General features: G+C 52.8%; 56 protein-coding genes (2 of these 56 cut by a window edge). 24 read left to right on the top strand and 32 right to left on the bottom strand.

The genetic code is table 11. From position 1 onward, the window contains the following. The 4 genes from artI to artJ form a co-directional block, all read left to right on the top strand. On the top strand, positions 1-513 hold the 3' portion of the coding sequence (artI, locus tag AC791_RS09340) for an arginine ABC transporter substrate-binding protein ArtI (protein ID WP_049840181.1). It extends 219 nt beyond the left edge of the window; the window shows 513 of its 732 coding nt (coding positions 220-732); its start codon lies off the left edge, out of view; its stop codon occupies positions 511-513. 6 nt (positions 514-519) lie between these two features. After that, positions 520-1,236, top strand: coding sequence for an arginine ABC transporter permease ArtQ (artQ, locus tag AC791_RS09335; protein WP_049840180.1), 717 nt, complete (start codon positions 520-522; stop codon positions 1,234-1,236). After that, positions 1,236-1,904 (top strand): arginine ABC transporter permease ArtM, encoded by a 669-nt coding sequence (artM, locus tag AC791_RS09330; protein ID WP_049840179.1) that lies wholly within the window; start codon positions 1,236-1,238, stop codon positions 1,902-1,904. Before artQ ends, artM begins: the two co-directional genes overlap by 1 nt. Before the next feature lie 189 nt (positions 1,905-2,093). Continuing rightward, positions 2,094-2,825, top strand: a complete 732-nt coding sequence (gene artJ / locus AC791_RS09325; RefSeq protein WP_049840178.1) for an arginine ABC transporter substrate-binding protein ArtJ — start codon at positions 2,094-2,096, stop codon at positions 2,823-2,825. Between the two features lie 181 nt (positions 2,826-3,006). On the opposite strand, the gene AC791_RS09320 is transcribed toward artJ, so the two are convergent. The 11 genes from AC791_RS09320 to AC791_RS09270 all read right to left on the bottom strand — a co-directional run bounded on the left by AC791_RS09320 (position 3,007) and on the right by AC791_RS09270 (position 12,554). After that, complete coding sequence (locus AC791_RS09320) at positions 3,007-3,597, bottom strand: hypothetical protein (protein WP_049840177.1); 591 nt, start codon at positions 3,595-3,597, stop codon at positions 3,007-3,009. A gap of 18 nt (positions 3,598-3,615) precedes the next feature. Continuing rightward, the gene (gene rlmC / locus AC791_RS09315; RefSeq protein ID WP_049840176.1) at positions 3,616-4,743 is read right to left on the bottom strand and encodes a 23S rRNA (uracil(747)-C(5))-methyltransferase RlmC; all 1,128 of its coding nucleotides are present in this window, start codon (positions 4,741-4,743) and stop codon (positions 3,616-3,618) included. 42 nt (positions 4,744-4,785) lie between these two features. Then, entirely contained in the window at positions 4,786-5,295 is a 510-nt protein-coding gene (locus AC791_RS09310; RefSeq protein ID WP_228136905.1) for a YbjO family protein, read from the bottom strand. A 42-nt stretch (positions 5,296-5,337) separates the two neighbouring features. After that, positions 5,338-6,183, bottom strand: coding sequence for a putrescine ABC transporter permease PotI (potI, locus tag AC791_RS09305; RefSeq protein ID WP_049840174.1), 846 nt, complete (start codon positions 6,181-6,183; stop codon positions 5,338-5,340). Next, entirely contained in the window at positions 6,180-7,133 is a 954-nt protein-coding gene (gene potH / locus AC791_RS09300; RefSeq protein WP_049840173.1) for a putrescine ABC transporter permease PotH, read from the bottom strand. The genes potI and potH overlap by 4 nt, the downstream gene beginning before the upstream one ends. Before the next feature lie 9 nt (positions 7,134-7,142). Next, the gene (potG, locus tag AC791_RS09295; RefSeq protein WP_148677783.1) at positions 7,143-8,276 is read right to left on the bottom strand and encodes a putrescine ABC transporter ATP-binding subunit PotG; all 1,134 of its coding nucleotides are present in this window, start codon (positions 8,274-8,276) and stop codon (positions 7,143-7,145) included. Positions 8,277-8,369: 93 nt separating this feature from the next. Further along, positions 8,370-9,482 carry a spermidine/putrescine ABC transporter substrate-binding protein PotF gene (gene potF, locus AC791_RS09290; protein ID WP_049840172.1) on the bottom strand — a complete coding sequence of 371 codons (1,113 nt, stop codon included), beginning with the start codon at positions 9,480-9,482 and terminating at the stop codon, positions 8,370-8,372. Between the two features lie 349 nt (positions 9,483-9,831). Beyond that, positions 9,832-10,311, bottom strand: a complete 480-nt coding sequence (locus tag AC791_RS09285) for a YbjN domain-containing protein (protein WP_049841580.1) — start codon at positions 10,309-10,311, stop codon at positions 9,832-9,834. Positions 10,312-10,397: 86 nt separating this feature from the next. After that, positions 10,398-11,300 (bottom strand): 30S ribosomal protein S6--L-glutamate ligase, encoded by a 903-nt coding sequence (rimK, locus tag AC791_RS09280; protein ID WP_049840171.1) that lies wholly within the window; start codon positions 11,298-11,300, stop codon positions 10,398-10,400. 49 nt (positions 11,301-11,349) lie between these two features. Further along, positions 11,350-12,072 carry an oxygen-insensitive NADPH nitroreductase gene (nfsA, locus tag AC791_RS09275; RefSeq protein WP_049840170.1) on the bottom strand — a complete coding sequence of 241 codons (723 nt, stop codon included), beginning with the start codon at positions 12,070-12,072 and terminating at the stop codon, positions 11,350-11,352. Between the two features lie 113 nt (positions 12,073-12,185). After that, the gene (locus tag AC791_RS09270) at positions 12,186-12,554 is read right to left on the bottom strand and encodes an inner membrane protein YbjM (RefSeq protein ID WP_049840169.1); all 369 of its coding nucleotides are present in this window, start codon (positions 12,552-12,554) and stop codon (positions 12,186-12,188) included. Positions 12,555-12,832: 278 nt separating this feature from the next. On the opposite strand from AC791_RS09270, the gene AC791_RS09265 reads away from it, so the two are divergent. Continuing rightward, positions 12,833-14,518 carry an aspartate:alanine antiporter gene (locus AC791_RS09265; protein WP_049840168.1) on the top strand — a complete coding sequence of 562 codons (1,686 nt, stop codon included), beginning with the start codon at positions 12,833-12,835 and terminating at the stop codon, positions 14,516-14,518. A 153-nt stretch (positions 14,519-14,671) separates the two neighbouring features. Here AC791_RS09265 and AC791_RS09260 read toward each other — a convergent pair whose 3' ends face one another. Beyond that, entirely contained in the window at positions 14,672-15,229 is a 558-nt protein-coding gene (locus tag AC791_RS09260; RefSeq protein ID WP_049840167.1) for a TetR/AcrR family transcriptional regulator, read from the bottom strand. A 93-nt stretch (positions 15,230-15,322) separates the two neighbouring features. Between AC791_RS09260 and AC791_RS09255 the strand changes: the two genes are divergently transcribed. Both AC791_RS09255 and AC791_RS09250 read left to right on the top strand, forming a co-directional pair. Then, positions 15,323-16,516, top strand: a complete 1,194-nt coding sequence (locus tag AC791_RS09255; protein ID WP_049840166.1) for an MFS transporter — start codon at positions 15,323-15,325, stop codon at positions 16,514-16,516. After that, positions 16,516-17,328 carry a Cof-type HAD-IIB family hydrolase gene (locus AC791_RS09250; RefSeq protein WP_049841579.1) on the top strand — a complete coding sequence of 271 codons (813 nt, stop codon included), beginning with the start codon at positions 16,516-16,518 and terminating at the stop codon, positions 17,326-17,328. The genes AC791_RS09255 and AC791_RS09250 overlap by 1 nt, the downstream gene beginning before the upstream one ends. Positions 17,329-17,375: 47 nt before the next feature. Here the strand turns inward: AC791_RS09250 and AC791_RS09245 are convergent, their stop codons facing one another. Then, positions 17,376-18,602, bottom strand: a complete 1,227-nt coding sequence (locus tag AC791_RS09245; protein WP_049840165.1) for an MFS transporter — start codon at positions 18,600-18,602, stop codon at positions 17,376-17,378. A 308-nt stretch (positions 18,603-18,910) separates the two neighbouring features. Between AC791_RS09245 and ybjG the strand changes: the two genes are divergently transcribed. Then, entirely contained in the window at positions 18,911-19,519 is a 609-nt protein-coding gene (gene ybjG, locus AC791_RS09240) for an undecaprenyl-diphosphate phosphatase (protein ID WP_049840164.1), read from the top strand. A gap of 53 nt (positions 19,520-19,572) precedes the next feature. Further along, the gene (gene deoR, locus AC791_RS09235) at positions 19,573-20,331 is read left to right on the top strand and encodes a DNA-binding transcriptional repressor DeoR (RefSeq protein WP_049840163.1); all 759 of its coding nucleotides are present in this window, start codon (positions 19,573-19,575) and stop codon (positions 20,329-20,331) included. A 1-nt stretch (position 20,332) separates the two neighbouring features. On the opposite strand, the gene dacC is transcribed toward deoR, so the two are convergent. Beyond that, positions 20,333-21,535 (bottom strand): serine-type D-Ala-D-Ala carboxypeptidase, encoded by a 1,203-nt coding sequence (gene dacC, locus AC791_RS09230; protein WP_049841578.1) that lies wholly within the window; start codon positions 21,533-21,535, stop codon positions 20,333-20,335. A gap of 244 nt (positions 21,536-21,779) precedes the next feature. Between dacC and AC791_RS09225 the strand changes: the two genes are divergently transcribed. Continuing rightward, complete coding sequence (locus AC791_RS09225) at positions 21,780-22,406, top strand: glutathione S-transferase family protein (RefSeq protein WP_049840162.1); 627 nt, start codon at positions 21,780-21,782, stop codon at positions 22,404-22,406. A 29-nt stretch (positions 22,407-22,435) separates the two neighbouring features. Here AC791_RS09225 and AC791_RS09220 read toward each other — a convergent pair whose 3' ends face one another. Together AC791_RS09220 and AC791_RS09215 are read right to left on the bottom strand one after the other, a co-directional pair. Further along, positions 22,436-23,548 (bottom strand): PQQ-dependent sugar dehydrogenase, encoded by a 1,113-nt coding sequence (locus AC791_RS09220; RefSeq protein WP_049840161.1) that lies wholly within the window; start codon positions 23,546-23,548, stop codon positions 22,436-22,438. Positions 23,549-23,654: 106 nt separating this feature from the next. Next, positions 23,655-24,038, bottom strand: a complete 384-nt coding sequence (locus tag AC791_RS09215) for a biofilm formation regulator BssR (protein ID WP_049840160.1) — start codon at positions 24,036-24,038, stop codon at positions 23,655-23,657. Between the two features lie 198 nt (positions 24,039-24,236). On the opposite strand from AC791_RS09215, the gene rimO reads away from it, so the two are divergent. After that, on the top strand, positions 24,237-25,550 hold the full coding sequence (gene rimO / locus AC791_RS09210) for a 30S ribosomal protein S12 methylthiotransferase RimO (protein WP_049840159.1): 1,314 nt from the start codon (positions 24,237-24,239) through the stop codon (positions 25,548-25,550). A gap of 87 nt (positions 25,551-25,637) precedes the next feature. Beyond that, on the top strand, positions 25,638-26,612 hold the full coding sequence (locus AC791_RS09205) for an SMI1/KNR4 family protein (protein ID WP_049840158.1): 975 nt from the start codon (positions 25,638-25,640) through the stop codon (positions 26,610-26,612). A gap of 58 nt (positions 26,613-26,670) precedes the next feature. On the opposite strand, the gene gsiD is transcribed toward AC791_RS09205, so the two are convergent. From gsiD to iaaA, 5 genes are all read right to left on the bottom strand, one after another. Then, the gene (gsiD, locus tag AC791_RS09200) at positions 26,671-27,582 is read right to left on the bottom strand and encodes a glutathione ABC transporter permease GsiD (RefSeq protein ID WP_049840157.1); all 912 of its coding nucleotides are present in this window, start codon (positions 27,580-27,582) and stop codon (positions 26,671-26,673) included. Beyond that, a complete protein-coding gene (gene gsiC / locus AC791_RS09195) occupies positions 27,583-28,503 on the bottom strand; it encodes a glutathione ABC transporter permease GsiC (protein WP_049840156.1) in 921 nt (306 codons plus the stop codon). It abuts the gene before it with no gap. A gap of 66 nt (positions 28,504-28,569) precedes the next feature. After that, a complete protein-coding gene (gsiB, locus tag AC791_RS09190; protein WP_049840155.1) occupies positions 28,570-30,111 on the bottom strand; it encodes a glutathione ABC transporter substrate-binding protein GsiB in 1,542 nt (513 codons plus the stop codon). Positions 30,112-30,141: 30 nt separating this feature from the next. Continuing rightward, positions 30,142-31,986, bottom strand: a complete 1,845-nt coding sequence (gene gsiA / locus AC791_RS09185) for a glutathione ABC transporter ATP-binding protein GsiA (protein ID WP_049840154.1) — start codon at positions 31,984-31,986, stop codon at positions 30,142-30,144. A gap of 10 nt (positions 31,987-31,996) precedes the next feature. Continuing rightward, positions 31,997-32,938, bottom strand: coding sequence for a beta-aspartyl-peptidase (iaaA, locus tag AC791_RS09180; protein ID WP_049840153.1), 942 nt, complete (start codon positions 32,936-32,938; stop codon positions 31,997-31,999). A gap of 187 nt (positions 32,939-33,125) precedes the next feature. On the opposite strand from iaaA, the gene moeA reads away from it, so the two are divergent. Together moeA and moeB are read left to right on the top strand one after the other, a co-directional pair. Continuing rightward, positions 33,126-34,361, top strand: a complete 1,236-nt coding sequence (moeA, locus tag AC791_RS09175) for a molybdopterin molybdotransferase MoeA (protein WP_049840152.1) — start codon at positions 33,126-33,128, stop codon at positions 34,359-34,361. Beyond that, positions 34,361-35,146 carry a molybdopterin-synthase adenylyltransferase MoeB gene (gene moeB / locus AC791_RS09170; RefSeq protein ID WP_049840151.1) on the top strand — a complete coding sequence of 262 codons (786 nt, stop codon included), beginning with the start codon at positions 34,361-34,363 and terminating at the stop codon, positions 35,144-35,146. Before moeA ends, moeB begins: the two co-directional genes overlap by 1 nt. 8 nt (positions 35,147-35,154) lie before the next feature. On the opposite strand, the gene AC791_RS09165 is transcribed toward moeB, so the two are convergent. Continuing rightward, positions 35,155-36,081, bottom strand: coding sequence for an Rpn family recombination-promoting nuclease/putative transposase (locus AC791_RS09165; RefSeq protein WP_049840150.1), 927 nt, complete (start codon positions 36,079-36,081; stop codon positions 35,155-35,157). Positions 36,082-36,337: 256 nt separating this feature from the next. Between AC791_RS09165 and AC791_RS09160 the strand changes: the two genes are divergently transcribed. Beyond that, on the top strand, positions 36,338-37,153 hold the full coding sequence (locus AC791_RS09160) for a Cof-type HAD-IIB family hydrolase (RefSeq protein ID WP_049840149.1): 816 nt from the start codon (positions 36,338-36,340) through the stop codon (positions 37,151-37,153). 74 nt (positions 37,154-37,227) lie between these two features. On the opposite strand, the gene AC791_RS09155 is transcribed toward AC791_RS09160, so the two are convergent. Continuing rightward, positions 37,228-38,820, bottom strand: a complete 1,593-nt coding sequence (locus AC791_RS09155; RefSeq protein WP_049840148.1) for an ABC-F family ATPase — start codon at positions 38,818-38,820, stop codon at positions 37,228-37,230. 290 nt (positions 38,821-39,110) lie between these two features. Between AC791_RS09155 and ldtB the strand changes: the two genes are divergently transcribed. Then, entirely contained in the window at positions 39,111-40,031 is a 921-nt protein-coding gene (gene ldtB / locus AC791_RS09150; RefSeq protein ID WP_049840147.1) for a L,D-transpeptidase, read from the top strand. A gap of 45 nt (positions 40,032-40,076) precedes the next feature. Here ldtB and AC791_RS09145 read toward each other — a convergent pair whose 3' ends face one another. The 8 genes from AC791_RS09145 to mntR all read right to left on the bottom strand — a co-directional run bounded on the left by AC791_RS09145 (position 40,077) and on the right by mntR (position 49,666). Next, entirely contained in the window at positions 40,077-40,793 is a 717-nt protein-coding gene (locus tag AC791_RS09145; RefSeq protein ID WP_049840146.1) for a GntR family transcriptional regulator, read from the bottom strand. Between the two features lie 17 nt (positions 40,794-40,810). Continuing rightward, positions 40,811-42,118, bottom strand: coding sequence for a PTS sugar transporter subunit IIC (locus tag AC791_RS09140; RefSeq protein WP_049840145.1), 1,308 nt, complete (start codon positions 42,116-42,118; stop codon positions 40,811-40,813). A gap of 84 nt (positions 42,119-42,202) precedes the next feature. Beyond that, positions 42,203-43,579 carry a glycoside hydrolase family 1 protein gene (locus AC791_RS09135; RefSeq protein ID WP_049840144.1) on the bottom strand — a complete coding sequence of 459 codons (1,377 nt, stop codon included), beginning with the start codon at positions 43,577-43,579 and terminating at the stop codon, positions 42,203-42,205. 187 nt (positions 43,580-43,766) lie between these two features. After that, positions 43,767-45,293: an efflux transporter outer membrane subunit gene (locus tag AC791_RS09130; RefSeq protein WP_049840143.1), complete on the bottom strand. Its 1,527-nt coding sequence runs from the start codon at positions 45,291-45,293 to the stop codon at positions 43,767-43,769. Between the two features lies 1 nt (position 45,294). After that, on the bottom strand, positions 45,295-46,866 hold the full coding sequence (locus AC791_RS09125) for a DHA2 family efflux MFS transporter permease subunit (RefSeq protein ID WP_049840142.1): 1,572 nt from the start codon (positions 46,864-46,866) through the stop codon (positions 45,295-45,297). Continuing rightward, a complete protein-coding gene (locus tag AC791_RS09120; protein WP_049840141.1) occupies positions 46,863-47,987 on the bottom strand; it encodes an HlyD family secretion protein in 1,125 nt (374 codons plus the stop codon). Before AC791_RS09120 ends, AC791_RS09125 begins: the two co-directional genes overlap by 4 nt. Positions 47,988-48,086: 99 nt before the next feature. Continuing rightward, positions 48,087-49,196, bottom strand: a complete 1,110-nt coding sequence (locus AC791_RS09115; protein ID WP_049840140.1) for an SLC13 family permease — start codon at positions 49,194-49,196, stop codon at positions 48,087-48,089. After that, positions 49,193-49,666 carry a manganese-binding transcriptional regulator MntR gene (mntR, locus tag AC791_RS09110; RefSeq protein ID WP_049840139.1) on the bottom strand — a complete coding sequence of 158 codons (474 nt, stop codon included), beginning with the start codon at positions 49,664-49,666 and terminating at the stop codon, positions 49,193-49,195. The genes AC791_RS09115 and mntR overlap by 4 nt, the downstream gene beginning before the upstream one ends. Positions 49,667-49,848: 182 nt before the next feature. Between mntR and mntS the strand changes: the two genes are divergently transcribed. Both mntS and AC791_RS09100 read left to right on the top strand, forming a co-directional pair. Further along, entirely contained in the window at positions 49,849-49,977 is a 129-nt protein-coding gene (gene mntS / locus AC791_RS09105) for a manganase accumulation protein MntS (RefSeq protein WP_049840138.1), read from the top strand. Positions 49,978-50,254: 277 nt separating this feature from the next. Further along, positions 50,255-51,838: a phosphoethanolamine transferase gene (locus AC791_RS09100; RefSeq protein WP_049840137.1), complete on the top strand. Its 1,584-nt coding sequence runs from the start codon at positions 50,255-50,257 to the stop codon at positions 51,836-51,838. Between the two features lie 56 nt (positions 51,839-51,894). On the opposite strand, the gene ompX is transcribed toward AC791_RS09100, so the two are convergent. Beyond that, positions 51,895-52,401: an outer membrane protein OmpX gene (gene ompX, locus AC791_RS09095; protein WP_049840136.1), complete on the bottom strand. Its 507-nt coding sequence runs from the start codon at positions 52,399-52,401 to the stop codon at positions 51,895-51,897. Between the two features lie 350 nt (positions 52,402-52,751). Here ompX and rhtA point away from each other — a divergent pair, with 350 nt between their 5' ends. The 6 genes from rhtA to ybiO form a co-directional block, all read left to right on the top strand. Continuing rightward, positions 52,752-53,642 (top strand): threonine/homoserine exporter RhtA, encoded by an 891-nt coding sequence (gene rhtA / locus AC791_RS09090; RefSeq protein WP_049840135.1) that lies wholly within the window; start codon positions 52,752-52,754, stop codon positions 53,640-53,642. 296 nt (positions 53,643-53,938) lie between these two features. Beyond that, a complete protein-coding gene (gene dps / locus AC791_RS09085; protein WP_049840134.1) occupies positions 53,939-54,451 on the top strand; it encodes a DNA starvation/stationary phase protection protein Dps in 513 nt (170 codons plus the stop codon). Between the two features lie 350 nt (positions 54,452-54,801). Continuing rightward, positions 54,802-55,548 carry a glutamine ABC transporter substrate-binding protein GlnH gene (gene glnH / locus AC791_RS09080; RefSeq protein ID WP_049840133.1) on the top strand — a complete coding sequence of 249 codons (747 nt, stop codon included), beginning with the start codon at positions 54,802-54,804 and terminating at the stop codon, positions 55,546-55,548. 73 nt (positions 55,549-55,621) lie between these two features. Further along, on the top strand, positions 55,622-56,281 hold the full coding sequence (glnP, locus tag AC791_RS09075) for a glutamine ABC transporter permease GlnP (protein WP_049840132.1): 660 nt from the start codon (positions 55,622-55,624) through the stop codon (positions 56,279-56,281). Next, positions 56,278-57,000, top strand: a complete 723-nt coding sequence (glnQ, locus tag AC791_RS09070; RefSeq protein WP_049840131.1) for a glutamine ABC transporter ATP-binding protein GlnQ — start codon at positions 56,278-56,280, stop codon at positions 56,998-57,000. The genes glnP and glnQ overlap by 4 nt, the downstream gene beginning before the upstream one ends. A gap of 111 nt (positions 57,001-57,111) precedes the next feature. Next, a protein-coding gene (ybiO, locus tag AC791_RS09065; protein ID WP_049840130.1) for a mechanosensitive channel protein crosses the window boundary here: on the top strand, positions 57,112-57,671 show its beginning. 1,684 nt of this gene lie beyond the right edge of the window; only the first 560 of its 2,244 coding nucleotides appear in the window; its start codon is at positions 57,112-57,114; its stop codon lies off the right edge, out of view.

The raw sequence follows: 57,671 nt of genomic DNA, 5'->3' as shown, positions 1-57,671 counted from the left end.
CCGGGCCTCAAATTCCGCCGTTTTGAAGCGGTAATGGCCGGTATGGACATTACACCTGAGCGTGAAAAACAGGTGCTGTTCAGCACGCCGTATTACGATAACTCGGCGCTGTTTATCGGTCAGCAGGGCAAGTTCACCAGTATTGATCAGTTAAAAGGTAAAAAAGTGGGCGTGCAGAACGGCACCACTCACCAGAAATTTATCATGGATAAGCACCCGGAAATCACCACCGTGCCTTACGACAGCTACCAGAATGCAAAACTGGATCTGCAAAACGGTCGTATTGATAGCGTATTTGGCGATACGGCAGTGGTTACCGAATGGCTGAAATCCAATGCGAAGCTGGCAGCTGTTGGCGATAAAGTCACTGATAAAGACTATTTTGGCACCGGCCTCGGCATTGCGGTACGTCAGGGCAATACCGATCTGCAGCAGAAATTTAACGCTGCGCTGGAAAAAGTGAAGCAAGATGGGACGTACGAAACCATCTACAAAAAATGGTTCCAGAAGTAATCTTTGATGAACGAATTCCTTCCTCTTGCAAGCGCCGCCGGGATGACCGTCGGCCTTGCCGTTTGTGCGCTGATCATTGGTCTGGCGCTGGCGATGCTTTTTGCGGTCTGGGAGTCAGTAAAATGGCGTCCCATTGCATGGCTGGGTACCGCGCTGGTCACTATTATGCGCGGGCTACCGGAGATTCTGGTAGTCCTGTTCATCTATTTCGGCTCTTCACAGCTGCTGCTTACGCTTTCTGATGGTTTTTCCATTAATCTCGGATTTACCCAAATTCCGGTGCAGATGGAAATCGAGAATTTCGACGTTAGTCCGTTTCTGTGCGGGGTTATCGCGCTGTCATTGCTGTACGCCGCCTATGCTTCACAAACGCTACGCGGCGCGCTGAAAGCGGTCCCGGTTGGACAGTGGGAATCGGGCCAGGCGCTGGGAATGTCAAAAAGCGCGATCTTTTTTCGCCTGGTGATGCCGCAGATGTGGCGGCATGCGCTGCCGGGACTGGGTAATCAGTGGCTGGTTCTGCTTAAAGATACCGCGCTGGTATCACTGATAAGCGTTAACGATTTAATGCTGCAAACCAAAAGCATCGCTACCCGGACTCAGGAGCCGTTTACCTGGTATATTGTGGCGGCCGCGATTTATCTGGTGATCACATTATTAAGTCAATACGTGCTTAAGCGCATCGATCTGCGCGCAACCCGTTTTGAGCGGAGACCAGGCTGATGTTTGAATATTTACCTGAGCTTCTGAAAGGGTTGCATACCAGTCTGACGCTGACCGGCGCCTCAATAGTTGTGGCCCTGATCCTGGCGCTGATTTTTACCATTATCCTGACGTTGAAAACGCCAGTTCTGGTGTGGATCGTACGCGCTTACATCACGCTTTTTACCGGTACCCCGCTGCTGGTGCAGATCTTCCTGATTTACTACGGTCCGGGGCAGTTCCCGACGTTGCAGGATTACCCGTTAATCTGGCATTTACTTTCTGAACCGTGGCTCTGTGCGCTGATTGCGCTGTCGTTAAATAGCGCGGCTTACACCACGCAACTGTTCTATGGTGCGATCCGCGCCATTCCGGACGGGCAGTGGCAATCATGTGGCGCACTGGGCATGAGCAAAAAAGATACCCTGGCGATCCTGCTGCCGTACGCGTTTAAACGCGCGCTCTCCTCGTACTCCAACGAGGTGGTGCTGGTGTTTAAAAGTACCTCTCTGGCCTACACCATTACGCTGATGGAAGTCATGGGGTACAGTCAGCTGATGTACGGCCGGACGTATGACGTGATGGTCTTCGGTGCTGCGGGACTTATTTATCTGGTGGTCAATGGTGTGCTGACGCTACTCATGCGGCTTGTTGAACGGCGCGCGCTGGTGTTCGAACGCCGAAACTAAGGCCACACAACAGAGATCGGTGCATAATCATTATTACCTTCGCGGACAAGCCTCTGACTTGTCCGCTTTTTTTACGCGCATATTAAATATTTAATCATTTATATTGAATATAAATTCAATAAATGGCATTGTGTTTTTATGCCACAGACAGGGCACGACATAACAATATTGACCGACGGGAGATCCATCATGAAAAAGCTCATTCTGGCTGCACTGCTTGCCACTTTCGCAACAGGCGTTAGCGCCGCTGATAAAATCAACTTTGGCGTATCTGCCACCTATCCGCCTTTTGAATCACTGGATGCCAGTAATCAGATCGTTGGTTTCGATATCGATCTGGCTAAAGCGCTGTGCAAACAAATGCAGGCTGACTGTACGTTTACTAACCACGCCTTTGACAGCCTGATCCCGTCATTAAAATTCAAAAAATACGATGCGGTTATTTCCGGGATGGATATTACGCCCGAGCGCAGCAAGCAGGTCTCATTTACCGAGCCGTACTACGCAAACTCTGCGGTGGTGATTGCCAAAAAAGAAACCTATAAAACGTTTGCCGATCTGAAAGGCAAGCGTATTGGCATGGAGAACGGCACCACCCACCAGAAATACCTTCAGGATCGGCACCCGGAAGTTAAAACAGTGGCTTACGATAGCTACCAGAACGCGATTATTGACCTGAAAAATGGCCGTATCGACGGAGTATTTGGCGATACCGCAGTGGTGAATGAGTGGCTGAAAACTAATCCGCAGTTAGGCACCGCGACGGAGAAAGTGACCGATCCACAATACTTTGGCACCGGTCTGGGCATTGCCGTTCGTCCGGACAATAAAGCGCTGCTCGAAAAACTGAACGGTGCGCTGAAAGCGATTAAAGATGATGGCACGTATCAGAAAATCAGCGACCAGTGGTTTCCACAATAACGCGCTAAAGACCTGCCCTGCGCAGGTCTTTCCCCCTGTACCTCCCCTGCCCGGCGGCGCGTTGCCTGCACGGGCCTGCACGGGCCTGCACAAAGGCTGAAACGCCGTAAGTCAGATGTTACGGGAAAACAGCCCAGGCTGGATAAGACGCAGCCGGCAACGCGCCAGATGCGATCGAACATTAAACGATAATAAACAGCCTGTCCTTACGTGCCCCGGTCATGGGCATTGCATTTAACAACATCACCACCTCTCTGACGCTGGCAGGCATCTTGTACTGATCGGTCCAGGCTACAGTGCGTCCGGCTCTGTACGCTATATCTTCAAGCGTATCCAGCAGATCCTCATCATCCTCCAGCATGAATACTCCGGCCAGCGGATCATCGGCAAAAATCGGCAGTGTGAATCCTTGTGGTCCGGCTCTGTTAACCTGTTCGCTCAGAACATCCCAGACCGCGCGGATCACCCAGGTATCAATGCTGCGGGTGTCAAAACTGCGGGCAAAGTCACACAGGCTAAACCCTTTACGCTGCCGGGCCAGGCTGCGCAGGCGGCGATCCCATCGACGGCCACTGTGTAAACCTCCAACCATCAAACACCCGACCACAGCGGCAACGATCGCGATGAGCGGATCGCCCTTGTTAAGGAAAGCCACCGTCATAGAATAAATCCAGTAGAGCAACAAGCCGCATAATAGCGTGATGACTAACCAACCGGTGGCGGTCATTTTTGACTTAACCGCCGGGAAAAGAAAACGTGATGGCGTGCGCATACTTTTCCTCCTGATACCTTACGCGCGAATTAACAGCGTCAGCACCTCATAATGCGCGGTATGCGGAAACAGATCAAATAGCTGAACCCGCGCGATGCGATAATCCGGCAACATGCGGAGATCTTTTGCCATTGTCTGCGCATTACAGCTGGAGTAGATAATAAATTCAGGCGACATCTTACTCAGATACTCACACAGCCCCGGCCCAATTCCTCGCCGTGGGGGATTCACCAGCACCAGATCGGGGATATCACCCTGCCCGGTCGCAAACTGCGTGGAGTCGAGCGCCTGAAAATGCACATTATGCAGACCCAGTTGCTCAGCCGATTGTCTGGCGCAGGCAATGGCTTCCGGGGCTATCTCGATTCCGGTCAATTTCATGTCGGGCGTTGCACAGTGCAGACCAAAACCGCCGACGCCGCAAAACAGATCCCACATATGCTGTACCGGCAACGCCCTGACCCATGCGCGGGCAGTGGCATAAAGCTGGCTGGCCACGCTCGGGTTGGTCTGGAAAAAGCTTTGTGGACGCACCCACAGCGGGACATGATTAAACTGTTCGGCCAGCGCCTGCTGAGCGGTCAGAAAGATCTCTTTCTCACCTTCCATGATAGCCATATGTACTGGCTGAATATTAACGGAAATCACCTTTAACTGCGGCAGCTGCGCCTGCAACATCGGTAATGCAGCACGTAGCTGGGCGACCTTCGCCTCAGAACGTAATACAAAGCGCAGCATCATTCCGCCATCCTGCTGGCTTTCGGTCAGCAGCAGATACTTCAGTTCGCCACGCCTGCGCGCTACGTTGTAGGGCGTCAGGCCCGCGCGGGCAATAAAGGGTTTAAGTGCGGCAAAAACGGCCGAAAAAGAGGCAGGATACAGCGGGCATGCGGTAAGATCTTCTGGCGTACCATCACGGTGTAACATCCCGAGCAGCGGTTTTTCCACGCTGCCGCTCACCACCATTTTGGCCTTATTACGAAACGCCTTCTCGGGTCCGCTAACCGGCGCGCACCACTCATCCACCGGCAGCGCGTCGAGTAATCCGTGCAAATCGGCCATTTTAGCGGAGAGTTGATCGTGAACCGGCAGTTCGATCCACTGACAAGAGCGACAGCGGCCGGCGTCGTAAAGTGCGCACTGCATAATAAAACCTTCTGAATCTCAGGGGCGGCGATTGTACCACTGTTATTGCAGACGGAAAAAGCGGCGGCTATGAGAGGGAATGAAAAGCAGCAGCAGGACCATAATATCGGGTAATTTTTGCATTACCAGCGAGTGGAAAATTTCACCCCGTGTTTCACCGGCAATACTAAACAACTCCGGATAACCATAGCCCAACGAGGCTGCCCATAAATAGGTAAAGGCTGATATCTGGGCGAACAAATAAAGCCAGCGCGCCCAGCTTCGTCCCCTCACCACCGAGAATGCGCAAAGAATATCAACGAACAACAATACCAGGCTCGCCATAAACACCAGCGTCAGGCTCCAGCTCTGGGCGCTGCGGAAAATTAACTCTTTAAGTCCGGACACGCCCAGCAGATTTATCAGCATCAGTAAATCAACGCAGCGGATCAGGATGATCGCAATCGCCGCCACCTGCACCAGCGCAGGGACGTTCAGGCGAGCGCCGGAGCGATGCGTTTTAGTAAAAAATCCCAATGTGTTCGCCTTCCATGAAAAACGGTGCCGCCGCAACAGCGGCACCGATGGCACATTTCTGCAAAGATAGTAGGCGCTTCACCCGCGTCTTGCACGCCGGATATCTCTCATCCGCTGCTTTTCTGCGCGCGCCATCAAACACCAGGCAATAAATCCGACAATTCCGACCGCGCCGAGAATAAGGGTTGCCAGGGCATTAATCTCCGGATTTACCCCCATGCGCACGCTGGAGAACACCAGCATCGGTAATGTGGTTGCACCAGGACCGGACACAAAGCTGGCGATCACCAGATCGTCCAGCGACAGCGTAAAGGCCAGCAGCCAGCCTGCCACTACCGCCGGCATAATCATCGGCAGCGTAATAACGAAAAACACTTTCAGCGGTGTCGCCCCCAAATCCATCGCCGCCTCCTCGATGGAGCGATCCAGTTCGCGCAGACGAGATGAAATCACTACCGCAACGTAAGCGGTACAGAAGGTGACATGGGCCAGCCAGATAGTCAGCATCCCACGGTCGGCGGGCCAGCCAATAGTATGGGCCAGCGCAACAAACAGCAGCAGCAACGACAGGCCGGTAATGACGTCCGGCATCACCAGCGGCGCGGTGATCATAAAGGCAAAGCCAGTCGAGCCGCGAAAGCGACCGAAACGCACCATCGCAACCGCAGCGATGGTCCCGAGGATCGCTGCCATCGTCGCCGCGCAGGCTGCAATGGTCAGGCTCAATCCGACGGCACTCATCATCGCACCATCGTGAAACAGCTCGCCGTACCAGCGTGTTGACCAGCCGGCCCACACCGTAACCAGTTTTGAACTGTTAAAAGAGTAAACGACCAGCATCAACATCGGCGCGTACAAAAAGGTAAACCCGATAAACAAAATCAGCGTCCGCCATACGGAGCGGACTACCGGCAGATTATTCATCCGTTCTCTCCCATGGTTTTTTGTTGATGCTTGTGGAACCACATGATCGGTATAATCAGCAACAGCAGCATGATAATGGCAACCGCCGAGGCCACGGGCCAGTCGCGATTATTAAAGAACTCCTGCCACAATACGCGGCCAATCATAATGCTGTCCGGCCCGCCGAGCAGTTCCGGGATCACAAACTCCCCAACCGCCGGAATGAAAACCAGCATTGAGCCGGCAATAATTCCGCCTTTGGTCAGCGGGACAATAATACTGAAAAACGTTTTTATCGGCCTCGCGCCGAGATCCAGTGCAGCTTCCACCAGAGAATAATCGATTCGCGTCAGCGCAGTATAAATCGGCAGGATCATAAACGGCAGATAGGCATACACAATGCCGATATACACCGCCAGATTGGTATGCAAAATCGTCAGTGGCTGATCGATAACCCCCAGCCACAGTAAAACGTTATTGAGTACGCCGTTATTTTTGAGGATCCCCATCCAGGCATAAACGCGAATTAAAAATGAAGTCCACGAGGGAAGCAGCACCAGCAATAGCAAAATATTACGTGTAGACGGCTTACTGTGCGCCACGGCCCACGCCATCGGATAGCCCAGCGCCAGGCAGCATAACGTTGAAATAGCCGCCACCTGTAAGGACTGCAGATACGCTTCCACATACAGCGGATCGTCGGTCAGCAGCAGGAAATTGCTGAAATTAAGCGTAATCGACAGTTGCCCGTCAGCCCAGGCCATTAGATCGGTATAGGGCGGAATGGCACGCGCCATTTCGGCAAGGCTGATTTTGAAGACGATCAAAAACGGCAGCAGAAACAGTAACGTTAGCCAGAGATAAGGCAGTGCGATCGCCAGCTTACGCCCGTGCTTCATCTGCATTTTCGCCAGCCATCGCGACGCCACACCGGGTTGCCGGGCAAGCGCCGGGGAGTCTTGTGTACGCATTGTCACTCCTTAAACCGTCAGTACCACGCAGCTATCCGCATCCCAGCAAAGACGAACCTCATCTCCCCAGGTCGGCGTGCCTTTACGGTAACGATGATCGTTCTGTAACTGCGCGCTGATCATCTGCCCACTTTTGAGACGAACATGATAGATAGACAAATCACCGAGATACGCAATATGCACCACTTCGCCTACGGCAAAGTTAAAGCCGTCTGGCGGAACCTCATCGCAGAGCATGATTTTTTCCGGACGCAGGGCAACATAAACCGGTACGTTATCGACTACCGATGCGTCGGAGTCCACTTTTAGCGGATGCACCAGGCCTGGCGACTCGATTACGATCCCCTCTTCCAGTCGCGATTTGAGCAGACCTTCGAAAACATTTACCGAGCCAATAAATTCTGCGCTATAGCGGGTAGTCGGATGTTCATAAATCTCTTCCGGCTCGCCAATCTGCGCAAATTTTCCGCGGTTCATAATGGCAATCCGCCCGGCCATAGTCATGGCCTCTTCCTGGTCATGGGTCACCATCACACAGGTCGCGCCAACGCGCTCGAGGATATCAATCACCTCAAGCTGCATCCGATCGCGCAGTTTTTTATCCAGCGCGCCCATGGGTTCATCAAGCAACAGCAGTTTTGGCCGCTTTGCCAGACTGCGGGCCAGCGCCACACGCTGCCGCTGACCGCCGGATAGCTGGTGCGGCTTACGTTTGGCAAACTCCTGCATATGAACCAGCGCCAGCATTTCGGCTACCCGGGCGGCAATGTCGCTTTTCGCCAGCTTGTCCTGTTTAAGGCCAAATGCAATGTTTTGTTCCACGGTCATGTGAGGAAAAAGCGCATAAGACTGAAACATCATATTAATCGGCCGCTGATACGGGGGAACGTGTGCCATATCGACGCCATCCAGCACAATCTGTCCGGCGGTTGGCTGCTCAAAACCGGCGAGCATACGCAGCAGCGTCGATTTACCGCAGCCCGACGCGCCAAGCAGGGCAAAAATTTCGCCTTTATAAATAGTCAGGCTGACATCATCCACGGCATGTTGACCATCAAACGATTTAGTCAGGTTGCGGATTTCCAGCAGCGGTGTCAGCGCTTTACGGGTTTTCGCCTGCGGGCGGAGGATCGCATCATTCACTCAGTGGCTCTCCGGCATTAAACAAAAAAGGTGCACATGCATCAAAATAGTGCGCCCGGCTCACAGGGTTAGCCGGGCGAGAAGCCGTCGTGCTTATTTACCGCTTTTCACTTTTGTCCAGGCACGCGTTCTGACGCGGTCGATTTTTGGCTCCTGAACATTGAGGGTAAACATTTTAGCGCGCACATCCTCCGGCGGATAAATACCCGGGTTGTCGCGCACTTCCGCACTGACCAGCGGTGTTGCCGCTTTGTTGGCGCTGGCGTAGTAGATATGATCCGATACATGCGCAATAACGTCCGGACGCATCAGGTAATTAAGAAATTGATACGCTTCTTCTTTGTTTTTGGCATCCGCAGGCATCGCAAAGACATCAAAGAATGCCAGCGCACCTTCTTTCGGAATGGAATAGGCAATATTCACCCCGTTTTTAGCTTCTTTAGCACGATTAGCCGCCTGCAATACGTCTCCGGCCCAGCCAATAGCGACGCAGGTGTCGCCATTGGCCAGATCGTTGATGTACTGTGAGGAGTGAAAATAACGAATATTGGGGCGCAGTTTCAGCAGCAGATCGGTGGCCGGGCCGGTATAGTCATCCGCTTTTGTACTGTTCGGATCTTTCCCCAGATAGTTCAACACGGTGGCGAAAATCTCTTCAGGCGCATCAAGGAACGACACGCCACAGCTTTTCAACTTCGCCAGATTTTCCGGTTTCATCACCAGATCCCAGCTATTAACGGGTGCGTCGCTGCCCAGCGCCGCTTTCACTTTTTCAACGTTATAGCCAATACCGGTGGTCGCCCACATATACGGCATCGCATACTTATTGTCCGGATCGTGCTTGGCAATTAGCTTCAGCAGCTCTGGATCAAGATTCTTCCAGTTGGTCAGTTTTGTCTTATCGAGCGGCTGGAATACTCCAGCAGAAAGCTGGCGCTCCAGAAAACTGGCCGATGGCACCACCAGATCGAAACCGGTACTGCCGGCCATCAGTTTACCTTCCAGCACTTCGTTGGAATCGAAAACGTCATACACCACTTTAATACCGGTCTCTTTTTCAAAATTAGCCACCGTATCCGGGGCGATATAATCAGACCAGTTATAGACATGGAGCGTTTTTTGTTCAGCCGCAAGCGAGCCTGCAGAGACGGCAAAAAGTGCACCCGTCACCAGACCTGTTAACCATTTTGTACGTAAGGCGGTCATATCTCTTTTCCTTCCAGGCATTCGTTAACAAACTAACAAAAATGTATGTGTTTTTAGATATGCAAAAATCGTGCATATTTTCTCGACCCACGCAGAATAGAAGAAGCTGCTCTGTGACTGGAGCTTGCTTGCTATTTCAGGCCCGGCAAGAATAACTGTAGCCAGAGTACGAGACTATAGGCCAGCTTAAAAAATGCGATTTATCAATTTTTTATGCAGTTTTTGTTTATGAGATAAGGCAAAACAGGATGAAAGGCGGTGAATAATTCTTTAAATGAAGGTTAAAGGCAGAATAAAAAAGGGAGATACGCAGCCGCGGTGGTGGCGACTGCGCTATAGGTAGACAGGATCAGTGAAGAAAATGGTACCGGACATCTTCTTTAGGCGTTTCTTCTTCTTCAGCAGTAAAGAGTAGCTGATTAGCACCCGCTTCGAGGATCACCATAGAGATCTGCTCTTCGCCGTGGCTAAGGAACCAGGCAAACTGCTCTTTAGTTACGCCGACCGCGGCAGATAACGACTGGCAAACGACCAGCTTAGGCAGGTTATCATCCTGAATATCCAGAAATGCCTTAACGGTAAGCGAGCTGGCATTAATCGCCGACAGATCGCAGGCCAGCGGCAGCAGCGCGGAGGGCTTTACCTCAGCCAGCGCCGAAAACAGAATCACGCCATCGATAATATCGACCTTAGCGTCAAAGATACCGTCAAAATTCTGCATATGGGGAAGGTGCAACGCCTGGCAAGTATCACACTCGAAAAAGCTAATTCCCAGTTCATCGAGCCATTGACGTAACGTATCCAGACCCGGAACAACGAGTGAATCCATAGTGCGTACAACCTCATCAATTAAAATACTCGCGCCATAGCTTACGCAAAAAGCGGCCTGCATACCATGATGCGCGGTAAAAATGCTCAACCACCAATTTTCAGGCAATATTCCGGTGTTGCCTGGCACTCGATCCACTGGATCATGTGGGATGCGATATCAATACCGGTGGTTTTCTCAATGCCTTCCAGACCTGGAGAGGCGTTAACTTCCATCACCAGCGGTCCGCGACTGGCGCGCAGGATATCAACACCGGCCACGTCAAGCCCCAGCGTCTGGGCCGCCGTAATCGCAATCAGGCGTTCACGCTCGCTAATAACCGCGACGCTTGCCACTCCCCCCCGGTGGAGGTTGGAGCGAAAATCGCCCTCTTTCGCACAACGCTCGATTGCCGCTACCACCTTATCCCCGACCACCAGACAGCGAATATCACGTCCTCTGGCTTCGGCGATATATTCCTGAACCAGGATATGCGCATTCAGGCCGCGAAAGGCATCAATAACGCTTTCCGCTGCCTGACGCGTTTCTGCCAGTACCACACCAATACCCTGCGTACCCTCAACCAGTTTAACCACCAGCGGCGCACCGCCTACCATGTCGATTAAATCACTGGTATCGTCCGGCGAATGCGCCATACCGGTCAGCGGCAAATCAATCCCCTTCCGTGCCAGTAACTGCATTGAACGTAGCTTGTCGCGCGCGCGGGCAATGGCAACCGATTCATTTAGCGGGAAACTGCCAAGCAGCTCAAACTGCCGCAGCGCCGCCGTACCGTAAAAAGTAATGGCCGATCCGATGCGCGGTATAACCGCATCAAAATGCGGCAGCTGACGGCCTTTATAGTGAATAGAGGATACCGACGGATTGATATTCATATAGCAGGAGAGCGGGTCGAGAATATCAACGCTATGCCCACGCTGTACGGCAGCGTCGCGCAGACGTTTACAGGAATAGAGCGTTCCGTCCCGGGACAAAATGGCAATCTTCACCCTTTACCTCTCTGAGAAAACCTGAAAATCCGTCGTATCATACCGATTCTTAGCGGGTTGCCCATCCCTGTTTATGCAAATAATCAAGGATAAACGGGCGGCTCTCTTTAATGATGGTGCGACGAATATGATCGCTCCAGGTATCGCGGCGCGTGTTGCTGTCACGATTGAGATAATAATTGGCCAGTTCCTCGTCATAGTCTGCCAGAACGGATGTATCCAGCGGCTGATAATGATTTTCATGAACCAGCATAGCTTCGGGCATCCGCGGTTTAACATCCGGATCGTCCGCAGGCCAGCCGAGGCACAGGCCGAACAACGGCAGCACGTATTTTGGCAGCTGGAGTAATTCGGTTACCGCTTCAATGCTGTTACGAATGCCACCAATGTATACGCCGCCCAGCCCCAGGGACTCTGCTGCGGTCATGGCATTTTGTCCGAGCATTGCGGTATCAACCGCGCCCAGCAGAAGCTGTTCCGCCAGCCCAAGCTGGGCATCCGGACAGATTTGCAGGTTACGATTGAAGTCGGCACAAAATACCCAAAATTCAGCAGCGTCTGCGACGTGCTGTTGACCTCCCGTCAGCGTCACCAGGGCGGCACGCATCTGCGGATCCGTTATCCGCACAATAGAACTGCATTGTAAAAAACTGGAGCTGGAGGCCGACTGGGCGCTGGCAATAATCGCGTGGCGCTGCTCATCAGAGATAGGGCGATCGGTGAAATGGCGAATTGAGCGATGGCTACGCAGAAGATCGATAGTCGGCGTCATTACATTTTCCTGTCTGGCTTAAAAAAAGATAATTGCGTCCTCGCCTTGCTACCGGCGGGGAGCGATACCAGTATAGGGCATAACTTCCCGTCAGTAGTTAGCATACAAGAGCGCTATCTTCGTTTACCTTCCAGCAAAGAACTGATGAACAAAAAGCACAGTGCACCCAGCGCACACCAGAATACAGCACTGAACAACCATGCCAGTTCCTGCCAGACGGAACGATAAGACGTAAAAAACAGACGCATTACCACCAGACACAGTGGAGCCGCCAGTATCGCTCCCAGCAAAGGACGTAGCACGCGCCGACGGGAGGACAAGAAGCTGGCCACCGCACCCGGCAGAATGAAAAACAGCAGACCCAGTTCCGGATTACCGGACGTGCGAAATGCACCCTGCATTTTCATAGATAAACCAAGATACACGATAATAAAAAGTAAAAAACAGCAGACAACGCCGGCCCAACCCCGTTCAGACTTCAAAAGGTTCCTCCTGACACATTCTCTATCGAACCCACTTTTAACCTTTACAGGCACCCAGTCTGATAAAGCATTACAGCATTCCCTGCCAAAAAAAGTACTCCTGCGAGCACTCACGATTCTTACTAGCCGTTGCATTCAGGAACGATTAAACTAACGACCTGTTTTATGATTATAAGCAGCGCGGATCGCCGTTAATGGTCTTTTAAGTCCGCGTCAAAACAGTAGCCCAAAATACTATCTCTTTCAACAAGTTACTCGTAAACAAGAAGTTAGCTTCCGTGAATATAAACGTCGCAGAATTGTTAAATGGGAATTACATCCTGTTATTATTTGTTGTACTTGCTCTGGGTCTGTGCCTCGGTAAATTACGCCTTGGTTCAATACAACTCGGTAATTCCATTGGCGTTTTAGTTGTTTCGCTATTACTGGGACAGCAACACTTCAGCATTAACACAGATGCATTAAATCTGGGATTTATGCTGTTTATTTTTTGTGTCGGTGTGGAAGCCGGGCCTAATTTTTTCTCTATTTTTTTTCGCGACGGAAAGAATTATTTAATGCTGGCCCTGGTGATGGTCGGTAGTGCTCTGCTGATTGCCCTGGGGTTCGGCAAGCTGTTCGGCTGGGATATCGGCCTGACGGCCGGTATGCTGGCAGGCTCAATGACGTCTACCCCTGTGTTGGTTGGTGCAGGCGATACCCTCCGCCATTCGGGGATGCAGGGTAGCCAACTTGCCCAGGCTCTCGATAACCTTAGCGTGGGATATGCGCTTACCTATTTAATTGGGCTGGTCAGCCTGATTTTCGGGGCGCGCTATTTGCCAAAATTACAGCATCAGGATTTACAGACCAGTGCCCAGCAAATTGCCCGCGAGCGCGGTCTGGATACCGATGCAAATCGTAAAGTCTATCTGCCGGTGATCCGGGCCTATCGCGTCGGGCTGGAGCTGGTGGAGTGGGCCGACGGCAAAAATCTGCGCGAGCTGGGGATTTACCGCCAGACAGGCTGTTACATTGAGCGCATCCGTCGCAACGGTATTCTGGCAACGCCTGACGGTGATGCCGTCTTACAGGTGGGTGATGAAATTGCGCTGGTAGGCTATCCCGATGCCCACGCCCGGCTCGATCACAGCTTTCGTAATGGTAAAGAGGTTTTCGACCGCGACTTGCTCGACATGCGTATTGTGACCGAAGAGATTGTGGTTAAAAATCACAATGCCGTCGGTCGTCGGCTGGCACAGCTAAAACTGACCGATCACGGCTGTTTCCTCAACCGGGTGATCCGCAGCCAGATTGAAATGCCTATTGACGATAATGTGGTGCTCAATAAAGGCGACGTACTGCAAGTGAGCGGCGATGCACGACGCGTGAAAACCGTTGCCGATCGTATTGGCTTTGTCTCTATTCATAGCCAGGTCACCGACCTGCTGGCTTTCTGCTCGTTTTTTGTTGTTGGCCTGATGATCGGCATGATCACCTTCCAGTTCAGTTCGTTCAGTTTTGGCGTCGGTAACGCCGCTGGCCTGCTATTTGCCGGTATCATGCTTGGATTTTTGCGCGCCAACCATCCGACCTTTGGTTATATCCCCCAGGGGGCGCTGACAATGGTAAAAGAGTTCGGCCTGATGGTATTTATGGCTGGCGTCGGCCTGAGCGCGGGGAGCGGGATTGGCCACGGTCTTGGCGCGGTGGGCGGCCAAATGCTGATTGCCGGGCTGGTAGTCAGTCTGCTGCCGGTGGTCATCTGCTTTCTGTTTGGCGCTTACGTCCTGCGCATGAACCGGGCGATGCTTTTTGGCGCGATGATGGGCGCGCGGACCTGCGCCCCGGCGATGGAAATCATCAGCGACACGGCACGCAGTAACATTCCGGCGCTGGGCTATGCCGGCACCTACGCGATTGCTAACGTCCTGCTCACCCTGGCAGGCACACTGATCATCGTGATCTGGCCCGGCTTCGGATAAAACTGAAGTTCAGGGGGGAGTGAAAATTATTTGCAACCCCTGCGAACTTTTCCGTCGGGCGGGAGTCATAATTAGTGCCACTGCTTTTCTTTGATGTCCCCAATTTGTGGAGCCCATCAACCCCGCCGTTTTGGTTCAAGGTTGATGGGTTTTTTATTGCCTGAAATCCCCCTCCCCCGCAATTCTCGCCACCATACGGCGGATTTCATCGCGCGTCAGCGGCTGGCGGTCAACCACAAAATGCAGCGTCATTCCTTCGATAAACGCATCCAGCGCCCGGGCAGTGACCGGATCGAACCAGGATTCGAGGGTATGCTGGCTACGGCGCATCCAGTTTTGCATCACGCCTTTCAACACCGGTTTTTTACTCATAAAGGCATAGAGCTGATACATCAGCTCCATATTTCTGACCGTGGTCATTTGGGCGCTGAAGATCAGTTCAGTGACCGCCTCAGCGGCCTCGTTGCGATCCTGCACATCCTGAAAAAATGCCAGATACTGAACCGACATCTGTTCGGTAAACCCGCTGAATGCTTCTTCCAGAAGCGCATCAAGGCTGGTGAAATAGTAAGTCAGCGATCCCAGCGGGACGCCAGCGCAGTGGGCAATTTTCCGGTGTGTGACCGCGCTAATACCGTGGATAGCGATAGTTTCAAGCGTCGCCTGAAGGATTTTCTCCCGACGCTGTGGATCGTTGGGCGGGCGAACCATTAGAATTCCTCATGTCCGGATTTGTGTACAAATGTACACGGTGTTGCTAGTGTTGTCTTCATTGACATGATTAGCCGATAGGGAAAAATAGCTATGACGCCTCGCAAAGCCCTGCAATTACGCACCTGGGCTCTTTTTACATTCTTCTTTATTCCGGGCCTGTTAATGGCTTCCTGGGCTACGCGCACGCCGGCAATCCGCGATATTTTATCGGTGTCGACCGCCGAGATGGGGGCGGTGCTGTTCGGACTTTCTATCGGCTCCATGAGCGGCGTTTTATCCTCTGCCTGGCTGGTGAAGCGTTTTGGTACGCGAAAAGTGATCCGTGCCACCATGTTCAGTGCGGTACTGGGAATGCTGGTAATGAGCGGTGCACTGTGGCTCTCATCGGCATTCTGCTTTGCGTTTGGGCTGGCTATTTTTGGCGGCAGCTTTGGTGCGGCGGAAGTCGCCATAAATATTGAAGGTGCAACGGTTGAGCGGGAAATCAATAAAACCGTGCTGCCGATGATGCACGGTTTTTACAGTTTCGGCACGCTGGCAGGTGCGGGCGTCGGCATGATGCTGACCCGTTTTGAGGTGACGGCGAGCCTTCATCTTCTGATCGCTGCGCTATTCGCCATACTGCCTGTTGCCATTGCCATTAAAGCCATTCCCGAAGGTAACGGTAAAAACAGCGCGGAAACCGCAGTCTCGCGCGAGAAAGGCTTACCGTTTTATCGCGACATTCAGCTGTTGTTGATTGGCGTTATCGTCCTCGCGATGGCCTTTGCCGAAGGCTCGGCCAACGACTGGCTGCCGCTTCTGATGGTCGACGGTCATGGATTCAGCCCTACTTCAGGCTCGCTGATTTATGCCGGATTTACGCTGGGCATGACGGTGGGACGCTTTACCGGCGGCTTTTTCATTGACCGTTATAGCCGGGTTGCCGTGGTGCGGGCCAGTGCAATCATGGGCGCGCTGGGTATTGCGCTGATCATCTTTGTCGACAGCGCCTGGGTGGCAGGCGTGTCGGTGATCCTGTGGGGGCTGGGCGCATCGCTGGGCTTCCCGCTTACCATCTCTGCCGCCAGTGACACCGGTCCGGACGCGTCGACGCGGGTCAGCGTGGTGGCTATTACCGGCTATCTGGCGTTCCTCGTCGGGCCGCCGCTGCTCGGTTTTCTCGGCGAACATTATGGCCTGCGCAGCGCAATGATCGTGGTGCTCAGTCTGGTACTGATTGCCGCCCTGGTGGCTAAAGCGGTGGCTAAACCCGCACCTTCCCTTGCTATGGAGAGTCAATGATGAGCATTAAACTTATCGCCGTTGATATGGATGGCACCTTTCTTAGTGATGCAAAAATCTATAACCGCCCGCGTTTTCTGGCGCAGTATCAGCGTATGAAACAGCAGGGGATCCGTTTTGTGGTCGCCAGCGGCAACCAGTATTATCAGCTAATCTCTTTTTTCCCCGAGATTGCCGATGAAATTGCGTTTGTCGCCGAAAATGGCGGCTGGGTGGTGGATGCACAGGAGGACATTTTTAACTGCAGCCTCTCTAAAGATCACTTTGATGCCGTGGTTAAGCATCTGCATACCCTGACGAATATTGAAATTATTGCCTGCGGTAAAAACAGCGCCTATACGCTCAGGCAGTATGATGACGCCTTTAAAGCGCTTGCCGCCCGCTATTATCACCGCCTTGAGGAGGTGGATAATTTCGATAATATCAACGATACCATCCTGAAGTTCGGGCTAAATATTCCGGACACACTGGTACCTGAGATGCAGGAATTACTCCATCTGACGCTCGGCGACAGAATGACTGCCGTCACGACCGGCCACGGCAGTATCGATTTAATTATTCCCGGAGTGCATAAAGCAAATGGTTTGCGGATACTCCAGGAGCGCTGGGGTATCGATGACAGCGAAGTGGTTGCCTTTGGCGACAGTGGCAACGACATTGAAATGCTGCGCCAGGCAAAATTCAGCTTTGCTATGTCCAATGCATCCCCGGCCGTAAAAGCCGTCGCCCGATTCGACGCGCCGTTAAATAATGATGAAGGTGTACTGGCAATTATTGATAATGTGCTGAATGGTGACGCGCCGTTTAATTAACGCGGGTCTTAACCGGGTGGCATCGACGTCACCCGGTCAAAGGCCAATTATTGCGAATTCCCGACGCTCTTATTTTTCAAAAAAATAATGACCAGGCCAATATACAGTACGCCGCTCGCCAGGTTAAAGAGGCTAAACAGGCCGTTGCCTCCCAGCAAATACGCATGTTTACTCAACTCAATACCGACTGTAAAAATCAGCATTTGCAGCATTCCCATCGCTGCCGATACCGTGCCTTTGCTGACGTCGCTGGCAAACAGGGTGAGTCGCACCAGCCCCGCGTTAGCCAGCCCGATACCGAAAGCATACAGGCTCAGGCCAATTGTCATCCACTGATAAGCATGACCTGAAACGACCGTTGCCGCCGCAGCCAGCAACAGTCCGCCAATAATCGGCCAGCTGCCGGCAATAATCAGCGAGCGGACGGTACGTCGCGAGGTCAGCCGCGCCAGCACCAGATTGCCCATGATCAACGCGCCAAAAATGGGAATTTGCAGCAGACCATATTCATAGCTGGTAGCATGTTCACCGCTGATAATAATGACCGGCGACTGCGCAATCCACGCCAGCAGCGGCAGACTGACAAAGCCTATACCCAGCGCACCGGCGACAAAGCGCACGTTTTTAAGCACCTGTTTATAATCCCGCCCCAGCTCGGCTAACGAGAGCCTTTCACCCAGCCGGGTGGCAGTTTCCGGCATCGCGCGCTGTAAGCCAAAAAAAGCGATCGCGGCAAGCACGGCAAACAGTACAAACATGGTCTCCCAGGGCGCAAAATGCACCCACGCTGCGCCGACCAGCGGGCCAAGCAGCGGGGCAATCAGCGCCACGTTCGCCATCAGGGCGGTGATCTTGATACATACCGCCTCTTCATAGGATTCCTGAATGGCGGCATACCCGACCGCGCCAATAAAGCACAGGCTGATGCCCTGTAAAAATCGCAGTACGGTGAACTGTTCAATGGTCTGTGCCAGCAGCGTCGCGAGGCAGGTCACAATAAACCACACCACGCCGGTTAGCATCACCGGGCGACGGCCAATACGGTCGGACAGCGGCCCCAGCAGCCACTGTAAAAACATCCCCCCCGCCAGATAGGCAGTCATTGAGGTAGGCACCCACTCAATGCCGACCCGATATTCTTCAACAACTGCCAGCATTCCAGGCTGGATCATATCGTTGGCGATATAGGTCGCGAATTCGTAAAGGACAAGGCACAACGGAAACAACAAGGCCTGACGACCCAGGCGTTTGCCGGAAGATAAACGGTTTTGCATGAAATCTCTTAATGACGAAAAGTGACGTAACGTTGGCAAAATGCATATGAAGCGAGACGAATTATAGCCGGGAACAACGGGGCTGACGCTAAATAATTTGTGCGATAAACGATGATATCCAGTGGCACATTAAGGTTGACTTAATATTGGCGCGATAAGGTAAGTGCGTGTTGTCACATAACGAACCCTTCTGGTTAAACAATTCATTAACGAACTGACTATTAAGACAAAACTGCTTTACCGTTTTGTGCGGTCCTTTTAAGGTTAGCCCCGGATCGGAACCCACTTTATGCATGAGTATGGAATCTATGCTGGAAAATATTAACTATGCCCTTTTTTACCTTATTAATGCCACCCCGGACTCAGCGCAGTGGAGTCTGCCCCTCGCGCGAATGATCGCCGACGATCTGATTAAAATCGTCCCGCTGATGGCCATCGCACTCTGGCTATGGGGGCCGCGCAAACAGGTGTGCGCTCAGCGTCAACTGGTTATTAAAGTCACCCTCGCCATGGGCGTGAGCCTGACGATATCCTGGCTTATTGGCACCCTGTTCCCTCACCAGCGCCCCTTTGCCGCAGGCGTTGGCTACAACTTTCTTGAGCATAAAGCCAATAATGCGTTTCCCAGCAACCACGGCACCATTGCCTTCACTTTCGCGCTGGCGTTCCTGTTCTGGCATCGTCTGTGGTCCGGTGCCGTTCTGCTGGTCATGGCCTGCGCGATTGCCTGGTCGCGAATTTACCTTGGCGTACATTGGCCGCTGGATATGTTAGGCGGATTGCTGGCGGCAATGACGGGCTGTCTGGCCGCTCAGATCCTCTGGGCGCTTGTCGGGCAGGTGATTTACCCGCCGCTTGAGCAATTATATCGCCTCTGCTTTTCAATGCCGATCCGTAAAGGCTGGGTGCGTGACTAGCGGCCTGCGGGCAGGTACTATTGCAGGCTTATAACAAGACCTGCCGGGGATGTATGGAAATGCGACGCGACGAACGGATTGGTAAACTGATCCATGCGCTGAAACGCAGCGATAAGCTGCACCTGAAAGAGGCAGCGGCCCTGCTCGGCGTGTCGGAGATGACGGTCCGTCGCGATCTAAACAGTCACGATGGACCGGTGGTACTGCTAGGCGGCTATGTGGTGCTCGAACCCCGCGGGGCCAGTCATTATCTGCTCAGCGATCAAAAAATGCGGCTGGTGGAGGAAAAGCGTAAAGCTGCCCGTCTGGCCGCCAGCCTGCTTAAAACACATCAAATGGCCTTTTTTGACTGTGGTACTACCACGCCGTGGATTATCGAGGCGATAAGCGACGATATCCCGTTTACCGGCGTCTGTTACTCGCTTAATACCTTTCTTGCGCTCCAGGAAAAGCCGCTGTGTCGGGTGATCCTCTGCGGCGGTGAATTTCACGCCAGCAATGCTATTTTTAAACCGCTGACCCTTCAGGATACGCTGGCTCACCTGAGCCCGGATATCGCATTTTATTCTGCGGCTGGCGTCGATCCGGTCCACGGCGCGACCTGCTTTAATCTCGAAGAACTCCCGGTTAAGCAGTGGGCTATGCGCCATGCGCGCTACCATGTTCTGGTAGTGGATCACAGTAAGTTTGGCAAAGTGCGTCCGGCGCGCATGGGAGAGTTGAGCTGCTTTGATGCTATCGTCAGCGACAGTCGACCGGATGAAGCGCTGACTGCGCTGGCAAACGCGCAGTCAATCGATTTACTGTACTGAGTTACGAAAACCAGCTGCCGAACCAGCCGTGGAATTTCATCATCACGAAATCCCACATCCGGCTGAAGAACCCGCCCTCTTCCACGGCCTCCATGACGATCAGCGGGCGCTGCTCAATGGTTTTGTTATTCAGCTGGAAATCAATGGTGCCTACCACCTGTCCTTTTGCCAGCGGAGCCGTCAGCTGCGGCTGGTTCAGGTTATAGCTGGCTTTAAGATTTTTGAGCTGGCCGCGCGGGATGGTCACCGAACCGGCCTCACCTGCGCCCAGCTTAACTTCACTGGTATTACCGAACCAGACTCTCTGACTGATAAAGGTGGCATCTGGCTTTATTGGCGTGACGGTTTCATAAAAACGAAAGCCCCAGCTCAGCAATTTTTCCGATTCATTAAAGCGGATGCGGTCGGTTTTGGTGCCAAGCACCACTGAAATCAGACGCATATCGCCCTGAGTTGCCGAGGCGACCAGGTTATAACCGGCACCGGCCGTCGTCCCGGTTTTTACCCCGTCGGCATTAAGGCTGGTGCTCCACAACAGGCGGTTACGGTTCGGCTGGCGGATCTTGTTGAAGGTGTATTCTTTCTCTTTATGAATAGCATACTCTTCCGGCACATCATGGATCATGGCTTTGGTTAGCAGGGCCATATCGCGCGCGGTGCTGAACTGTCCAGGCGCATCCAGACCGTGCACGGTTCTGAATGTGGTATTGGTTAGTCCCAGCTTCTGAGCATAGTTATTCATCAGGCCAATAAATGCATCCTGACTGCCCGCCACGTGATCGGCAATAGCAATACTGGCATCGTTACCGGACTGGATGATAACGCCCTTGTTGAGATCTTCGACCGACACCTGATCGCCAGGTTTGAGGAACATCAGCGATGAGCCACGCAGCGCCGGATTGCCGGTCGCCCAGGCATCTTTACCAATCGTCACCATATCAGTGAGCTTGATCTTGCCTGCTTTCAACGCCTGCCCCGTCACATAACTGGTCATGATTTTGGTCAGGCTGGCCGGATCAAGCTGCTCATCAGCCTGGCTCTCGGCGAGCACTTTACCGCTGGCGTAATCCATCAGGATCCACGCGCGCGCATCCAGAGCCGGTGCTGTAGGAAGCTGCTCTGCGGCCTGAAGCGCGGGTGAAACGAGAAGTAACAGAGTCGATCCAGCCAAAAGGCCGCGAAGAGTAAAAACGGAACGCGTCATAAATGCCACCCAAATGTCCTTTTAAAATCACACAAACATAACATGCTGTTACACCCGCCGAGGAGTAACCTTACAAACTTATTCAAGCATACCCTGAGTGGGCAACATTTTTAAAGCTTACGCAATATTGTCTGGCACGACAGAAGCGAGTGCAATTTTTTTGATCCTGATTGCCTGAACGTTTACTTTATTTCAACATCATCCATAACAGACTCTATTCACACTCACTGGAAGGCAGAGATCAATGATTACGCTATGGGGCAGAAACAACTCAACAAATGTTAAAAAAGTGCGCCTGACGCTGGAGGAGCTGGAGCTTCCGTATCAACAGATTCTGGCCGGACTGGAATATGGTATTAATCACGATGCCGACTACCTGGCGATGAATCCTACCGGACTGGTGCCGCTGCTGCGCGATGACGAAACGGATCTCACGCTGTGGGAGTCCAACAGTATTGTCCGCTATCTGGCAGCGCAGTATGGTCAGAGCCGCCTGTGGCTGGATGCACCCGCTGAGCGTGCGCAGGGCGATAAATGGATGGACTGGGCCAACGGCAGCCTCTCCCCGGCACACCGGGTGATCCTGATGGGACTGGTCAGAACGCCGCCGGAACAGCGCGATCGTCAGGCCATTGAACAGGGCATCAAAAACTGCGAAACGCTTTTCGCACTGCTGGATGACGCATTGTCCAGCCAGCCGTGGCTTTCAGGTAAACAGTTTGGCCTCGGCGATATCGCCGTCAGTCCGTTCGTCTACAACCTGTTTAATAGTGTCGACGCGTGGCCGTCTTATCCCCATCTGCAGCGCTGGTATCAGCAGCTCTGCGAACGCCCTGCCTGGCGTAACGTCGTCATGATCCCGGTGACTTGATGCTTTCTGACCGTCTGCCAGCCCTGGCGTTAACCGGCGGGGCTGACTTTAAGCAGTTGACCTTCTGACTCATCAGTCAGCACGTACAGATAGCCATCCGGTCCCACACGTACGTCGCGGATACGCTGCTTTTTATCCCCGAGAATACGCCCGTCCTCCGTCACTTTATTACCGTTGACGCTCATAACGATCACATCCTGATCTTTAAGCGCACCGATAAATACTTTATTTTTCCACTGCGGGAAAGTCTCTGCGTTATAGAACGCCATTCCGCTTATCGCGGGTGATTTTTTCCAGAAATAGACCGGCTGTTCAGTCCCTTCCACGATTTCACCTTTCGCCTCCGGAATAGCTAACCCGCTGTAGTTAATGCCCCATGTCGCCAGCGGCCAGCCGTAATTTTTGCCTTTTTCAGGAATATTGATCTCATCGCCGCCACGCGGGCCGTGCTCATTAAGCCACAGCGTATTACTCCATGGATTCATCGCCATTCCCTGCGGGTTACGGATGCCGTATGACCAGATTTCTGCTCTGGCCCCCGCCTGATGAACAAAAGGATTATCATCCGGAATTTTTCCCTGATCGGTCAGGCGAACCACTTTACCCTGTAGCTTGTCGAGATCCTGGGCCGTGGGGCGCTGGTTGTTTTCGCCCAGTCCGATATAAAGATAACCTTTGCCGTCAAACACCAGTCGTCCACCAAAGTGATTACCGGTCGAGAGTTTTGGCATCTGGCGGAAAACGACCTGGAAATTCTCAAGCCGGGTCAACTCATTATTCAGACGGCCGTAGCCAACCACCGTTCCCGCCTTACCGTCGTCTCCGGCTTCCGCATAGCTTAGCCAGACGCGGCGGGACTTAGCAAAATCAGGTGCCAGCACCACATCCAGCAATCCGCCCTGTCCGTTAGCCCATACGCGGGGTACCCCGGTAATGGGATCGGAGAGCCCTTTGCCCTGCTGCCAGTGCAGAAGCTGCCCACCTTTTTGGGTGATCAACATACCGCTATTATCCGGCAAAAAGGCCATTGACCACGGGTGGTCGAGCTTATTTTGCAGAACTTCTACGTTCAACGATTGTGCATTCAGCGGAGAAATAAATAACAGTGAACTGACAATGGAGAGGGTAGCAAGTCGTCGCATGGCAGGCTCCTTATGGGCGTTATTCCATAAGCTTAGCCAGCCCACCCGGCGATGCGGCAGGGTTTACAAAAACTTAACTAACAGGGGGAGCTGCCTCCCCCAACGATCAAGCCTGTTCCAGAGAGGCTGCGCTGCGCAGGCAGTGAATAGCGTGGGTTAAGGTAGCAAGACAACTTGCCAGCTTGTGGGTATCAACCGCCACATACTGAGGGCAATCATGATGACCGCTCATCAGGCATAACGCGGCCCTCGCAATGGCTTCCCCCGCATGACGCAGGGCCTCACGTTCCGGTAACGTACAGTTTGTTTTGAGTTGCGGCGCACATTGCCGCAGTTCGGCACAAAGCGTAAACAGACCATCGCGTAACAGCTTACTTTCGCGCACGGTCATGTAGCCTTTGGCCCTCCGAAGTTGCAGATAAGCATCAATATCAATGCGGGCATCAATAAGCTTATTCAGCAGGTTGTGATGAAGTCTGTCAAATGACATGCTTTTCTCTCCTCTGTCAGCGACGGGCACCAGACAGTATCTGACCATTTTTCGTACAGAAATATGCGCATTGTCAATAAATGATGCTATCAAATTCTTTTTTAAGGCCCGGGACTGAAAAACTTCCAGTAGAGACTGCGGACAAAGGCGTGTAAAATCGCCCGGTTTTTTTACTGTTTATTTTGTGAGCGTACTAGCATGCAACAACCGCGTATTGGCTTTGTCTCCCTGGGCTGCCCAAAAAACCTCGTCGATTCAGAACGCATCCTGACCGAGCTGCGCACCGAAGGTTATGATGTCGTTCCACGTTATGATGATGCCGACATGGTTATCGTCAATACCTGTGGTTTTATTGACAGCGCCGTTCAGGAATCGCTGGAAGCGATCGGCGAAGCGCTGAATGAAAATGGCAAGGTGATTGTGACCGGCTGCCTCGGTGCCAAAGTCGATCAAATTCGTGAAGTGCATCCTAAAGTCCTCGAAATTACCGGGCCGCATAGCTACGAGCAGGTGCTGGAACACGTACACACCTATGTGCCAAAGCCAAAGCACAATCCGTTCCTGAGCCTGGTCCCGGAACAGGGCGTGAAGCTGACGCCGCGCCATTACGCCTACCTGAAGATTTCTGAAGGCTGTAACCATCGCTGTACGTTTTGCATTATTCCGTCCATGCGCGGTGATTTAGTCAGCCGTCCGGTAGGCGAGGTGCTGAGCGAGGCAAAACGTCTGGTGGATGCCGGGGTTAAAGAGATCCTGGTTATTTCTCAGGACACGTCAGCTTACGGCGTAGATGTTAAACACCGGACCGGATTCCATAACGGCGAACCGGTTAAAACCAGCATGGTTAGCCTGTGCGAGCAGCTGTCAAAGCTTGGGATCTGGACGCGTCTGCACTATGTCTATCCTTACCCGCACGTGGATGACGTGATCCCGCTGATGGCGGAAGGCAAAATTCTGCCCTACCTCGACATCCCGCTGCAACATGCCAGCCCGCGTATTCTTAAGCTGATGAAGCGTCCTGGCTCCGTTGACCGCCAGCTGGCGCGCATTAAACAGTGGCGTGAGATTTGCCCGGAACTGACGCTGCGCTCAACTTTTATTGTCGGATTCCCTGGCGAAACGGAAGACGATTTCCAGATGCTGCTGGATTTCCTGCAAGAGGCACGCCTGGATCGCGTTGGCTGCTTTAAATACAGCCCGGTTGAAGGTGCGGGAGCCAACGAGCTGCCGGATCAGGTGCCGGAAGAGGTAAAAGAAGAACGCTGGAACCGCTTTATGCAGCTGCAGCAACAGATTTCCGCCAGCCGTCTGCAGGAGAAAGTGGGCCGTGAAATTCTGGTCATTATTGATGAAGTAGATGAAGAAGGCGCAATAGGCCGCAGCATGGCCGATGCTCCGGAAATAGACGGTGCGGTTTACCTGAACGGTGAAACGGCGGTAAAACCGGGTGACGTGGTGCGTGTTAAAGTTGATAACGCCGACGAGTATGACCTGTGGGGAAGCCGGGTATAATTTAGCGCGCCGTCTGCGGACGGCGCACTTTCCCTACCCCATTCAATGCTAAAGTATTTTCTTGCTCTCAGTAAAAGGAAATGCTTTATGACCGTTAATCCTTTCCATAATGTCGATCTGACCCAATTCTGGGAAGACAGCGATTACGCACGCAAACAATATATCAGCGCATCCCCTGACGAAACGCTTATCCACGAGCTGGAACAGATGCTGGGCTATCGCTTACCGGCCTCCTATCGCTGGCTGATGCAGCAGCAAAATGGCGGTATTCCCCGCAACCTCAACTTCCCCACCGCAGAAGCAACAAGTTGGGCAGACGATCATATTGCGATTGCCGGCATCATGGGCATTGGACGTGAGAAAGCATACTCACTGGGCGGCGATTTCGGCAGCCGCTTCTGGATAGAAGAGTGGGGATATCCGGATATCGGCATTGCTATTTGCAACTGTCCTTCAGCCGGTCACGATATGGTTTTTCCCGACTACCGCGCGTGCGGTCCCGAAGGTGAGCCTGCCGTCGTCCATATCGATCAGGAAGATGATTACCGAATTACGCCTCTGGCCGATGACTTCGAAGGTTTTATTTGCGGGCTGGTGAACGACGAGGTTTATGACACTTCAGCCGAAGATAAACTGGCCGATCTGGAGATGGCGAAGCACGGCGCGTTTTCTGACATCCTGACAACGTTGTGCCACCAGGTGGACGACGCGCTAAATATAGAACAGGTCATTCGTGAAATTGCCCGGCAGATTATTGAAGAAAAAGGCTTCCTGGCGCTTCACGCCGATACACGGTCTTACTTACTGTACGATATCCAGTTCTGGCTGTATTCAAATGCGCATCCGCAGGTGACGCAGGCAGAGTATCTGAAGGCATATGAGAGCATGATTGCTTTTGGCGGGCAGTTCAGCACCGGTGGCTATGCACCCGGATTTATTGAGGACTGGCTGGTGGCGCGTATCGGGCAGGGAATGATTGTGGAGCGCAACGGCGCGCTGGCATTAACGGAGCAGGCCAGAGCAGCACTCCTGGCACACATCTCTGCCATTCTCCAGGCGTAGTTTTAGTACTCACTGTACGCCTGAAAAAGGGGGCAATATCGTCATTGCCCCCTTTTTATTACCCTTTAAGTTTCGGATCGAGCGCGTCTCGTAATCCATCGCCTAAAAGATTAAACGCCAGCACCGTCAGAAAAATGGCCAGGGCCGGGAACAGCGCCACGTGCGGTGCCATGACCATATCAGCGCGAGCCTCGTTAAGCATGGCGCCCCACTCTGGCGTCGGCGGCTGCGCGCCCAGGCCGAGGAACGACAGGCTGGCGGCAGAGATAATGGATGTACCAATACGCATGGTAAAATAGACCACAATCGACGATACCGTGCCCGGCAATATATGGCTGAACAAAATCGTCATATCGCTGGCCCCGATGCTGCGAGCGGATTCGATAAACGTCTGATGTTTAAGTACCAGGGTATTACCCCGCACCAGTCGGGCGAAAGCCGGAACCGAGAAAATCGCCACCGCGATGATCACATTTGCCATGCCGCTGCCCATCACTGCCACCACCGCAATTGCCAGCAGAATACCGGGGAAAGCAAACAGCACGTCACAGATACGCATGATGATGCGATCCCACCAGCCTTCATAATAGCCGGCGAGCAGTCCCAGCACGGTGCCAATCAGCGCGCCTATTAATACGGCAAAAACGCCTGCCGTTAGTGAAATCTGCGCCCCGACCAGTACGCGACTAAAAATATCGCGGCCCAGCGCATCGACACCAAACCAGTGCAGAGCGGAAGGCCCGGCATTCAGCCGGTCGTAATCAAAGTAATTTTCGGCGTCGAAGGGTGCAATCCACGGCGCAATAATCGCCACAACAATCAGCAGCAGAACAAAGACAGCGGCGACGAGCGCCACAGGCTGCCGCCGGAATCGACGCCAGAATTCATGCCACGGCGTCCGTATTCTGTCGGGCCTGACGCCGGGCATAGCGTCAAGAATAGCCTGACGCCGCCAGTTTAACAGTCGCACTTATTTATACCTGATAGCAGGGTTGATTGCGGCATACAGCAGATCCACCATTAAATTAATGAGAATAAATTCCAGAGAAAATAACAGCACTTCCGCCTGGATCACCGGATAGTCACGCATTTCCACAGAATCAATCAGCAATCGGCCCAGTCCCGGCCAGTTGAACACTTTTTCCACCACGATAGAGCCGCCGAGCAGGAAACCAAATTGCAGGCCCATCATCGTCACCACCGGGATCATTGCATTACGCAGGCCGTGCTTGAGCACCACCCAGGTTTCACTGACCCCTTTCGCCCGAGCCGTACGCATGTAATCTTCATTAAGCACGTCCACAAACGACGCGCGGGTAAAGCGAGCCATTACCGCAGCGACCGCTGCACCAAGCGTGACTGAAGGCAGAATGTAATGTTGCCAGCTGTCCGCACCTACCGTAGGCAACCAGCCAAGCTCGACGGAAAAGACCTGCATCAACAGCATTCCCAGCGCGAATGCCGGAAAGGAAATACCGGTGACCGCCAGCGTCATGCCCAGACGATCCGGCCAGCGATTGCGCCATACAGCGGCCACGATCCCGGCAGCCAGACCAAACAATACGGCCCATGCCATGCTGGCTAACGTCAGCCACAGCGTGGGCATAAAGCGACTGGCAATCTCCTCTGAAACCGGGCGGCGGGAAACCATGGATTGGCCGAAATCGCCCTGTACCACGCTGGTCATATAATGCCAGAACTGTACATGCAGCGGCCGATCAAGCCCCAGCTGCTGGCGTACCATATCAATGACCTGGGCATCCGCTTCCGGTCCGGCGATCAGCCGCGCCGGATCGCCGGGCAGCAGATGCACAAATAAAAACACCAGCACTGCAACAATCAGCAGCGTCGGGATCAGCCCTAACAGGCGTTTGAGGAAATAATTAAGCATGGGTTAACGCCACCTTCATACTGGCCGATATCAGCCCCCAGTCCCTGGGGGCAAAAGCGCCTGTCCTCACGGCTTCAGGTCGGCGTTTTCAAAACTAAAACCGGTATCCGGCATAATGTAAAATCCGCTCAGCGTTTTACTATGGGCAGAAACCAGTTTTTCAACCACCAGCGGCACCCACGGTGACTCTTTCCAGATCGTGTCCTGGGCATCTTTGTACAGGCGGGTTTTCTCTTCCGCTGCCGTGGTTTTCAGCGCATCGGTGAGATCCTTATCAACCTGTTGATTACTGTAAAACGCGGTATTAAACAGCGCAGGCGGCCAGTTCTGGGTGGCAAACAGCGGCGATAGCGCCCAGTCAGCTTCTCCGGTAGAGGCCGACCAGCCGGTATAGAACATCCGCACGCCGCTTTCCTTCTGCCCTTTACCTTCCACTTCTGCCGCACGCTGTCCGGCATCCATCGCCGTAACCTGGACTTTGATCCCAACCTGCGCCAGTTGCTGTTGCGTAAATTGCAGCACCTTCTGTGCCGTACTGTGATTATGCGACGACCAGAGCGTGGTGCTAAAACCGTTCGGATAGCCTGCCTCTTTCAGCAGCTGACGGGCTTTGGCCGGGTCGTAGGCCCACGGCTGATAGCTTTGGGCATTGGCGATAGACGGCGGTACGACACCGGTTGCGGGCGTCGCGTAACCGGCAAAGGCTACCTTGACCAGCGCCTGGCGGTTAATGGCATAGTTGATGGCTTCACGCACTTTCGGATTATCAAACGGTTTTTGCGTGACGTTCATACTGATATAACGCTGCATAATCGACGGGCTGGCAACCAGCTCCAGCTTGCTGTTTTTCGCCAGCAGCGGGGCCTGCTCATAAGGGATAGGGAATGCAAACTGCGCTTCACCGGTCTGTAACATCGCCGCGCGGGTATTATTATCGACCACCGGACGCCAGGTGATGGTATCGAGCTTCGGCAACCCTTTTTGCCAGTAGTCAGGATATTTTTTCACCTTCACAAAATCGGTCTGATTCCAGGTTTCCAGCTGATACGGGCCGGTGCCCACCGGATGGAAACCAATCTCTTTACCGTATTTTTGCAGCGCCGCTGGTGAAATCATCGCCGTTGCCGGGTGCGCCAGGACGTTAATAAAAGCGGAGAACGGCTGTTTGAGGGTGATTTTTACCGTAGACGAGTCCACCACGTCCGTTTTATCAATATTTTTATACAGGTTAAAACGCTTGAGATGATTTTCCGGATTACTGGCACGATCAAGGTTGGCTTTTACTGCCAACGCATCAAACGCGGTGCCGTCCTGGAACGTTATGCCCTGACGTAATTTAACCGTGTACACAAGATTATCGTCGGAAATGCTGTAGCTTTCTGCCAGCACATTTTGCAGCTTCATGTCCTTATCAAGACCAAACAGTCCCTGATAAAATGACTTGGCCACCGCCTGTGACAAGGTGTCATTGGCATCATACGGATCAAGGGTAGTAAAGTTCGATCCCACTGCCACGACGACATCTTTTGCCGCGAATGCAGGCGTTGTCGCCAGTGCGGAGGCGATGCCAGCCGCAATAAGCCATTTACCGGTTGTGCGTTGTGTCATTTTTTTCTCCTGAGGCCCCTGCCTGTTATTTTATAATTGCGGATCCGGACGTGCGACATAGTGTCCCGGTGCAACCTGCTGCAACGGTGCAATCGCCACCTCTTCGCCTCGCGCGTAAATATTTCCCGGAATATCGTCTGACAGCAGCACACGCTGCGGGCGGCGGTGCGCGGGATCGGCGACCGGTACGGCCGCCATCAATTTGCGGGTATACGGATGCTGCGGATTTTCGAACAGCGCCCGCCGCGGCCCGATTTCAACAATTTGTCCCCGATACATCACCGCAACACGATGACTAATGCGCTCAACAACCGCCATGTCATGAGAGATAAACAGAAAGGCTATGCCCATTTCACGCTGGAGATCGAGAAGCAGGTTGATGATCTGCGCCCGGATAGAAACATCCAGCGCCGATACGGATTCATCAGCGATCACCACTTTCGGATCCAGCGCCAGCGCGCGGGCAATACAAATACGCTGCCGCTGACCGCCAGAAAACTCATGGGGATAACGCCAGGCATGTTCTGGCTTAAGGCCCACGCGCTCAAGCAGCCATGCAACCCGGCGCTGCGCACTCTCACCTTCTAACAACTTATGGATCCGCAGCGGCTCCATGATTGAATAGCCTACGGTCTGACGCGGATCTAAAGAGGCAAAAGGGTCCTGAAAAATGAACTGAATATCCCGACGCAGCGGCTGGAGCTGGCGGGTCGACAGCGTGTCGATACGCTCCCCATTAAAAGTAATGGTACCGCTTTGAGACTCTACCAGCCGCAGCAGCGCCCGGCCGGTGGTTGATTTGCCGCTACCGGACTCACCGACCAGCGACAAGGTTTCACCGGGCCACAAATCAAAGCTGACTTTTTCAACGGCGTGAACTTCGCGGGTGATCCGATTGAGGATGCCGCTGCGCAGTGGAAAACGCGTCACTAAATCGCGAACTTCAAGGATCGGTTTTCCGGCAACAACGGTATCTTGCCCGGGGAGGTCCTGCGGTTCATCGGCGGAAAGCGAAAAGCGGCGAGGCAAATCGCTGCCGCGCATGGCCCCGAGACGCGGTACAGCCGCCAAAAGTGAACGGGTATACGGATGATGTGGCGCAGTGAAAATCTGTTCCACCGTGCCGGTTTCCACCGCCTCGCCCTGATACATGACCAGCACGCGATCGGCAATGTCCGCAACGACGCCCATATCATGCGTGATAAAAATCACTCCCATCGCCATTTCCTGCTGCAACACGGCGATCAGACGTAAAATTTGCGCCTGAATGGTGACGTCCAGCGCGGTCGTTGGCTCATCGGCAATCAACACGGCCGGTCGACACGACAGCGCCATCGCAATCATGACGCGCTGGCGCATCCCGCCGGAAAGCTGATGCGGGTAGCTGTTGGCTATCGCCTGCGCTTCAGGGATACGTACCTGCTCGAGCATTTTTTTGGCTTCTGCCAGCGCCTGATGATGGCCCAGCCCCTGATGTAGACGAATGGATTCCGCAATTTGCTCGCCTACGGTAAAGACCGGATTCAGCGAGGTCATCGGCTCCTGAAAAATCATCGCAATGTCGGCCCCGCGAACCCGCCGCATCTGCGATCCCGGTAACTTATTGGGTTCAATCACCAGACCATTGCGGCGTCGAAGTAAAAATTGATCGCAGGAGACGCTTGCTCCTGCCTGCTCAATCAGGCGCATCAGCGCCAGCGCGGTAACGGATTTTCCTGAGCCAGACTCGCCGACGATAGCCAGCGTCTCCCCGCGTTGCAGGGTGAACGAAAGATCGCGTACCGCAGAAAGCGATTCCTGCTGACGGGAAAATGAGATGTTCAGGTTGTTAACTGCCAGCACTTCACTGGCAGCAAGTGGTTGACCTTGCGGCAACGGTCTCTCCTTATTCGCGATAAATGCCAATAGTTGGCGTATCGCCGGCATAACCCCAGGCACGATACATGCCTTCACTGTTAAACGGTAAAACCACGTTGCCTTCCCGGTCAACGGCAATCAGCCCGCCGCTGCCGCCGAGCGCCGGAAGTTTCTCCATCACGACGCGTTCGCAGGCCTCCATCAGGCTTAAGCCACCATACTCCATCAGGGCGGAGATATCATAGGCGGCCAGGGTGCGCATGAAGACTTCACCGGTTCCGGTACACGACACTGCAACGCTGGCATTATTGGCATAGCATCCGGCACCGGGTATTGGACTGTCGCCCACGCGCCCCGGCAGCTTATTGGTCATTCCACCCGTCGAGGTCGCTGCCGCCAGGTCACCGGCTTTATCCAGCGCCACCGCACCGACGGTGCCCATTTTTTTACGCTCATCAAGCGGGGCGACATCATGATCCAGACGCAGTTCTCCCACCTCCTGGGCGGCAAGCAGCTGTTCATAGCGCTCGGGCGTTGAGAACATGTCACTATCGACACGCGCCATACCGTGTTCGAATGCAAAGTGTTCAGCCCCTTCACCGATCAACAGTACGTGGGGGCTTTGCTCCATCACCAGTCGTGCTGCCAGCACCGGGTTACGCAGGTGGCTAACGCCTGCAACTGCACCGGCCTTCAGGCTGCTACCGTCCATAATGCAGGCATCCAGTTCGTGTGTGTTATCACGGGTAAAGACCGCACCGGTACCGGCATTAAATAGCGGACACTCTTCCAGTAGCCTGACGGCTTCGGTAACAACATCCAGCGCGCTTTTTCCCGCTTCCAGCATCGCCTGCCCGGTTTCTACAATCGATGAAAGCGCGGTAATGTACTGCTGCTCCCGCGCAGGCGTCATCTGCGCACGCGTAATGGCCCCTGCGCCGCCATGAATCGCAATGACTGCATTTCCCATTATTTTATTCCTGTGCGAGGGCATCACGGCTTTTTCTATAAATATCATTACCGTGGTAACTCTTTTATACGAATTTTGAATATAGAAAGATGTAGAGGTGATGTAAAGGTTAAGCCAACGGTGGCATACAGCCGACGGCGGTTTTCTGCCATAATGACGCATTCGATTTTACTCGCAGGAGTTTGCCATGAATTTTGACGCCGGACTGATACCGCTCGACGATGCCCTTTCGCAGATGCTTAATCGTATTGCCCCGTTGACGGAGGCGGAGAGCGTTCCGCTGATTCAGGCGTTTGGCCGCGTAACGGCGCAGGATACCGTGTCGCCGCTGGATGTCCCCGGTTTCGATAATTCCGCTATGGATGGCTATGCCGTTCGGCTCGCCGATCTTAACGCGCAGACTCCGCTGCCAGTGGCCGGGAAAAGTTTCGCCGGTCAGCCTTTTCAGGGCGAATGGCCCGCCGGAACCTGCCTTCGTATCATGACCGGTGCGCCGGTGCCTGCGGACTGCGAAGCCGTAATCATGCAGGAAGAAGCCGGGGTGTCTGACGCCGGAGTAAGCTTCAGCGCAGCGGTACGTCCGGGGCAGAATATCCGCCGCCGTGGGGAAGATATCCGCTGCGGCGCAACTGTGCTTCCACGTGGAACGCGACTCACCGCCGCTGAACTGCCGATTCTGGCCTCGCTGGGTATTGCGCAGGCAGCAGTAGTTCGTCGGGTTCGCGTGGCGCTCTTTTCTACCGGTGATGAACTCCAGCTTCCGGGCCAGCCGCTGGCAGACGGGCAAATCTACGATACTAATCGCCTGACGGTACATTTGATGCTGGAACAACTCGGCTGCGACGTTATCAATCTCGGTATCGTTCGGGACGATCCGCAGCAGTTACGCGAGGTTTTTATCCGCGCCAGCGAACAGGCGGACGTGGTGATTAGCTCAGGTGGCGTGTCGGTTGGCGAAGCCGATTATACTAAAACCATTCTGGAGGAGCTGGGTGAAATTGCCTTCTGGAAGCTGGCCATCAAGCCGGGTAAACCTTTTGCCTTTGGCCAGCTGGGCAACAGCTGGTTTTGCGGCCTGCCGGGCAATCCGGTCTCGGCTGCACTGACGTTCTATCAACTGGTTCAGCCGCTGCTGGCTAAACTCAGCGGTACCCGCTCGGCGGCGCTCCCCTCCCGACTGCGCGCACGCGCGGCGACACGCTTAAAAAAATCGCCGGGCCGTCTCGATTTCCAGCGCGGCATTTTACAGCGTAATGCTACAGGCGAGCTGGAAGTGCAAACCACCGGCCACCAGGGGTCACATATTTTTAGTTCCTTCAGCCAGGGTAACTGTTTCATCGTGCTGGAGCGCGAGCGCGGTAATGTTGAGGCGGGTGAATGGGTTGAGGTTGAGCCGTTTAATGCCCTGCTGGGAGGACTATAATGGCCGTGGAGCTTAGCGATGCAGAAATGATGCGCTATAACCGACAAATTGTGCTGCGCGGTTTTGATTTTGAAGGCCAGGAAGCGCTGAAGGCCGCGCGGGTGCTGGTTGTCGGTCTGGGCGGGCTGGGCTGTGCCGCGGCCCAGTATCTGGCAGGCGCGGGCGTCGGTGAACTAACGCTGCTTGATTTCGATACCGTTTCGCTTTCTAACCTTCAGCGTCAGACGTTACACAGCGACGCGACTCTCGGGCAGGCAAAGGTTCTCTCTGCACGTGATGCGCTGGCACGCATCAATCCGCATATCATCCTGACGCCTGTTGATGCTCTGCTGGACGAGACGGCGCTGGTACCGCTGATTGCTGAGCACAGTCTGGTTATGGACTGTACCGATAATGTCGCCATTCGCCAGCAGCTTAATGCTGGCTGTTTTACCCACAAAATCCCGTTAGTCTCTGGTGCAGCCATTCGCATGGAGGGAAACGTCAGCGTTTTTACCTGGCGCGATGACGAGCCTTGCTATCGCTGCCTGAGCCGTTTATTCGGCGAAAATGCCCTCACCTGCGTTGAAGCTGGCGTTATGGCTCCGCTGGTAGGGGTTATCGGTTCGCTGCAGGCGATGGAAGCCATTAAGGTCCTGGCGCAGTACGGCTCGCCGGCCAGTGGGAAAATCGTCATGTATGACGCGATGACCTGCCAGTTCCGGGAAATGAAACTGAGGCGTGCACCAGGATGTGATGTGTGCGGTACGTCATCTTCAGGCACCCACAGCCAGGTGCCTGACTGATACGCGCATCAGATGCCGTGCGCCACTAATTTTTCGGCAGAAAGCCCGGTAATTTTCAGTATGGTGTCTCGCGCTATGCCATTTTCCAGCATAGTGCGTGCAATGCGCAGCGCTTCTTCCTGGCGTCCTTCCTGATGTCCTTCCTGAAAACCTTCGCGTTGACCATCCTTGCGACCTGCTTCGTGTAGTCGTTCTGCAATCGTCATCATCTCCTCCTTGTATTGCGGCGAACGTTGGGCAATCTGGCGGAAAAACTCGCTAAAATTGGGTGCATCGCCGCAGCGCACCAGATAATTAAACAGCGTTTCTCGCTGGATAGCCGTAGTGTATCCCATTGCCAGAAGCGAGGCCAGTTGCTCTACCATCAGCAGTAAGTCTCGCTGACGGATATGTTTTTGCACCAGCTCAAGCAGGGCTATTCGCCGATGTTGCATGATTTGCGCATCTGAGGTCGCAGTAATATCTACCAGTGGAAACGGCGCTGAATAAAGCTGACGGGCTGAAACCGGATCGGCAAATTCATCAAACCAGCTCAGGGAGTGCGGACAGGGGCTTTCGCTACCGTGATAAAATAACATAGGCACCACCAGGGGCAACGTCGTGTGGCCTTTATCCAGATGACGCTGCATGACCTCCATTGCATAGCGCAGCAACCTGAAGGCGATTAATTTATCGGGCGTGCTTTGATGCTCAATCACTACATAGATATATCCCTTTCCCGCCTGGGTACTGACTGACCAGATAATATCGGAATGAAAAGCGCGCAGATCCTTTTTAATAAAACTGGCAGGCTCAAGCGTGAGCGAGTCCAGATCGCACAATGCCCGCCACCTGCGCGGGAGATGAATATCAAGAAAATCGCGCGCCGTTTCCGGGTGACTTAAAAATTGCTTGAACAGCGCATCGTGCGGTGTAGAGGTGGTGACCTTTTCCATGGCAAACCCTTGAGACGAAACAAGATGGCGCAACGATATCGACTGCCGGACCACACTGCATTCAGGGCGTTTACCTTTTACGCGCGACATTCTGAAAAGAACGCATCTGTTTGTAACGGTTACATTCTGGCGGAACCACCTTCGCAGGCCTTAGTCTGTCAGGATTGATCGCCCGGATTGATACAATTTATGCGTGCATTGCCTCTCTTAGGCATTAAAATGTGACGAATTGCCGTTTTCATCAGGAGCACATTTTATGGCCGTTAAAGTTATCGTTACCGACATGGATGGAACCTTTCTCAGTGACGCTAAAACGTACGATCGCCCGCGTTTTTTGGCGCAGTTTGCCGGGCTTAAGGAACGTGGGATCGAGTTTGTGGTTGCCAGCGGCAACCAATATTATCAGCTAATTACTTTCTTCCCTGAAATACGCGATCAAATCTCTTATGTTGCTGAAAATGGCGCACTGGTTTACGAGCACGGTCAGGAGCTTTTTCACGGTGAATTAACGCCGCATGAATCTCAGATTGTGATGGGTGAATTGCGCAAAGATCCAAAGCTTAATTTTGTCGCCTGCGGTCTTGAAAGTGCCTGGGTCAGCGATAAAGCCCCGGACGCATTTATTGAATTGATGTCGAAACACTATTACCGCCTGAAGCGTATTAGTGACTACAGCGAAATCAACGACAAATTGTTTAAGTTCTCGCTTAATCTGCCCGATGAACAGATCCCACAGCTGGTAGATGCGCTGCATATTTCACTTGAGGGCGTAATGAAGCCCGTCACCAGCGGCTTTGGTTTTATCGATTTAATTATTCCCGGTCTGCATAAGGCAAATGGAATTAGCCGTCTGCTGAAACGCTGGGATATTTCGCCGCAGGAGTGCGTGGCCATTGGTGATAGCGGCAATGATGCCGAGATGCTCAAGCTGGCGAAGTACTCCTTTGCCATGGGCAATGCTGGCGAGGCGATTAAAGCCATATCGCGGTATGAAACCTCGGATAACAACCAGAATGGCACACTAAATGTGATTCAGGCGGTACTGGATAACGCACCGCCTTTTAACGACTGACGTTGCCCTCCGGGAGAGGGAAACGCAGTGAAACTTAACCGGGCTTTATCATTCAGAAAAGCCCGTTTCAGACGTTACTCGATGCCCTGACTGCGCAGATAATCTTCGTAGTTGCCGCTAAAGTCCACGACGCGTTTCGGCGTAATTTCGAGTACGCGGGTGGCCAGTGAACTGACGAATTCGCGGTCGTGCGAGACAAAAATCAGGGTGCCTTCGTACATTTCAAGCGCCATGTTCAGCGACTCAATGGATTCCATATCCAGGTGGTTAGTCGGTTCATCCATCACCAGAATGTTAGGCTTTTGCATCATCAGCTTGCCAAACATCATGCGACCTTTTTCACCACCGGACAGCACCTTAGCCGGTTTTTTGATATCGTCCTGGCTGAACAGCAGGCGTCCGAGGAAGCTGCGAACAACCTGTTCATCATCACCTTCCTGCTTCCACTGGCTCATCCAGTCGAAAACGGTCAGATCGTTGGCAAAATCTTCCGCGTGATCCTGAGCATAATAGCCAATGCGCGCATTCTCAGACCATTTTACCGTCCCGCTACTGGCTTCAAGCTCGCCCACCAGCGTTTTCAGCAGGGTGGATTTACCGACGCCGTTGGTTCCCAGTACCGCGAGCTTTTCGCCAACTTCCAGCATCAGGTTCACATCTTTGAATAGCAGGCCGTTATCAAAACCCTTCGCCAGTTTCTCCACTTCAAGCGCATTACGGAACAGCTTTTTATCCTGTTCGAAGCGAATGAATGGGTTCTGACGACTGGAGGCTTTCACCTCATCAAGTTTAATTTTGTCGATCTGGCGGGCACGCGAAGTTGCCTGGCGTGATTTCGAGGCGTTGGCGCTAAAGCGGCTGACGAAAGATTGCAGATCGGCAATTTGCGCCTTTTTCTTGGCGTTATCGGCCAGCAGACGTTCACGGGCCTGGGTTGCCGCGGTCATATATTCGTCGTAGTTGCCCGGATAGACGCGCAGCTCGCCGTAATCCAGATCGGCCATATGGGTGCAGACCATGTTTAAAAAGTGACGGTCGTGCGAAATAATAATCATGGTGCTGTTACGCTCGTTCAGCACCTGCTCCAGCCAGCGAATCGTATCGATGTCCAGGTTGTTGGTAGGTTCGTCGAGCAGCAGAATATCAGGATTAGAGAACAGAGCCTGAGCCAGCAGGACGCGCAGTTTCCAGCCCGGCGCGATATCGCTCATCGGGCCATAGTGCTGCTCAACCGGAATACCGACACCCAGCAGCAGTTCACCGGCGCGGGATTCGGCGGAATAACCGTCCATTTCGCCATACAGTACTTCGAGATCGGCCACTTTGTAGCCGTCTTCTTCGCTCATTTCAGCGAGGGCATAAATGCGGTCGCGCTCCTGCTTCACTTCCCACAGTTCGCCGTGACCCATAATAACGGTGTCGAGAACGGAGAAGTTTTCAAACGCAAACTGATCCTGACGCAGCTTACCAATCCGCTCGTTCGGATCGAGAGACACGTTGCCAAGCGTTGGCTCTAAATCACCGCCGAGGATCTTCATAAATGTGGATTTACCGCTACCGTTCGCGCCAATCAGGCCGTAACGGTTGCCGCCGCCAAACTTGACGGAAATATTTTCAAATAGCGGCTTACTGCCGAACTGCATGGTGACGTTACTGGAAACTAACACGGGTATATCCTGAGAGAGATGTGACAAACCGCTAATTATGCCACTTTGGCGCGCCTTTTTCACCTGCGGAATTCACTTGCTGCCAGCGCTGGGTTAAAACCTCGCGATATGCCAGGATTCTGAATTAAAATCAGTCCCCTGTAATTGCGTCTAAAATGAACTCAACGTAAAAAAGTGTGATTTTGCACACATCTGTTTCCCACTAAACCGTAATGCACATATAATGCGCTGCGAATGAATGATAGTGGACTTTTAAACCAACAGCCTGTGGCACGGGTATCTTGCATAATATGAATATGAAATTAACGACCCTCTTTGCGGCGGCGCTGGCTGTCGTGGGCTTTTGCAATACAGCTTCAGCCGTTACCTACCCTCTGCCAACCGACGGCAGCCGTCTGATTGGTGAAAACCAGGTAATTCAGATCCCCGATGATAACAAGCAGCCGCTGGAGTACTTTGCGGCCGAGTATCAGATGGGCCTGTCCAACATGCTGGAAGCTAACCCGGGTGTCGATACCTACCTGCCAAAAGGCGGTACCGTACTGAATATCCCTCAGCAGCTGATCCTGCCGGATACCGTGCATGAAGGGATTGTCATTAACAGTGCTGAGATGCGTTTGTACTACTATCCGAAAGGCACGAATACCGTCATCGTCCTGCCTATCGGTATTGGTCAGTTGGGTAAAGATACGCCAATTGCCTGGACGACCAAGGTTGAGCGTAAGAAAGCCGGTCCAACCTGGACCCCGACGGCAAAAATGCATGCTGAATACGTTGCAGCGGGTCAGCCGCTCCCGGCAGTCGTTCCGGCAGGTCCTGATAACCCGATGGGCCTGTATGCCCTCTATATTGGCCGCCTGTACGCAATTCACGGTACCAACGCTAACTTCGGCGTCGGCCTGCGCGTAAGCCACGGTTGCGTACGTCTGCGTAATGACGATATTAAATTCCTGTTCCAGAACGTGCCGGTCGGAACGCGCGTTCAGTTTATTGATGAGCCGGTTAAATCAACCACCGAGCCGGACGGTAGCCGTTATGTTGAAATCCATAACCCGCTGTCAACTACCGAAGCGCAGTTCAATGGCGATGAAGTGGTGCCGGTCACTCTGACTAAAGCGGTGAAAAAAGTAACCGATCAAGCCGATGTCGATCGGTCCGTGCTGGATCAGGCGATCCAGAACCGTTCCGGTATGCCGGTTCGTCTCAATTAATAACGTATTACTCTGCCCGGCAGCAACAACGCGCCGGGCATCTTTTCAGCCATTATTGATAATCACAATTCCACTGTGATCGTAGCGGTAGTGGCAATGGGCGTACTCCAGCGGCGTTCCATCCTCCAGATAAATCACCTGCTCGACTTCCATCACCGGATCGGTTTCCTGACACAGCAAATATTGCCTGTCCAGCGCATCAGGCTTCAGGGCGCGAACAACCCGGTATGAGCCCATGATCTTCAGGCCCAGCGTCTGCTGAATATAATGGAACACGGAGTTTTCAAGATGAGATTTATTAAGGCCAGGCACCAGACCTACCGGCATAATGGTGGCGTCCAGCGACATTGGTTCACCGTTTAGCAGGCGCAAGCGGACAAAGTCATAGACCGGTGCGTCAGCGTTAATCAGCAGTGAAGTCTGCTCTTTCTCATCGGGAAAACGCAGTTCAAAACGAATGACCTCGCTGCTGACCGTACCTTTATCCTGCCACGTTTGGGTTGCGCCAAAATAGTCGTTGCTGGCAAGCTCCCACTGCGAAAGCTGGTGAAAGTTCTTACGAATAAACGTGCCCTGCCCCTGACGCGTGTATACCAGTCCTTCAACAATCAGCTGACGCATCGCCTGCTGAATGGTCATTCGGCTGGTGCTGAACTCGGCTGCCAGCGCAAACTGATCGGGCAACGGCTCGCTGGCGGGATACTGCTTGCTGAGAATACGCTGCCTGATTTCCCGCGCGATCAACACATACTTTGCTGCCATTGCTCATCCTTTCTGGTTTACGCTATCCCACTATTTTTTTGCGCCACTCTCTCCGCGATTTTGAGAAATGGCAGGTAGAAGAATACACCAAAGACGATGATGATCAATTGCACCACTACGGCACGCCAGTCACCTGCGGTTGCCAGCCATGCGCTGAGCACAGGCGGCGTCGTCCACGGGATCATCACCACACAACGGGACATCAGTCCCAGGGTGGTACAAATCCAGGCAAATAAAATACCGATGGCCGGCAACATAACAAACGGGATCATCAGCGGGATATTAAACACAATCGGCAAACCAAAAATGACCGGTTCATTAATATTAAATAGCCCCGGAGTGAATGCCAGACGAGAGACCTGTTTGGCCGCTTTTTGCCGCGAGAAAAGAAAAATAGCAATCAGCAATGAAAACGTACTGCCCGTGCCGCCAATCATGCCAAAAGTAGGAACGAAAATATTATTAATAATATGCGGAATTGGCTGGCCGTTGGCGAACGCCAGCATATTCTCATTGGTATTAATCAGCAGGAACGGCTCCAGAATGACGCTGTTCACCACTGCCTGATGAATACCCAGGGTAAATAAGAAGTTACCAAAGCTATAGATAAACAGCGTGCCCGGCAGACTGGTATTGATCATTCTCAGCGGCTGCTGAATTAATGTTGTAATAAGATGAATCAGGTCGGTATGTAATAGATTGGTCAGCAGAGCAGCACCCAGCGCGAATAGCGACAGGGTTAATAGTGTGGGTATAAGCGCTGAAAATGACTGGCCCACCGCCGGCGGTACATTTTCGCCCAGCGAAATTTTAAGCCGCTGAACCTGAGAAATACGGATAAAAACTTCGGTCGACAGCAGACCAATAATTACGCCGGCAAAAATACCGGTAGTACCAATATTGGCGAAAGTTAATACCTGGGTAATGGACACCGACGCTTTTTCACCAACCGGGATGACGTCTACCTGCATGGGCATCATGATGATAAAACTGCACAGGGCAATAATGACCGCTGAAACCGGATTGTCACTATGTTTATTACGTGCCAGAGACCACGCGATCATCGGGGCAATGAGCAGGGCGGCGATATTCAGGGTGCCGTTAATTATCGCATCCCCCCACAATTTGAATTTCGCTAACGTCTCCCCTTCCATGACCCACGGGAACACGACGTTATTTACCAGTACCGCCAGCCCGGCCAGAATAAAAATAGGCATGATGGCGGCAAACGCATCGCGCAGCGAGCGCAAATGTACCTGCCCGGCGATACGCGCGGAAACATCAACAAAACGATCGGTAAAAGACTGCATATTTGAAGCGGACATCGCAGACCCCTTTATTTACTGTTCTGGATCTATCGGGTAACAGCTGCCTGCAACCCGATATCAGTGCACATCCTGCGCGGAGGGCTACATATTATCGCCGTTGCTGTGGATGACCTGTTTTAACCATGCGTAGCTTTTCTTCGGCACCCGCTTCAAATCTTTAAGATCGTGATTTTCGCGATTAACGTACACCACGCCATAGCGCTTACGCATATCCCCCTTCGAGCTAAGAATGTCGATAAGCCCCCAGCCGAGATAACCGATAACCTCGGCACCATCCTCGAAAATAGCCGCTTTCATGGCGTTGATATGCTCCCGGTGATAGTCGATGCGATAATCATCTTCAATCATATTTTCGCCATCCCAGGACTCGATGACGCCAATCCCGTTCTCAATGGGGAACACCGGCAGGCGCCAGTCGTTGTAATAGCGGGTGATAATAGTGCGAAAGCCCAGCGGATCGATTTGCCAGTTCCACTCGGTGGCCTCTAACCACGGATTTGGTTTATCCCCGTACTCCATATAGTTATTGATCGGCGTATGTTCCGGGATAGCGTCGCTATCGAGCGTTTTACTGGCATAATAGCTGAACGCCATGAAGTCGTTTTTAACCGTCGCCAGCAGAGCGAGATCGTCCTGCCGGTAGATATCTTCGAATCCTTCGCGTTGCACTACCGCCAGTACTTCCGGACTATAGCCCTCGCCGGCATATACCCGCAGCAGGTTTTGATTAAGAAACTCATCGTATTGTTGTGCGCAAAAAATATCGCGCGGCTTGCAGGTCGCCGGGTAAACCAGCTGGTGTGCCAGCATACCGCCCATTAGCTGGCCCGGTTTCGTGTCGTGTAAATAGTGAGTAAGATGAACATGCGCCATCATGGTGTAGTGCTGGATCAGATATAAATCACGCAGGGTTTGTTCTCCCCGCATATAACCTGAGACTTTAAAAGCCTCCGGCATATGAAAAATATTTTGCTCGTTGAAGGTCAGCCAGTATTTCACCCGCTCGCCAAAACGGTCAATCATCTCACGTCCATAGCGAATAAAGGCTTCCATTACCCGCCGGTCGGTAAAACCATTGTATTTTTCTGCCAGCGCCAGCGGCATATCGAAATGATACAGGCACACCATTGGTTCAATATTACGTGCAAGTAAGTCATTGATAAAACGCTCGTAAAAGGCAATACCTTCTTCATTAAATTCACCATCGCCCTGCGGGCATACCCGACTCCATGCAATCTGGAAGCGATAGCAGTTCATGCCCAAATCCTGCATGTGGTCGAAATCTTCCCGGTAGCGATGATAGGAGTCGGTGGCCACTTTCCAGTCCGAGGCAAACTCGCTGGCCTCACGGATATCATAAACCGACTTCCCTTTTCCCCCTTCGTTCCATGCGCCTTCGGTCTGCATACTGGAGACTGAATTTCCCCATAAGAACCCTTCGGTTAATTTCTTTGTCATCATGCGGCTCCATTTTTGAACATGTAAAGTCATTTAAAATATATGACTAGTCATATACCCAACAGGGCGCTGGAGGCAAAAAGTAATGGGTGAAAATGTGAGCTGATTCGAAAAGATCGCCGTTGCCGAACACAAAAAAGCCCGGTAAAAACCGGGCTGGTGTTAAACACGATCGGTCGTCTGACGACTATCCGCGGGGGGCATCACCAAAGACCGCATAGTCCGGCAGACGCACGGTCTGATACGGCTCCCAGCCGCCGCCCAGGGCTTTATACAGCGCGACCAGATCGAGGCTACTTTGCACTTTAGCCTGCGCGCGCTGTTGTTCAGCCTGCGCCAGCTGCCGTTGGGCATCCAGCACGTCAATAAACGTGGCCAGCCCCTGGCGATAGCTGTCGCTGGCGAGGTTAAAGGCGTTTTGCAACGCTTCAATGGACCGGTCCAGTCCCTGCTCCTGCTGCTGATCGCTGCGATAACTCACCAGCGCGTTTTCGACATCATTCAGCGCCGTCAGCACCGTCTGGCGATATTGCAGCACGGTCGCCCCCTGCTGCGCACGCGCCAGTTTGACGCTCGACACCAGACGTCCACCCTGGAAAATCGGGATCGACACCTGCGGGCCGAAGCTGTAAAAATGGCTGCTCCAGTCGCTGAGCCAGTCCGCTTCGCTATTACGCATCCCAAACTGGCCGCTGAGGGTCAGGCTCGGGAATAGCTGCGCGACGGATACGCCAATTTGCGCGGTCGCCGCGTGAAGATTAGCTTCGGCCTGACGAACATCGGGCCGCCGACGTGCCAGGGTTGACGGGATACCGGTTTTTACAATAGACGGCAGCGGCGGCAGAGGCTGTTCACCGCGCAACTCGTGATCCAGCGTGCCGGGCGCTTTACCCAGCAGTACGGCCAGCGCATTCATTGCCTGACGCTGCTGCGCCTGATACTGCGGCAGTTGCGCTTCAAGATTGCCTAACTGAGCGCGGGCATTTTCCACATCCAGCTGCGGTGACAGTCCGCCGCGCTGGCGGTTCTCCGTCAGCGCCAGCGTCTGCTGCGCACTGGCGATCTGCGTATTCATAGTATGGATAATACTTTGCGCCCCGCGGAGCTGGAGCCAGGCGCGAGCCACTTCCGCTTCCAGCGAAACCAGTGCGTCATTACGCTGTTCGATGGCGGCTTGCTGTTGGGCATCGGCCGCTTCCACCTGACGGCGGACTTTGCCCCATAAATCCAGCTCCCACTGCGCGTCAAAACTGCCCTGGTAAAGATTAATCGGCTGGGTGAGCGGCCCCAAAGCACCGCGCAGATCCGGGTCAACATTATCCAGTTGGCTATAAACGTCGTGAGATTCCAGCTCGCCCTTCAGCCCTAACTGCTGGCGGGTTGCCTGCACATTGCCGTTCACCGCCGGCATAAATGCGCCACCGGCCTGATTCAATTGCTCACGTGCGCCCGCAATGCGCAGTACTGATTGCTGCAATGACAGGTTACCGGCGATGGCCCGTTCAATCAGGCTATTTAACTGCGGCGAGTTAAAGGTCGTCCACCAGCGCGGATCGACCGCTTCAGGACGGGTTTGCGACGGAACGTCGCGGTTGCCAGGATCATTCCAGCGCGCCGGCGTTTGCGGCACTGCGGTTTGATAATCCGGGCCAACGCTGCATCCGGCCACTATCAGCGCCAGAAAGGTCAGCGGAAAAATAGTGCATCTTTGCATATTAATGTGCTCCTGCGCTGCCTTCACTTTTCACCGGTGACAGCAGTAGACAAAAAGGGATCAGCAGTAGCGCAACCACGCTAAGCATCGTAAAGACATCGATGTAGGCCAAAATCCGCGACTGTTCAATCATCGTCTGATACATCTGACCGGTAGCAATGCTCAGCGGATCGCCCACCAGCCCGGTAAAATCACGTATTGCCTGGGCCGACTGGCGAATGGCCTGCTGGAACGGCTCATTAAACGGGCTGGTGTGATAGGACAGATGGGCGCTGTGCGCCTGCGCCCGCTCGGTGATCGCCGCCGTTGACAGCGAGATGCCGATCGATCCGGCGACGTTGCGGAACATGGTAAACATCGCTGAGGCATCGGCATTAAGTTGACGAGGGATGGTGATAAAGGCAATGGTGGTGAGCGGCACGAACAGAAAGCCGAGGCCCAGCGACTGCGCGCTGCGAAACATTACCAGGGTCTCGAAGTCCACATCAGGTGTTAACGTTCGCGACCAAAAGAACGCGGCACCGAGCAGCAAAAAGCCGAAAGCGATGATTATTCGGGTTTGCACTATCGGCATCAGTTTAAGCACCAGCGGAATGGTCAGTACGATAAGCACCGCCCCCGGAGAGAGCACCAGCCCGGACCAGGTGGCCGTATAGCCTAAATCCTGCTGCGCCAGCTGGGGGATCACCACTGAACTGCCGTACAGGATCATCGCCATTCCGGCCATCAGCAGGCTGGAGACGGCAAAGTTTTTATCCGCCATACAGCGTAAATCCACCACCGGCTTACGCGCATAAATCAGCCAGAATATTGCACCAATAATGCCGATAAGCGTTAATACCGCGAAGGTACAGATGAAATTCGAATAGAACCAGTCTTCATCTTCACCGCGATCGAGCATCACCTGTAAACAGCCAAGCCCCAGTGCGATAAGCCCGATGCCGGTCCAGTCGATACTCAGTTTCTCTTCCGATTTCCGCTCCCACGGCGGGTCTTCCAGCAGATGATAAATTGCCAGAACGGTCACAATGCCGACCGGAATATTAATAAAGAAGACCCAGCGCCAGGAGTAGTTATCAGTGATCCAGCCGCCGAGCGTTGGCCCAAGTACCGGTGCAACAATAATCGCAATCGACGACAGGCCAAACGCTTTGCCGCGATCTTCCGGCTTAAAATAATCCAGCAGCACTGATTGCTGCGTTGGCTGAAGCCCGCCGCCGAAGAATCCCTGCATAATGCGGAACAGAATGATTTGCCACAGTTCAGTCGCAATTCCGCATAAAAAGGAGCAGACGGTGAACATTACAATGCAAATCAGGAAAAACTGCTTACGGCCAAACACCCGACTCAGGAAGGCGGAAATAGGCAAAACGATCCCGTTGGCCACCAGATAACTGGTCAGCACCCAGGTCGATTCGTCGTAGCTTGCCGACAGCGATCCGGCGACATGAGGCAACGCCACGTTAACGATGGTGGTATCGAGGATTTCCATAAATACCGCGAGGGTAACCACCATCGCCACCGCCCATGGATTGCCGGCAGGCCGCCAGTTTTCATGGCTCTGGTCGGTCATTCAAGCGTTACCTTAGGTTCGACAGAAAGGCCCAGCGGCAGCGGATGATTTTCATCCAGTCCTTTATCAATCACGATTTTAACCGGCACGCGCTGAACAATTTTCACGAAGTTGCCGGTGGCATTTTCCGACGGGAAGGCGGCGAACTTCGAGCCGCTCCCCTGCTGGATGCTGTCCACATGCCCTTCCAGCTCCATATCGCCAAACGCATCGACCTTAATACTTACTTTATTACCGGGACGCAGTCGTTCCAGCTGCGACTCTTTAAAGTTAGCGACGATCCAGATATCAGGTGAGACCAGCGAGAACAGCGCGGTCCCGGCCTGTACCAGGGTACCGTTCTGCACATTACGTTTGGTGACAAAGCCGTCGAACGGCGCACGAACCTCGGTCCATGACAGATTTAGCTCTGCTGTTTCAAGCTGGGCACGAGCCTGATCGACCTGACGTTCGCGGGCTTCAACATTGGTTTCCTGCTGCCGGATTTGCAGTTCGACCTGGTCGGCAACTTCAAGCTGTGCTTTGGCGCTGGCCATCTGCGCCTGTGCGCTGCGTAATTGTGCATTGGCCGAATCAATATTCTGCTGGGTAGTTGCCCGCGGATCGACACTGCGCTGGCGACGATAAGCCGCCTCAGCATTAGCCTGATCGGCCTGCGCTTTCAATACCTGAGCACGCGCTTCATCGCGCTGGGCGGGATATTGCACTTTCGATAACGCCAGCTGCGCCTGTGCCTGATGCAGTTGTGCTTGCGCCAGACCCAGTTGTGCTTTGGCCTGATCGCGCTGCGCGGTCGCATCACGCGGATCGATGACCACCAGCAAATCGCCTTTCTTCACCCGCTGGTTATCTTTTACCCGTAATTCAGTAACGTAGCCGGCGACCTTTGGCGCGATGGTAACCGCGTCACCATCGGTAAAGGCATCATCGGTGGTTTCCTGATTGCGGGTCATCAGCCACCACACCAGCGCCACGATAATCATTACGATCACCACAATGCCCAGAATAATAAGGGGTTTTTTACCCGGACGTTTGCGCTCGCTCTTCTTATTGTTGTCTTCCTGGTGTTCCGCTTTTTGAGGTTCCTGCGGATTTTCAGGTTGTTCGTCTTTCTCTGCCATAATTGTGCAACGGTCCTGTCAGTTAACGGCGTAAGGGTGCCTGATAACTAAAGTTAGGAGGTTGCTATACATTTTCCAGGAAAAACTGACAAATCAGCACTAACTGATAATGAGTAATCCGTAACCCACCAGCGCAGCCCAGACTAACAGGGGCAGAGAATAAACATGAAAGCGCCACCAGATGCGACGATTTCCCGCCATGCGCAGCGCAATGAGGTTCGCCAGAGAGCCAGGCAACAGTCCAAACCCGCCGACATTAACTGCCCATGCCAGTAATGTGGATGGCGGAACATAATTCAGCAGCAGAATGGTTGAAGGAACATTGCTGATCGCCTGCGACAGACTAATCGCCGTCAGCCACAGCTGGAACGACGAAAGTCCCCCTACCCGGTCGAGCGCGCTCTGTAAGACGGGTAGCTGCGTCAATAAATGCACATCGATAAACATTACGATAAATACCAGCAGCAGCGACCAGTCCACTTTCAGTATCACGCCTCTGGCGACGATCAGAAAGCCTGCCAGCAGGATGCCCAGCCCCCATAATTCCTGCTTCGTCTCCAGGGCGATAAGAAACACCAGATAAAAGAACAGACAACTCCATAGCAGACGCCGCTGCCACTGCGGAGATTTGTCGCCGCTGCGAAATTGCAGGAGCTGAGAAGGAAAGCAGATCCAGCACAATACCAGCAACGTTACCATCATACTGAGTGCCAGCGGCAGCATCTGTCCGATAAACGCCGGAAATGACAAACCGGAACGGCCCCACAGCAGAATATTTTGCGGATTGCCAATCGGGGTCAGTAGCGAACCGGCATTAACGGCCAGCGCTTCGAAGATGATCAGTCGGTTAACCGGGATCTCACACCATTTCTTCAACGTTAACGTCAGCGGCACGACAATAAACAGCGCCACATCATTGGTCAAAAAGGTCGACAGTAAGGCGGCAGCCAGCACCATAAACAGTGCCAGTTGCTTTACCGTCACAAAGCGGCGCGCCATTTTACGCCCCAGCACATCAAAACAGCCGCTCTGCTCGACGCCTTTGGTGAGAAGCATCAATCCACTGAGCGTAATAATAGTGTGCCAGTCGATGGCAGCAGGCCAGTGCTCTGGTGCAAAGGGAACGAACAGGCTGAGGATAACAGCAATAATAATTAGCAGATGAAGAAAGCGATCGCGCGCCAGGGCATCAACCAATGGCAGGTTCATTCGGCAGATGTTCCATGTTTTTGACTAAACTGGCGGAACATTTCCAGCGTTTCCTCACTGACGTGATGTTCAATGCCTTCGGCATCGCGCCGGGCGGTATCAGCACTCACCCCGAGCACCAGCAGGAAATTTTCCACGATATGATGACGCTGACGGCTCTCTTCGGCCAGTTTTTCACCTTCAGGGGTCAGAAAAACGCCCCGCCACGGAATTTGTTCGATAAGACCGACGCTGGCCAGACGCTTAAGCATTTTGGCGACCGTGGGCTGTGAGACGCCAAGGCGAGCGGCCATATCAACCTGACGCGCTTCACCGACTTCACGAATAAGGTCGGAAATTAATTCCACATAGTCATCAATCAACTCACGGCGATGGGCTTCTCGCACCTGGCGAAAGCCCTCGACGTGCTCCTCAACATTCACTAATTGCGTCACTTTTTTTGTTATTGGTTTTTCCGTGCGACGGCCCATTGTGCTTCCTCGTATGTGCGATACCCCGGAGGCATCAAGTCAAGAATGCTCATTGTATAGGATTGTGATGGGAGTACAAAAATTTAACGTTTAAGCCATAGCTATAAAATATAGCCTGTGCTATATCTGTATGTAATGCAGTCACTCTTCACGGAATGAAGGGCTCAACGTCAGGAGGTCATATGAATCAATTTAAGAGGTGTATACGCGTGTTTAGTCACTCTCCCTTTCAGGTCCGCTTAATGCTGTTGAACATGCTTTGCGAGATGATCAATGGTAAACCCAGGCCGGATGACAAACCTTCCCACTAGTGCGGCGTCGCGGTACGCCGCATTATTTTCCTGTCATTTTTCAGCGCTACGCTGACCGTTTTGTTATTACTCCCCCGTTTTTTTCCGGATTTGCAATCCGCTTCGCAAAACAATTCTTTATGGCTAGTTGACCTTATATTCACGGCGCTTTATCTTCTTGCAGCCCTGCCTACATGCCGCTTGCAGATGCGGACATCCGTCCCTCTTTGCGCACAACTCCGCAGGTTTTGACCCTTGGCGCCAGGGTGAGCACATGGCGTTTTTATGACTGTGGTATATGAATTACACCCTGAAAGAATCGCTTGCCTCACAACGCCAGGCGTTTAGCCCGTGGATCGGTTTCTACTTCCTGCAATCGTTACTGATTAACCTGGCGCTCGGCTATCCCTTTAGCCTGCTTTACGCTATCGCCTTTACCTGTGTGCTTCATCTGCTGTGGCGCATTGCGCCTACAGTGCAAAAGGTTATTGTCGGTATCTATTCGCTGCTGGCAGCCAGCTATTACCCGTTTGGTCAGGCCTACGGGTCGCCCAACTTTAATACGCTACTGGCTATGCACTCGACCAATATGGAAGAGTCCAGTGAAATCCTGACCATTTTTCCCTGGTACAGTTACGTTATTGGCGTCTTTATTTTTGCGCTGGGGGTTATTGCCGTGCGGCGTAAAGTGCTTAATAAGCCGTCATGGGGAAAAATAGAAAGTGTGTGCCTGTTATTAAGCGTCGGTGCCTTTTTTGTACAGCCCGCGCAAAACCTGGCGGCAGGTAGCGTATTTAAACTTAAAGATACGGGTTATCCCGCCGTACGCTTTGTTAAAGATGTGGTAATGAATAATCAGGAAGTGCTTGATGAGCAGGCGCGAATGGCGCAGCTGGCCAGTATGAAAGATACCTGGCACGTTATCACCGCTAAACCCAAATACCATTATTACATCGTCGTTATCGGTGAAAGTGCGCGACGCGATGCGCTGGGTGCATTCGGCGGCCACTGGGATAATACGCCGTTTGCCAGCGCCGTTAACGGTACATTCTTCACTGACTATGTTGCCGCCAGCGGCTCGACGCAGAAATCACTCGGCCTCACGCTGAACCGGGTGGTAGATAACAAACCGCAGTATCAGGATAATATTGTCACCCTGGCTAACCGGGCAGGTTTTCAGACGTGGTGGTTTTCCAATCAGGGGCAAATCGGTGAATACGATTCTGCCATCGCCAGTATTGCCAGACGCGCTGACGAAGCGCAGTTTCTCAAAAACGGTGATTTTGAAGCCGATAAAAACACCCAGGATACTGAACTGCTAAAAATGACGTCACAGGTATTTGCCACTCCGCGCAGCCAGCCGCAGCTGATTGTTCTGCATCTGATGGGGTCTCATCCGCAGGCGTGCGATCGTACCAAAGGAAAGTACACTGTCTTTGTGCAGTCAAAAGAGACGTCATGCTACCTCTATACCATGACGCAAACCGACGATCTGCTTGGCCAGCTGTACGCGCAGTTGCGTAATACAGGCGAAAGTTTCTCGCTGGTCTATTTCTCCGATCATGGTCTGGCCTTTAAAGAGCGCGGCAAAAAAGTCCAGTATCTTGCTCACGACGATCGGTATCAGCAAAATTTTCAGGTGCCGTTTATGGTGCTATCGAGTGATGATAAAGCCCATCGCATCATTAACGCTCGCCGTTCAGCCAATGATTTCCTGGCTTTTTTCTCGCAGTGGACTGGCATTACCGCTCAGGAAATTAAAAAGCACTACACTTTTGTCTCGTCACAAAAAGCCGCGCCGGTGTGGGTCACTAACTTCCAGCTTAAAAAGGTGGACTATAACCATCTTGGCAGCGATATTTTCACCACCCAACGCCGTTGACGCATAAAAAAATCCGCCCGAAGGCGGATTTTTTATCGCAGCAAATCATGCCACCATTAGAAACGGTAGCCGACGCCCGCGATCCAGGTGCCAACGTCAACGCTACGGATACGGCTCTGCTCATAGGAGAAGTCCAGAGCAACGTTTTCCATCGGGTTGAACTGCACGCCTGCGCCGTAAGCTACGCCGTAGTCGCTGGAGCTGTGGTTGTCAGGAATGTCGTTAACCTGAGATTTACCATAGCCAAAGCCTACTACACCGTATACGCTTGCCCAGTCGTTCAGACGGTAAGCAGGGCCTGCAGTGAAGCCGTAGTACTGTGCTTTATTGTAATAGCCGTCAGAGGTGCCATCTTTTTCGGTGTAGGTGAAAGAACCGATCACGCCCAGCGGGGTGTCATTTTCGTAGCGATACTTCAGGTTGAAACCTTTAGCTTTGTTAGCCACGCCCTGCATATCGCTCTGAGCGTAACCACCGCTAACGGTAGAAGTTGCAGCTACGGCAGTACCTGCGGAAACAGCCAGAACAACGGCCAGTGCTGAAAGACATGCAATTTTTTTCATAACCACCTCAAATGTGCTTCAAGTAAGTACTTAAGTATTAAATATATCAAAATGCTAAGAAACTTTTTGCGAATTGCGTTGTCGGGCGCGTCATTTCCTGTAACGAAACATTTCCATTACTGACTATCCCATTCAAAAAAAAGCGCTTTTGTCGCAGAGGCAGTCATTATGACGTGCCTGATTGTTCTCAATCATCGGATTAATCTCAATCTCTGAGAGAATTTTTTACGCTCATTCCTGGTCACGACATGAATTCTAAGCATCTTTTTTCAACAGAGGCTAAACCGATGGTCACTTATCCATTACACTGTGCGCTTTACTTCTTTTGACAAATCTTGACGGGAGAACGGATGCCGGGTTTGCAGCGCAAAATGCCAGTGTGGCTACCAATTATTATTTTATTAATCGCTATGGCGTCGATCCAGAGTGGCGCTTCGCTGGCAAAAACGTTGTTTCCGCTGGTAGGTGCGCCTGGCGTTACCGCCCTGCGTCTGGCGCTAGGTACACTGATTTTAATCGCGGTTTTCAAGCCGTGGCGGCTGCGTTTTAGCCAGGAGCAGCGTATTCCTCTGTTGTGTTATGGCCTCTCGCTGGGCGCTATGAACTATCTGTTTTATCTCTCGATTCAAACAATCCCATTAGGTATTGCAGTCGCGCTGGAGTTCACCGGGCCGCTGGCGGTGGCCCTGTTTTCATCCCGCCGGGCTGTTGATTTTATTTGGGTCGTGCTCGCAGTACTTGGGCTGGGATTTCTGCTGCCATTGGGTCAGGACGTTGCTCACGTCGATCTCAGCGGAGCATTACTGGCGCTGGGTGCCGGGGCGTGCTGGGCGATTTATATTCTTTCTGGCCAGCGTGCCGGGGCCGAGCACGGTCCGGCAACCGTGGCAATGGGGTCGTTGATAGCCGCAGTCATTTTTGTCCCGCTGGGGGCTTTGCAGGCGGGTGACGCCCTGTGGCACTGGTCAATCCTGCCGCTGGGCCTGGCCATCGCCGTACTGTCTACCGCGCTGCCCTACTCGCTGGAGATGATTGCCCTGACCCGGCTCCCCACCCGTACATTTGGCACACTGATGAGTATGGAACCCGCCCTGGCGGCTATGTCCGGTATTATCTTTCTTGGTGAAAGTTTGACGCTAACGCAAACCTTCGCGCTGGCGGCGATTATCGCGGCATCAATGGGTTCAACATTAACCCTGCGCAAAGAGCCAGAGATAAAAAGCATCAAAATTAAAAAATAATAGTCGCCTGCATGGTGCCCGCACCATGCAGAATATCAACCCGGATAATTATTTCTTATTTTCATTAATTTTCATCGCTTCCCTCCATATAATGCGTCGGCCACCACAGGCCATAATGAAATTAAGAATCATTTACGTAACAAGTCGCTAAAATCATGATTTGGTTAGGTATCCTCCAAAATGAAAGCGTGACGCTATTAAACCGATAGGTACATCCCGGATAGCAGGATTAAAAAGCGGTGCTATACTTAATCTCGAAATTTACTTAGGAAATGACATCAAGAGGATATTAGATTATGAGTACCGCTAAACTAGTTAAAACAAAAGCGTCTAATCTGCTTTATACTCGCAACGATGTGTCGGACAGCGAGAAGAAAGCCACCATTGAACTGTTAAATCGTCAGCTGGTTCAGTTTATTGACCTGTCACTGATTACTAAACAGGCTCACTGGAACATGCGCGGTGCTAACTTCATTGGTGTTCACGAAATGCTGGATGGCTTCCGTACGGCGCTGACCGATCATCTTGATACCATCGCCGAGCGTGCTGTTCAGCTGGGCGGCGTTGCCCTGGGGACCACTCAGGTCGTCAATAATAAAACCGCGCTGAAAAGCTATCCGCTGGATATCCATAGCGTTCAGGATCACCTGAAAGAGCTGGCCGATCGTTATGCCATCGTGGCAAACGATGCGCGTAAAGGTATCACTGAAGCGAAAGATGAAGACACCGCAGATATCCTGACTGCCGCTTCCCGCGATCTGGATAAATTCCTGTGGTTTATCGAATCTAACATCGAACAGGCAGAATAATCGCTGCTCCCCCGCTGCATGGGCGGGGAATGAAATGCACCGTGAAGGTGCATTTTTTTTGCCCGTTATTGGCATACGTTAAAATCATGTAACAGCAACCTCACAAAACAGTTAATAAAAGATTGTTTTCTCCCCAGATTCTGCGATAAAAATCAACATTGTTTCTCATCCCGCACTGCCGCACCAAAACAGTGCCCCCAAATGGTGCATATCGTGCTGAAAGGGCCGTTTCTGTGCAGCGGTTTACTGCCGGGTCACTTGAAAAACAATGAGTTGTAAAAGTGGCACGATTTTTTCATACCAACGTCTGTCTTGCAGGGGATCGCCCCGTGAATTTAAAAGGAAATGCTATGAAATCGTTATTTAAAGTTTCCCTGGCTACGCTCGCGCTGGCTTTCGCCGTTTCGTCACAGGCTGCCGATAAAAAACTGGTTGTCGCCACCGACACTGCGTTCGTTCCTTTCGAGTTCAAACAAGGCGATAAGTATGTGGGCTTTGATGTCGACCTGTGGGCGGCCATCGCCAAAGAGTTAAAACTGGATTACACCCTGAAGCCAATGGATTTCAGCGGCATCATCCCGGCGCTGCAAACTAAAAATATTGACCTGGCACTGGCCGGTATTACCATCACTGAAGAGCGTAAAAAAGCGATTGAATTCTCTGATGGCTACTATAAAAGCGGCCTGCTGGTGATGGTTAAAGCGGATAACAACGACGTTAAATCCGTAAAAGATCTCGACGGCAAAGTGGTGGCGGTTAAAAGCGGCACCGGCTCTGTTGACTACTCAAAAGCAAACATCAAAACCAAAGACCTGCGCCAGTTCCCGAATATCGACAACGCCTATATGGAGTTAGGCACTAACCGCGCTGACGCAGTACTGCACGATACACCAAATATTCTGTATTTCATTAAGACTGCCGGCAACGGTAAGTTTAAAGCCGTCGGTGATTCGCTTGAAGCGCAGCAGTACGGTATTGCGTTCCCGAAAGGTAGCGATGAACTGCGTGAAAAAGTGAATGGCGCGCTGAAAACACTGCGTGATAACGGCACCTATAACGAAATCTACAAAAAATGGTTTGGCACTGAACCTAAATAACATTTTCAAACAGTACGCTTCTGGGGGCGGCTTTCGCCCCCTGTTCTATTTAACGCGGTAACAGGAATTTATTATGGAGTTTGACTGGAGTGCCATTTGGCCTGCCATTCCGATTTTACTGGAAGGGGCCAAAATGACGCTGTGGATTTCGATCCTCGGCCTTGCAGGCGGTCTGATCATTGGTTTGCTGGCAGGTTTTGCTCGCTCTTTCGGTGGCAGGATCGTCAATTTCATTGCGCTGGTCTTTATTGAAATCATCCGTGGCACCCCGATTGTCGTACAGGTGATGTTCATCTATTTTGCTCTGCCGATGGCGTTTAACGATCTGCGTATCGATCCGTTTAGCGCTGCCGTTGTGACCATTATGATCAACTCCGGCGCCTATATTGCGGAAATCACCCGCGGTGCGGTCCTGTCTATTCACCGGGGTTTTCGCGAGGCGGGTCTGGCGCTCGGGCTGTCACGTTATGAGACTATCCGCCATGTGATCCTGCCGCTGGCACTGCGTCGAATGCTGCCGCCGTTAGGTAACCAGTGGATTATCAGCATCAAAGATACTTCGCTATTTATTGTTATCGGCGTGGCCGAGTTGACCCGTCAGGGCCAGGAAATCATTGCCGGGAATTTCCGCGCGCTGGAAATCTGGAGCGCCGTTGCCGTCATTTATCTGGTTATTACTCTGGTTCTGAGTTTTATTCTGCGCCGTCTTGAAAAAAGGATGAAAATCCTGTGATTGAATTTAAAAACGTTTCCAAGCATTTTGGCCCGACCAAAGTGCTGCACAATATTGATTTGAACATTACCCAGGGCGAAGTTGTCGTTATTATCGGTCCTTCTGGCTCAGGCAAATCGACGCTACTGCGCTGTATTAATAAACTGGAAGAGATAACCAGCGGCGATCTGATTGTCGACGGTCTTAAGGTTAACGATCCGAAAGTTGACGACCGTTTGATTCGTCAGGAAGCCGGAATGGTTTTCCAGCAGTTTTATCTCTTCCCCCATCTGACGGCGCTGGAAAATGTGATGTTTGGCCCGCTGAGGGTACGCGGCGCGAAAAAAGCGGATGCTGAAAAGCTGGCCTTATCGCTGCTGGCGAAAGTCGGTCTGGCCGAGCGCTCACACCATTATCCGTCTGAACTTTCCGGCGGCCAGCAGCAGCGTGTGGCGATTGCACGTGCGCTGGCGGTAAAACCGAAGATGATGCTGTTTGATGAACCTACCTCAGCTCTGGATCCAGAGCTGCGTCATGAAGTGCTCAAAGTGATGCAGGACCTGGCGGAAGAAGGTATGACTATGGTCATCGTCACGCATGAAATCGGCTTTGCCGAGAAAGTGGCATCACGGCTGATTTTTATCGATCAGGGCCGTATTGCTGAAGATGGTAATCCACAAACGCTGATTGAAAATCCGCCAAGCCTGCGCCTGCAGGAATTTTTACAGCACGTCTCCTGAGTCATCGTCCGCCCCTGCCGGGGCGGCATCCCCGGAATAATCTCATTTCCCGCCAGCTCGCCCTGGAGTTCTATACTTATCATTTTGTTATCGTTCTCATCGGAGGAGCTCATGCCGTGGATTGTGTTGCTACTGATTAGCCTGCTCAGCGCCCCGCTGCATGCAGCCGCTATCCCGGGCGTTACCGGCGCGGCGGCGCAGGAAAAGACCGAGCCTGCCGAGCCGGAGCTGGCGCAAAAGAAAGCCGCCTATGCTGCGCTTGCCGACGTACTGGCTAACGATACCTCCCGCGAGGAGCTTATAGAGCAGTTGCGCCAGGTAGCCGCCACGCCGCCGCCGGAGCCTGTGCCAACCATTACCCCTGCGGAGGTGACCGATGAGACCACCGTGCTGGAGAATGTCACCGCCGTAGGACGCTATTACGGCGAGCAGTTCGCCTCCCGCTTTGCCCAGCTGTACCGTAATCTTACCGGCTCGCCGCACAAATCCTTTAACCCCCAGACCTTTACCAACGCCTTAACCCACTTTCTGATGCTGGCTGCCATGGTCTTCGCTATTTATAGCCTGCTGAGGCTCGCCGCGCTGCCGCTTTATCGCAGGATGGGCCGCTGGGGACGTAAAAAAAATCGCGAGCACAGTAACTGGCTCCAGCTTCCCGGAATGATTGTTGG

The organism is Klebsiella sp. RIT-PI-d (assembly GCF_001187865.1).
GTDB lineage: Bacteria > Pseudomonadota > Gammaproteobacteria > Enterobacterales > Enterobacteriaceae > Superficieibacter.
This window is presented reverse-complemented; position numbering and strand designations above follow the sequence as displayed.

What these genes read in the sequence shown, in the direction of transcription:
- AC791_RS09245 (WP_049840165.1), bottom strand. Translation starts at nt 18,602, where the DNA reads ATGCAAAACCGTTTATCTTCCGGCAAACGCCTGGGTCGTCAGGCCTTG.
- AC791_RS09160 (WP_049840149.1), top strand. Translation starts at nt 36,338, where the DNA reads ATGGCCGTTAAAGTTATCGTTACCGACATGGATGGAACCTTTCTCAGT.
- glnH (WP_049840133.1), top strand. Translation starts at nt 54,802, where the DNA reads ATGAAATCGTTATTTAAAGTTTCCCTGGCTACGCTCGCGCTGGCTTTC.
- AC791_RS09255 (WP_049840166.1), top strand. Translation starts at nt 15,323, where the DNA reads ATGACGCCTCGCAAAGCCCTGCAATTACGCACCTGGGCTCTTTTTACA.
- AC791_RS09100 (WP_049840137.1), top strand. Translation starts at nt 50,255, where the DNA reads ATGAATTACACCCTGAAAGAATCGCTTGCCTCACAACGCCAGGCGTTT.
- artM (WP_049840179.1), top strand. Translation starts at nt 1,236, where the DNA reads ATGTTTGAATATTTACCTGAGCTTCTGAAAGGGTTGCATACCAGTCTG.
- potI (WP_049840174.1), bottom strand. Translation starts at nt 6,183, where the DNA reads ATGAATAATCTGCCGGTAGTCCGCTCCGTATGGCGGACGCTGATTTTG.
- glnP (WP_049840132.1), top strand. Translation starts at nt 55,622, where the DNA reads ATGGAGTTTGACTGGAGTGCCATTTGGCCTGCCATTCCGATTTTACTG.
- AC791_RS09285 (WP_049841580.1), bottom strand. Translation starts at nt 10,311, where the DNA reads ATGGATTCACTCGTTGTTCCGGGTCTGGATACGTTACGTCAATGGCTC.
- moeB (WP_049840151.1), top strand. Translation starts at nt 34,361, where the DNA reads ATGGCCGTGGAGCTTAGCGATGCAGAAATGATGCGCTATAACCGACAA.
- AC791_RS09205 (WP_049840158.1), top strand. Translation starts at nt 25,638, where the DNA reads ATGACCGTTAATCCTTTCCATAATGTCGATCTGACCCAATTCTGGGAA.
- mntS (WP_049840138.1), top strand. Translation starts at nt 49,849, where the DNA reads ATGAATCAATTTAAGAGGTGTATACGCGTGTTTAGTCACTCTCCCTTT.
- AC791_RS09120 (WP_049840141.1), bottom strand. Translation starts at nt 47,987, where the DNA reads ATGGCAGAGAAAGACGAACAACCTGAAAATCCGCAGGAACCTCAAAAA.
- AC791_RS09320 (WP_049840177.1), bottom strand. Translation starts at nt 3,597, where the DNA reads ATGCGCACGCCATCACGTTTTCTTTTCCCGGCGGTTAAGTCAAAAATG.
- artJ (WP_049840178.1), top strand. Translation starts at nt 2,094, where the DNA reads ATGAAAAAGCTCATTCTGGCTGCACTGCTTGCCACTTTCGCAACAGGC.
- AC791_RS09260 (WP_049840167.1), bottom strand. Translation starts at nt 15,229, where the DNA reads ATGGTTCGCCCGCCCAACGATCCACAGCGTCGGGAGAAAATCCTTCAG.
- AC791_RS09115 (WP_049840140.1), bottom strand. Translation starts at nt 49,196, where the DNA reads ATGAACCTGCCATTGGTTGATGCCCTGGCGCGCGATCGCTTTCTTCAT.
- AC791_RS09165 (WP_049840150.1), bottom strand. Translation starts at nt 36,081, where the DNA reads ATGGAAAAGGTCACCACCTCTACACCGCACGATGCGCTGTTCAAGCAA.
- rlmC (WP_049840176.1), bottom strand. Translation starts at nt 4,743, where the DNA reads ATGCAGTGCGCACTTTACGACGCCGGCCGCTGTCGCTCTTGTCAGTGG.
- dps (WP_049840134.1), top strand. Translation starts at nt 53,939, where the DNA reads ATGAGTACCGCTAAACTAGTTAAAACAAAAGCGTCTAATCTGCTTTAT.
- ompX (WP_049840136.1), bottom strand. Translation starts at nt 52,401, where the DNA reads ATGAAAAAAATTGCATGTCTTTCAGCACTGGCCGTTGTTCTGGCTGTT.
- potH (WP_049840173.1), bottom strand. Translation starts at nt 7,133, where the DNA reads ATGCGTACACAAGACTCCCCGGCGCTTGCCCGGCAACCCGGTGTGGCG.
- potF (WP_049840172.1), bottom strand. Translation starts at nt 9,482, where the DNA reads ATGACCGCCTTACGTACAAAATGGTTAACAGGTCTGGTGACGGGTGCA.
- AC791_RS09130 (WP_049840143.1), bottom strand. Translation starts at nt 45,293, where the DNA reads ATGCAAAGATGCACTATTTTTCCGCTGACCTTTCTGGCGCTGATAGTG.
- AC791_RS09145 (WP_049840146.1), bottom strand. Translation starts at nt 40,793, where the DNA reads ATGGCAGCAAAGTATGTGTTGATCGCGCGGGAAATCAGGCAGCGTATT.
- AC791_RS09225 (WP_049840162.1), top strand. Translation starts at nt 21,780, where the DNA reads ATGATTACGCTATGGGGCAGAAACAACTCAACAAATGTTAAAAAAGTG.
- AC791_RS09135 (WP_049840144.1), bottom strand. Translation starts at nt 43,579, where the DNA reads ATGACAAAGAAATTAACCGAAGGGTTCTTATGGGGAAATTCAGTCTCC.
- dacC (WP_049841578.1), bottom strand. Translation starts at nt 21,535, where the DNA reads ATGACGCGTTCCGTTTTTACTCTTCGCGGCCTTTTGGCTGGATCGACT.
- AC791_RS09125 (WP_049840142.1), bottom strand. Translation starts at nt 46,866, where the DNA reads ATGACCGACCAGAGCCATGAAAACTGGCGGCCTGCCGGCAATCCATGG.
- iaaA (WP_049840153.1), bottom strand. Translation starts at nt 32,938, where the DNA reads ATGGGAAATGCAGTCATTGCGATTCATGGCGGCGCAGGGGCCATTACG.
- gsiB (WP_049840155.1), bottom strand. Translation starts at nt 30,111, where the DNA reads ATGACACAACGCACAACCGGTAAATGGCTTATTGCGGCTGGCATCGCC.
- mntR (WP_049840139.1), bottom strand. Translation starts at nt 49,666, where the DNA reads ATGGGCCGTCGCACGGAAAAACCAATAACAAAAAAAGTGACGCAATTA.
- nfsA (WP_049840170.1), bottom strand. Translation starts at nt 12,072, where the DNA reads ATGACGCCGACTATCGATCTTCTGCGTAGCCATCGCTCAATTCGCCAT.
- artQ (WP_049840180.1), top strand. Translation starts at nt 520, where the DNA reads ATGAACGAATTCCTTCCTCTTGCAAGCGCCGCCGGGATGACCGTCGGC.
- AC791_RS09215 (WP_049840160.1), bottom strand. Translation starts at nt 24,038, where the DNA reads ATGTCATTTGACAGACTTCATCACAACCTGCTGAATAAGCTTATTGAT.
- AC791_RS09250 (WP_049841579.1), top strand. Translation starts at nt 16,516, where the DNA reads ATGAGCATTAAACTTATCGCCGTTGATATGGATGGCACCTTTCTTAGT.
- ybjG (WP_049840164.1), top strand. Translation starts at nt 18,911, where the DNA reads ATGCTGGAAAATATTAACTATGCCCTTTTTTACCTTATTAATGCCACC.
- ldtB (WP_049840147.1), top strand. Translation starts at nt 39,111, where the DNA reads ATGAATATGAAATTAACGACCCTCTTTGCGGCGGCGCTGGCTGTCGTG.
- moeA (WP_049840152.1), top strand. Translation starts at nt 33,126, where the DNA reads ATGAATTTTGACGCCGGACTGATACCGCTCGACGATGCCCTTTCGCAG.
- deoR (WP_049840163.1), top strand. Translation starts at nt 19,573, where the DNA reads ATGGAAATGCGACGCGACGAACGGATTGGTAAACTGATCCATGCGCTG.
- AC791_RS09220 (WP_049840161.1), bottom strand. Translation starts at nt 23,548, where the DNA reads ATGCGACGACTTGCTACCCTCTCCATTGTCAGTTCACTGTTATTTATT.
- rhtA (WP_049840135.1), top strand. Translation starts at nt 52,752, where the DNA reads ATGCCGGGTTTGCAGCGCAAAATGCCAGTGTGGCTACCAATTATTATT.
- AC791_RS09140 (WP_049840145.1), bottom strand. Translation starts at nt 42,118, where the DNA reads ATGTCCGCTTCAAATATGCAGTCTTTTACCGATCGTTTTGTTGATGTT.
- gsiC (WP_049840156.1), bottom strand. Translation starts at nt 28,503, where the DNA reads ATGCTTAATTATTTCCTCAAACGCCTGTTAGGGCTGATCCCGACGCTG.
- rimO (WP_049840159.1), top strand. Translation starts at nt 24,237, where the DNA reads ATGCAACAACCGCGTATTGGCTTTGTCTCCCTGGGCTGCCCAAAAAAC.